At 71.9% G+C, this 41563-nt stretch carries 34 protein-coding genes and 1 riboswitch; of the genes, 25 read left to right on the top strand and 9 right to left on the bottom strand.

Annotation, left to right across the window (positions count from 1 at the left end):
- The first annotated feature begins 167 nt into the window (after window positions 1-167).
- The 10 genes from ACFVX6_RS30915 to ACFVX6_RS30870 all read left to right on the top strand — a co-directional run bounded on the left by ACFVX6_RS30915 (window position 168) and on the right by ACFVX6_RS30870 (window position 10877).
- A complete protein-coding gene (locus tag ACFVX6_RS30915) occupies window positions 168-758 on the top strand; it encodes a CDP-alcohol phosphatidyltransferase family protein (RefSeq protein WP_250745186.1) in 591 nt (196 codons plus the stop codon).
- Between the two features lie 97 nt (window positions 759-855).
- Window positions 856-3351: a sugar phosphate nucleotidyltransferase gene (locus ACFVX6_RS30910; RefSeq protein ID WP_389697041.1), complete on the top strand. Its 2496-nt coding sequence runs from the start codon at window positions 856-858 to the stop codon at window positions 3349-3351.
- A gap of 133 nt (window positions 3352-3484) precedes the next feature.
- The gene (locus ACFVX6_RS30905; protein ID WP_389697039.1) at window positions 3485-4387 is read left to right on the top strand and encodes a DUF881 domain-containing protein; all 903 of its coding nucleotides are present in this window, start codon (window positions 3485-3487) and stop codon (window positions 4385-4387) included.
- The gene (locus ACFVX6_RS30900; RefSeq protein ID WP_112452698.1) at window positions 4384-4716 is read left to right on the top strand and encodes a small basic family protein; all 333 of its coding nucleotides are present in this window, start codon (window positions 4384-4386) and stop codon (window positions 4714-4716) included. The genes ACFVX6_RS30905 and ACFVX6_RS30900 overlap by 4 nt, the downstream gene beginning before the upstream one ends.
- A gap of 5 nt (window positions 4717-4721) precedes the next feature.
- Window positions 4722-5651 (top strand): DUF881 domain-containing protein, encoded by a 930-nt coding sequence (locus ACFVX6_RS30895; RefSeq protein WP_389697037.1) that lies wholly within the window; start codon window positions 4722-4724, stop codon window positions 5649-5651.
- Between the two features lie 483 nt (window positions 5652-6134).
- Window positions 6135-6674 (top strand): FHA domain-containing protein, encoded by a 540-nt coding sequence (locus tag ACFVX6_RS30890; protein ID WP_274547808.1) that lies wholly within the window; start codon window positions 6135-6137, stop codon window positions 6672-6674.
- Window positions 6675-6693: 19 nt separating this feature from the next.
- Window positions 6694-7467 (top strand): MerR family transcriptional regulator, encoded by a 774-nt coding sequence (locus tag ACFVX6_RS30885; protein ID WP_266959346.1) that lies wholly within the window; start codon window positions 6694-6696, stop codon window positions 7465-7467.
- A 107-nt stretch (window positions 7468-7574) separates the two neighbouring features.
- Window positions 7575-8048 (top strand): bifunctional nuclease family protein, encoded by a 474-nt coding sequence (locus ACFVX6_RS30880; RefSeq protein ID WP_250745191.1) that lies wholly within the window; start codon window positions 7575-7577, stop codon window positions 8046-8048.
- Window positions 8049-8228: 180 nt separating this feature from the next.
- On the top strand, window positions 8229-8894 hold the full coding sequence (locus tag ACFVX6_RS30875; protein ID WP_389697034.1) for a MerR family transcriptional regulator: 666 nt from the start codon (window positions 8229-8231) through the stop codon (window positions 8892-8894).
- 90 nt (window positions 8895-8984) lie between these two features.
- Complete coding sequence (locus ACFVX6_RS30870) at window positions 8985-10877, top strand: DNA polymerase IV (RefSeq protein ID WP_389697032.1); 1893 nt, start codon at window positions 8985-8987, stop codon at window positions 10875-10877.
- A 699-nt stretch (window positions 10878-11576) separates the two neighbouring features.
- Here the strand turns inward: ACFVX6_RS30870 and ACFVX6_RS30865 are convergent.
- Window positions 11577-11942 carry a PRC-barrel domain-containing protein gene (locus tag ACFVX6_RS30865; RefSeq protein ID WP_250745194.1) on the bottom strand — a complete coding sequence of 122 codons (366 nt, stop codon included), beginning with the start codon at window positions 11940-11942 and terminating at the stop codon, window positions 11577-11579.
- Window positions 11943-12060: 118 nt separating this feature from the next.
- Window positions 12061-12159, top strand: a riboswitch (glycine riboswitch).
- A 198-nt stretch (window positions 12160-12357) separates the two neighbouring features.
- Here ACFVX6_RS30865 and gcvP point away from each other — a divergent pair.
- Window positions 12358-15243, top strand: a complete 2886-nt coding sequence (gcvP, locus tag ACFVX6_RS30860) for an aminomethyl-transferring glycine dehydrogenase (protein ID WP_389697030.1) — start codon at window positions 12358-12360, stop codon at window positions 15241-15243.
- 71 nt (window positions 15244-15314) lie between these two features.
- Here gcvP and ACFVX6_RS30855 read toward each other — a convergent pair whose 3' ends face one another.
- The gene (locus ACFVX6_RS30855; RefSeq protein ID WP_112451479.1) at window positions 15315-15521 is read right to left on the bottom strand and encodes a DUF5999 family protein; all 207 of its coding nucleotides are present in this window, start codon (window positions 15519-15521) and stop codon (window positions 15315-15317) included.
- A 269-nt stretch (window positions 15522-15790) separates the two neighbouring features.
- On the bottom strand, window positions 15791-16411 hold the full coding sequence (locus ACFVX6_RS30850) for a hypothetical protein (protein WP_389697028.1): 621 nt from the start codon (window positions 16409-16411) through the stop codon (window positions 15791-15793).
- A gap of 512 nt (window positions 16412-16923) precedes the next feature.
- Here ACFVX6_RS30850 and ACFVX6_RS30845 point away from each other — a divergent pair.
- Together ACFVX6_RS30845 and ACFVX6_RS30840 are read left to right on the top strand one after the other, a co-directional pair.
- Entirely contained in the window at window positions 16924-18459 is a 1536-nt protein-coding gene (locus ACFVX6_RS30845; RefSeq protein WP_389697026.1) for a glutamate-cysteine ligase family protein, read from the top strand.
- A 200-nt stretch (window positions 18460-18659) separates the two neighbouring features.
- Complete coding sequence (locus ACFVX6_RS30840) at window positions 18660-19403, top strand: CPBP family intramembrane glutamic endopeptidase (protein WP_274551693.1); 744 nt, start codon at window positions 18660-18662, stop codon at window positions 19401-19403.
- A 41-nt stretch (window positions 19404-19444) separates the two neighbouring features.
- Here the strand turns inward: ACFVX6_RS30840 and ACFVX6_RS30835 are convergent, their stop codons facing one another.
- Window positions 19445-20263, bottom strand: coding sequence for a PhzF family phenazine biosynthesis protein (locus ACFVX6_RS30835; protein WP_389697024.1), 819 nt, complete (start codon window positions 20261-20263; stop codon window positions 19445-19447).
- Window positions 20264-20507: 244 nt separating this feature from the next.
- Here ACFVX6_RS30835 and ACFVX6_RS30830 point away from each other — a divergent pair, with 244 nt between their 5' ends.
- Window positions 20508-21128, top strand: coding sequence for a PadR family transcriptional regulator (locus ACFVX6_RS30830; RefSeq protein WP_389697022.1), 621 nt, complete (start codon window positions 20508-20510; stop codon window positions 21126-21128).
- A gap of 118 nt (window positions 21129-21246) precedes the next feature.
- Here the strand turns inward: ACFVX6_RS30830 and ACFVX6_RS30825 are convergent, their stop codons facing one another.
- The gene (locus tag ACFVX6_RS30825) at window positions 21247-21675 is read right to left on the bottom strand and encodes an SRPBCC family protein (protein ID WP_266910679.1); all 429 of its coding nucleotides are present in this window, start codon (window positions 21673-21675) and stop codon (window positions 21247-21249) included.
- A gap of 227 nt (window positions 21676-21902) precedes the next feature.
- On the opposite strand from ACFVX6_RS30825, the gene ACFVX6_RS30820 reads away from it, so the two are divergent.
- Window positions 21903-22862 carry a DMT family transporter gene (locus tag ACFVX6_RS30820; RefSeq protein WP_389697020.1) on the top strand — a complete coding sequence of 320 codons (960 nt, stop codon included), beginning with the start codon at window positions 21903-21905 and terminating at the stop codon, window positions 22860-22862.
- 165 nt (window positions 22863-23027) lie between these two features.
- A complete protein-coding gene (locus ACFVX6_RS30815) occupies window positions 23028-24044 on the top strand; it encodes a DMT family transporter (RefSeq protein WP_389697018.1) in 1017 nt (338 codons plus the stop codon).
- Here ACFVX6_RS30815 and ACFVX6_RS30810 read toward each other — a convergent pair.
- A complete protein-coding gene (locus ACFVX6_RS30810) occupies window positions 24031-24762 on the bottom strand; it encodes a pyridoxamine 5'-phosphate oxidase family protein (protein WP_389697016.1) in 732 nt (243 codons plus the stop codon). The genes ACFVX6_RS30815 and ACFVX6_RS30810 overlap by 14 nt on opposite strands.
- 37 nt (window positions 24763-24799) lie before the next feature.
- Here ACFVX6_RS30810 and ACFVX6_RS30805 point away from each other — a divergent pair, with 37 nt between their 5' ends.
- Entirely contained in the window at window positions 24800-26131 is a 1332-nt protein-coding gene (locus ACFVX6_RS30805; RefSeq protein WP_389697014.1) for an aminotransferase class I/II-fold pyridoxal phosphate-dependent enzyme, read from the top strand.
- 60 nt (window positions 26132-26191) lie between these two features.
- Here ACFVX6_RS30805 and ACFVX6_RS30800 read toward each other — a convergent pair whose 3' ends face one another.
- Window positions 26192-27196 carry a DMT family transporter gene (locus ACFVX6_RS30800; RefSeq protein ID WP_389697012.1) on the bottom strand — a complete coding sequence of 335 codons (1005 nt, stop codon included), beginning with the start codon at window positions 27194-27196 and terminating at the stop codon, window positions 26192-26194.
- Window positions 27197-27271: 75 nt separating this feature from the next.
- On the opposite strand from ACFVX6_RS30800, the gene ACFVX6_RS30795 reads away from it, so the two are divergent.
- Window positions 27272-28252 carry a LysR family transcriptional regulator gene (locus ACFVX6_RS30795; protein ID WP_389697010.1) on the top strand — a complete coding sequence of 327 codons (981 nt, stop codon included), beginning with the start codon at window positions 27272-27274 and terminating at the stop codon, window positions 28250-28252.
- Here the strand turns inward: ACFVX6_RS30795 and ACFVX6_RS30790 are convergent.
- Entirely contained in the window at window positions 28249-28674 is a 426-nt protein-coding gene (locus ACFVX6_RS30790) for a pyridoxamine 5'-phosphate oxidase family protein (protein ID WP_389697045.1), read from the bottom strand. The two genes, ACFVX6_RS30795 and ACFVX6_RS30790, sit on opposite strands and share 4 nt — an antisense overlap.
- A gap of 199 nt (window positions 28675-28873) precedes the next feature.
- Between ACFVX6_RS30790 and ACFVX6_RS30785 the strand changes: the two genes are divergently transcribed.
- On the top strand, window positions 28874-29488 hold the full coding sequence (locus ACFVX6_RS30785) for a cysteine hydrolase (RefSeq protein WP_389697008.1): 615 nt from the start codon (window positions 28874-28876) through the stop codon (window positions 29486-29488).
- 284 nt (window positions 29489-29772) lie between these two features.
- Here the strand turns inward: ACFVX6_RS30785 and ACFVX6_RS30780 are convergent, their stop codons facing one another.
- Complete coding sequence (locus tag ACFVX6_RS30780) at window positions 29773-30624, bottom strand: helix-turn-helix transcriptional regulator (protein WP_389697006.1); 852 nt, start codon at window positions 30622-30624, stop codon at window positions 29773-29775.
- Window positions 30625-31360: 736 nt separating this feature from the next.
- Between ACFVX6_RS30780 and ACFVX6_RS30775 the strand changes: the two genes are divergently transcribed.
- The 6 genes from ACFVX6_RS30775 to ACFVX6_RS30750 all read left to right on the top strand — a co-directional run bounded on the left by ACFVX6_RS30775 (window position 31361) and on the right by ACFVX6_RS30750 (window position 41344).
- On the top strand, window positions 31361-32098 hold the full coding sequence (locus ACFVX6_RS30775) for a 4'-phosphopantetheinyl transferase (protein WP_389697004.1): 738 nt from the start codon (window positions 31361-31363) through the stop codon (window positions 32096-32098).
- A gap of 429 nt (window positions 32099-32527) precedes the next feature.
- Window positions 32528-33898 (top strand): cation:proton antiporter, encoded by a 1371-nt coding sequence (locus ACFVX6_RS30770; RefSeq protein ID WP_389697002.1) that lies wholly within the window; start codon window positions 32528-32530, stop codon window positions 33896-33898.
- The gene (locus ACFVX6_RS30765) at window positions 33885-37712 is read left to right on the top strand and encodes a LuxR C-terminal-related transcriptional regulator (protein ID WP_389697000.1); all 3828 of its coding nucleotides are present in this window, start codon (window positions 33885-33887) and stop codon (window positions 37710-37712) included. The genes ACFVX6_RS30770 and ACFVX6_RS30765 overlap by 14 nt, the downstream gene beginning before the upstream one ends.
- An 82-nt stretch (window positions 37713-37794) precedes the next feature.
- Complete coding sequence (locus ACFVX6_RS30760) at window positions 37795-38118, top strand: PadR family transcriptional regulator (protein ID WP_250745214.1); 324 nt, start codon at window positions 37795-37797, stop codon at window positions 38116-38118.
- A complete protein-coding gene (locus ACFVX6_RS30755; RefSeq protein ID WP_389696997.1) occupies window positions 38115-38795 on the top strand; it encodes a hypothetical protein in 681 nt (226 codons plus the stop codon). Before ACFVX6_RS30760 ends, ACFVX6_RS30755 begins: the two co-directional genes overlap by 4 nt.
- A 311-nt stretch (window positions 38796-39106) precedes the next feature.
- Complete coding sequence (locus ACFVX6_RS30750; protein ID WP_389697043.1) at window positions 39107-41344, top strand: MMPL family transporter; 2238 nt, start codon at window positions 39107-39109, stop codon at window positions 41342-41344.
- The last annotated feature ends 219 nt before the right edge of the window (window positions 41345-41563 follow it).

Genomic DNA, 41563 nt, shown 5'->3' with positions numbered 1-41563 from the left:
CCTGTGGGAGAGTAGGACGCCGCCGAACAATCATTGTGGGAAAGCCCCGCACCAGCCCTTCAAGGGTTCGGTGCGGGGCTTTTCTGCGTTTACGGCCCGGTGCACCGGCTCCTGTAGGGTCAGGGGGCATCGTTCGACATTTCTACAGTCACAGTGGAGGCCCCCGGGTGGAGGTCCAGGAGACTCGGGTTCAGACTGACCGAATTTTCACCATTCCGAACATCCTGAGCATGGCGCGCCTCGCAGGCGTACCCCTGTTCCTGTGGCTGATCCTGGCCGAGCATGACGGCTGGGCTCTTGCCGTCCTCATGCTCAGCGGGATCAGCGACTACCTCGACGGGAAGCTGGCACGGCGCTGGAATCAGATCAGCAGCCTCGGCCGGCTGCTTGATCCTGCCGCGGACCGGCTCTACATCCTGTCCACCCTGTTCGGTCTCACGTACCGCGAGATCCTGCCGCTCTGGCTCACCGGGGCGCTGCTCGCGCGCGAGCTGATGCTGCTGGTCATGGTCTGGATCCTGCGCCGGCACGGCTATCCGCCGCCCCAGGTCAACTTCCTCGGCAAGGCCGCGACCTTCAACCTGATGTACGCGTTCCCCTTCCTCCTGGTGAGCACCTGGTCGGGTTGGTTGGCCTGGATGGGGTCAGTTTTCGGATGGGCGTTCGCCGGATGGGGTACAACCCTCTATTGGTGGGCAGGAGTCCTTTACGTGGTACAAGTCCGCCGGCTGGTGAAGGCGGACGCCACGGCCGATTGAGCTCGCTCGGCGTGACTGACGCGGGGGAGTGGTCCAGTCACCGTCCGAGACGGGTGAGGTCGGCGATTCGCCGTCTCTCAAGGAGGACTCTTCCGACATGAAGGCCGTCGTGATGGCTGGTGGCGAAGGCACTCGGCTTCGCCCCATGACCTCAAGCATGCCCAAGCCGCTCCTGCCGGTGGCGAACCGGCCGATCATGGAGCACGTGCTCAGGCTGCTCAAGCGGCATGGGCTCAACGAAACCGTTGTCACCGTGCAGTTCCTGGCGTCGCTCGTCAGGAACTATTTCGGTGACGGCGAAGAGCTCGGAATGGAGCTCACCTATGCCAACGAGGAGAAGCCACTCGGCACCGCCGGCAGCGTGAAGAACGCCGAGGAGGCTCTGAAGGACGACACGTTCCTCGTCATCTCCGGTGACGCGCTCACCGACTTCGACCTGACCGACCTGATCCGTTTCCACAAGGAGAAGGGCGGACTCGTCACGGTGTGCCTCACGCGGGTCCCGAATCCGCTGGAATTCGGCATCACCATCGTGGACGAGGAAGGCAAGGTCGAGCGTTTCCTGGAGAAGCCGACCTGGGGCCAGGTGTTCTCGGACACCATCAACACCGGCATCTACGTCATGGAGCCGGAGATCTTCGACTACGTGGACGCGGACGTCTCGGTGGACTGGTCGGGTGACGTCTTCCCTCAGCTGATGAAGGAAGGCCGGCCCATTTACGGCTACGTCGCCGAGGGCTACTGGGAGGACGTCGGCACCCACGAGAGCTACGTCAAGGCCCAGGCCGACGTCCTCGAGGGCAAGGTCCAGGTCGACATGGACGGCTTCGAGATCTCCCCCGGCGTGTGGATCGCCGAAGGGGCCGAGGTGAGCCCGGACGCGGTCCTGCGCGGACCGCTGTACATCGGGGACTACGCCAAGGTCGAGGCCGGCGTGGAGATCCGCGAGCACACCGTCATCGGGTCGAACGTCGTCGTGAAGAGCGGTGCGTTCCTGCACAAGGCCGTCGTGCACGACAACGTGTACATCGGGCCGCACAGCAACCTCCGCGGCTGTGTCATCGGCAAGAACACCGACATCATGCGGGCCGCCCGGATCGAGGACGGGGCCGTCATCGGCGACGAGTGCCTCGTCGGCGAGGAATCGATCATCCAGGGGAACGTGCGGGTCTACCCCTTCAAGACGATCGAGGCGGGCGCCTTCGTCAACACCTCGGTCATCTGGGAGTCCCGGGGGCAGGCACATCTGTTCGGCGCCCGGGGGGTCACCGGGATCCTGAACGTGGAGATCACCCCGGAGCTGGTGGTCCGGCTGGCAGGTGCCTACGCGACGACCCTGAAGAAGGGGGCGACGGTCACCACGGCCCGCGACCACTCCCGAGGCGCGCGAGCGCTCAAGCGGGCCGTGATCTCGGCGCTCCAGGCCAGCGCCATCAACGTCCGGGACCTGGAGAACGTACCGCTGCCCGTGGCGCGGCAGCAGACCGCGCGCGGCAGCGCCGGCGGGATCGTGCTGCGGACCTCGCCGGGCGTGCCGGACTCCGTCGACATCATGTTCCTCGACGAGCGCGGGGCGGACCTCTCCCTCCAGCAGCAGCGCAAGCTCGACCGGGTCTACGCGCGCCAGGAGTACCGGCGGGCGTTCCCCGGCGAGATCGGTGACCTGCAGTTCCCGGGAAGCGTCTTCGACGCCTACACCGGCTCGCTGCTGCGGCGCGTGGACACCACCGGGGTCGCGGACTCCGGGCTCAAGGTGGTCGTGGACGCTTCCAACGGCAGCGCCGGCCTGGTGCTGCCCAGCTTGCTGGGCCGGCTCGGGGTGGACGCCCTCACCGTGAACCCGGGGCTCGACGAGTCCCGGCCCACCGAGAGCGCCGAATCCCGCCGGGCGGGACTGGTGCGGCTCGGGGAGATCGTGGCGTCTTCGCGGGCCGCCTTCGGCGTGCGCTTCGACCCGGTGGGCGAGCGGATCTCCCTCGTGGACGAGCGCGGCCGGATCATCGAGGACGACCGGGCGCTGCTGGTGCTGCTCGATCTGGTGGCCGCCGAGAAGCGCAGCGGCAAGGTGGCGCTGCCGGTGACCACGACCCGGATCGCCGAGCAGGTGGCGGCGTACCACGGGACCCAGGTGGAGTGGACGACGACCTCGCCCGACGATCTGACCCGGGTGGGCCGGGCGGAGAGCACCATCTTCGGCGGCGACGGGCGGGGCGGATTCATCGTCCCCGAGTTCAGCAGCGTCTTCGACGGGTCGGCCGCCTTCGTGCAGTTGATCGGGCTGGTGGCGCGGACGCAGCTCACGCTGAGCCAGATCGATGCCCGGATCCCGCGGGCGCACGTGCTCAAGCGGGACGTGCCGACCCCGTGGGCGGTGAAGGGGCTCGTCATGCGGCGGGTCGTGGAGGCGGCCGGGGACCGGCAGGTGGACACCACCGACGGGGTGCGGGTCGTGGAGGCCGACGGGCGCTGGGCCCTGGTGCTGCCGGATCCGGCGGAGGCGGTCACCCACCTGTGGGCCGAAGGACCCGACGACGCGTCCGCGCAGGCGCTGCTGGACGGCTGGGCAGCGGTGGTGGACGGCGCCGGGCACTGAGCGGCCCGTACGGCAGGCCGTAGGCCGGAACGGAACGGCGCAGGGCCGAAGGTCCGGTGGAGCGGGCGGGGCGTAAACCCCGGCCGGTCCACCGGACGTCCGCATTCGGTGGGAGCGGCGCCGACATGCGACGATGTGCGGCATGTCGCAGCCGCCCCACAACCGCAGTTCGGCACCTCCCGCGCGGCCGGACGCCTCCATGTCGCTGCTGACGCACGTGATGGACCATTCCCTCGACGAGGGCTACGCGGAGGCTTCGGCCCGCCGCGAGGCCGAGGGCACGTCCGGCCTGCCGCGGACCCTCAAGGCCAAACTGGGTCTCGCCGCCGGGCTCGTGCTCGCCGCCAGTGTCGTCACCCTGGGCGCCGCGCAGGCGCGGGCGACCGCGCCGGTGCTGGCCAAGGAGCGTCAGGAACTCATCGACCGGGTCGACCGGGCCGACGCGCACGCGGACGGTCTGGAGCGGGACATCGAACGGCTCCGGGACACCGTCGCCGCCCGGCAGCGCGAGGCGCTCAAGCAGCACGGCGGCGAACAGGGCCAGCTCGTGGCGCTGCTGTCCGGAGCCACCGAGGTGCACGGGCCCGGGATCAAGCTGACGGTGGACGATGCGAAGGGCTCGACGACCGGGAACGGCTCCAAGCCGCGTGAGAGCGCCGGATTCTCGGACACCGGGCGGCTCCGCGACCGCGATATGCAGAAGATCGTCAACGGGCTGTGGCAGTCAGGGGCGGAAGCGATCTCGATCAACGGGCAGCGGCTGACGTCGCTCTCGGCGATCCGGGCCGCGGGTGACGCGATACTGGTCGACAACAGGCCGCTGGTGCCGCCGTACGAAGTGCTGGCGATCGGCGACAAGAAGCGCCTCGGGACCGCGTTCCAGGACTCCGCGGACGGCCAGTACCTGCACGTGCTGCAGGAGAACTACGGCATCCGCTACACCTTGTCGTCCGAGGGCGAGGTGCGCCTTCCGGCCGCGTCGAGCCTGACCGTACGTACGGCTACAGCAGCAGAGCAGCAGAAGGGTGCATCGTGATCGCGGTACTGGGCCTCGTGGTCGGAGTGGTGGTCGGACTTCTCGTCCGGCCCGAAGTGCCGGCCGTGGTGGAGCCTTATCTGCCGATCGCCGTGGTCGCGGCGCTGGACGCGGTGTTCGGAGGCCTGCGCGCGATGCTGGACGGCATCTTCGTGGACAAGGTCTTCGTGGTGTCGTTCCTGTCGAACGTGGTCGTGGCGGCGCTGATCGTCTTCCTCGGCGACAAGCTGGGGGTCGGCTCGCAGCTGTCCACGGGTGTGGTCGTCGTCCTCGGCATCCGCATCTTCTCCAACGCCGCGGCCATCCGCCGGCACGTGTTCCGGGCGTGAGGCCGATGAGTACGAACGACACCCCGCCCGAGGAGCCCGGGGCCGCGGCACAGCGGCCGAAGGCGCAGCCTCCGCTGGAGCCGTCGGCCGGGCCCGTGGGCCACGAGCCCGGGCCGGGGGCCGAGGAGCGGGGTCCGGAGGAGAGCGGAGCCGCGCCGACCGGGTACGCGCCCAGCGGGTACGCGCCGGCCGGCCCCGAGCAGACCGGCCCCGAGCAGACCGGGCGCCAGCGGCTGGCGGCCGGGCTGTGGCCGCCGCGGGTGAGCCGTGCCCAACTGATCGTCGCGGTGCTGCTGTTCGTCCTGGGGCTCGGCCTGGCCATCCAGGTGCGGTCGAACAGCGACTCCAGCGCGCTGCGCGGCGCCCGTCAGGAGGACCTCGTACGGATCCTCGACGAGCTCGACGGGCGGACCAAGCGGCTGGAGGACGAGAAGCAGAAGCTCGACGACCAGCGCCGGGAGCTGGAGAGCAGCTCCAACCAGGCCGAGGAGGCCCGGAAGCAGACCGTGGAGAAGGAGCGCCAACTCGGGATCCTGGCCGGTACGGTGGCCGCGCAAGGGCCGGGGATCGTGCTGAAGATCACGGACCCCAAGAATCAGGTGCAGTCGGACAAGCTGCTGGACACCCTCCAGGAGCTGCGGGCGGCCGGGGCCGAGGCGATCCAGATCAACGGGGTGCGGATCGTGGCGGACTCGTACTTCTCGGACGAGGAGGACGGTGTCGCGATCGACGGTAAGAAGATCACACAGCCCTACGAGTTCAAGGTGATCGGGAAGCCGCAGGACCTGGAGCCGGCGCTCAACATTCCCGGTGGCGTCGTCCAGTCGCTGGAGAAGGAGCAGGCCGTCGTCGGCGTCACACGTCCGGCGAAGATCGTTGTGGATGCCTTGCGGGCTGCGAAGCAGCCTGACTACGCTCGGTCGTCATCGTCGTGATGCGGGAGGCGCGGGAGACGGGCTCACGCGGGCGAATGCCTGCGGGGGGTCGACGCACCGAAGTCGCGGTGCGTGGTGGAAACTGTCTGATGGTTACGGACGTTGTAAGTATGTCCGGGTCGGCAGGTGTTGCATTCGGAGTTCGTCCTGCCCCACGGGCGGGTCTGTTTCGGTCAAGGGGAATCGCCCGTGAAGTTGTTTGAGAAGTTGTTCGGCAAGAAGAACCGCGAGGAAAGCGGTGCGGCCAGGCACCGCGCGGGGCATGGAGACGTGGAAGGGCAGGGCGACCGGCCGCTCTTCCGCGACGAGGTCGCCGGGGCGGGTGACATTTCGGGCGCGCACGGCGCGTCGACTGTTGACCCTGCCGGTACCGGACGCATAGGTTTCGGTGAACCATCAACCTCAAGTACGGGTGGAGGGTTTGCCCCCGACCCGTATGCCACCAATGCCTCCGCGGGGCAGCCGCGGCGCGAGGAGCCGTCCATGTCGGCCGAGCAGATTTGCAGCAGGTGCGGGCACCGCAGCGATGCGGCGAGCCGGTTCTGCTCCAACTGCGGGGCGCCGCTGCGGGCGGGTCTGACGCCGGAGCGTGCCTCGGAGACCACGTCCACCATCTCGATCTCGGGCCTGGAGGCCTACGAGGCCGAGGTGTCGGGACAGACGCACGTGTCGTCCTCGCTGTCCCCCGAGGCCCAGGCCGCGGTGGAAGCGCTGCCCCCGGGTTCCGCTCTGCTGATCGTGCGGCGCGGCCCGAACTCCGGCAGCCGGTTCCTCTTGGACGGCGAGCTGACGACGGCCGGCCGGCACCCGCAGAGCGACATCTTCCTGGACGACGTCACCGTCTCCCGGCGCCATGTCGAGTTCCGCAGGAGCCACGACGGTTTCACCGTCTCCGACGTCGGCAGCCTCAACGGCACGTACGTGAACCGTGAACCGATCGACTCCGTCGCCCTGCACAACGGCGACGAGGTCCAGATCGGCAAGTACCGGCTGGTCTTCTACGCGAGCCTGCGGGGGCACTGACCCTTCAAGGGAAGGTCCCATGCTGCGTATCCCGGCAGGCGGTGCCGCCAAGAGCGGCACCGCCGGCACCGCCTCCTCGGGCGTGCGGCTGGTGAGCATCGGAACGGTGCTCACGATGCTGCGTGACGAGTTCCCCGAAGTCACGATCTCGAAGATCCGTTTCCTGGAGGCGGAGGGGCTCGTCGAGCCCCGGCGCACACCTTCCGGATATCGCAAGTTCAGCACCGACGACGTGGAGCGCCTCGCCCACGTCCTGCGCCTCCAGCGCGACCACTATCTCCCGTTGAAGGTCATCCGCGAGCAGCTCGACGCGCTCGCGCGGGGTGAGCAGATCCGTATCCCGGCGCCCACGGCGCACGGGGAGTCCGTCGACCCCACGAGCCCTGTCGCCCTCTACGGCGAGGTGGGCCGGGAACGGCCGACCGTGGCCCGGGTGGGCCGGGCCGAGCTGATCGCCGCCGCGGAGGTGGACGAGGTCCAGCTCGTGGAGTGGGAGTCGTACGGGCTCATCGCGGAGGCGCCCGGCGGCGGTTTCGACGCCGAGGCCGTCACCGTGGCCCGTCTGGTCGCCGATCTCGGCCGATTCGGTTTGGAGCCGCGCCACCTGCGGGCGATGAAGGCCGCTGCGGACCGGGAGGCCGGTCTGGTGGAGCAAGTGGTCTCGCCGCTGCGCCGGCACCGCAATCCGCAGACCAGGGCCCATGCGGAGGCCACCATGAAGGAGCTCGCGGGGCTCTCGGTACGGCTGCACGAGGCCCTCGTACAAACTGCTCTCGGGGTGCGGCTGCACTGATCCCGAGGGGTTTTCGGGCCGACTTCGGGCGACTTCGGAGGGGCTTCGGGGCAGGCTTGGGGGAGCCCGACTACCCAAACCTGCCGGGCAGGTCCTAGGGTTGCTGTGTGAACGAGCTCGACGTTGTGGGTGTCCGGGTGGAAATGCCCTCGAACCAACCGATCGTGCTCCTGCGTGAAGTGGGAGGCGACCGGTACCTCCCCATCTGGATCGGACCAGGGGAGGCGACCGCCATTGCCTTCGCGCAGCAGGGCATGGCCCCTGCCCGGCCGCTGACGCACGACCTTTTCAAGGACGTGCTGGAGGCGATCGGCGAGGAGCTCACCGAAGTCCGGATCACGGATCTGCGGGAGGGCGTTTTCTACGCGGAGCTCGTCTTCGCCAGCGGAGTCGAGGTGAGCGCGCGGCCTTCCGATGCCATAGCGCTCGCCCTGCGGACCGGGACGCCGATCTTCGGCAGCGACGGCGTGCTCGACGACGCCGGAATCGCGATCCCGGACGAGCAGGAGGACGAGGTGGAGAAGTTCCGCGAGTTCCTCGACCAGATCTCGCCAGAGGACTTCGGCACCGGCCCGCAGTGAGGCGCGGGTCGCGCCGTCCTCCCGGATATTTCAGCCCATTCGAGTAGCCTTTCCCCGCAATGGGGTACGGGAAACCACTCTCAGGGTGATTATCACTCGGCGTGCCGAGTGTGGCGATCGTTGACGCACCCCTGGTGACTGCCTACCTTCGAGATGGCAGGTCAAGGACGGAGGGTCGGCGTGAGAGTCACGGGCGACGGTATGACCGGGGGCATCCCCGCACGGAGTGACGGTGGGCCGTACCCGCTGCACGGTGGTGCGGTGAACTCCGCGCGCCGTCAGCCGGAGCCCGCGCCGGTCGGTTCGGTGGGGCCGGTGGGGCCAGTCGAGTCGGTGGGTGGCGAGTCCGCACCCGAGCAGGTCGGATATCGAGGGCCGACGGCGTGTGCCGCGGCCGGCATCACGTACCGGCAGCTCGACTACTGGGCGCGCACGGGGCTGGTGGAGCCCACGGTGCGCCCCGCTTACGGGTCGGGGACGCAGCGCCTGTACAGCTTCCGGGACGTGGTCGTCCTCAAGATCGTGAAGCGCTTCCTGGACACCGGGGTGGCGCTGCAGAACATCCGCACCGCCGTGCAGCACCTGCGCGACCGGGGTTTCTCGGACCTGGAGCGGATGACGCTGATGAGCGACGGCGCCACCGTGTACGAGTGCACCTCGCCCGATCAGGTCGTCAGCCTGCTCCAGGGTGGCCAGGGCGTCTTCGGGATCGCCGTGGGCGTGGTCTGGCGCGATGTGGAGAACGCGCTGTCGCAGCTGCACGGGGAGCGCGTGGACACGGGCGAGACGGTGGTCGGGCACAACCCGGCCGATGAGCTGGCCGCCCGGAGGAACCGGGCCGTCTGAGGGGCCTTCCGGCCAGCCGTCTGGTTGGCCGGACCCGGCGGTGGGTCGGGTTCGGGCCGATTGTCAGTGGCGTAGGGCAGCATCGGAGCTGTGAGAGCCGCGCCGACCATCCTGCACCTGGACATGGACGCCTTCTACGCCTCCGTGGAGCAGGCGTCGAAGCCGAGCCTGCGCGGCAAGGCCGTCATCGTCGGCGGGCTCGGGCCGCGCGGGGTCGTCGCCACCGCCTCCTACGAGGCCAGGCGCTTCGGGGTGCACTCGGCCATGCCGATGGCCCAGGCGCGGCGGCTCTGCCCGAACGGCGCGTGCCTGATTCCGCGCTTCAGCCTGTACCGCGAGGTCAGCGACACGGTCATGGGGATGCTCCGGGAACTGTCCCCCCTCGTGGAGCCGCTGAGCCTGGACGAGGCCTTCGTGGACCTGGAGGCGGGGGGCGTCGCCTTCGATGCGGAGGCCGCGCGGGCCGTTGGCGAGCGACTGAGGGCCGACATCGCCGCCGCGACCGGGCTGAGCGGGTCGGTGGGGCTCGCGGGGTCCAAGATGCTGGCCAAGGTCGCCTCCGAGGAGGCCAAGCCGGCCGGGCTGCTGCTGATCGAGGTCGGCACGGAGCGGGCGCACCTCGCACCGATGTCGGTACGGACCCTGCCCGGGGTGGGGCCGGCCACGGGGGAGCACCTGCGGCGGGCCGGGATCACGACGGTGGGGGAGCTGGCGGAGGCCGGTGAGGACGAGCTGGTCCGGATGGTGGGGCGCTCGCACGGCGTCGGGCTGTACCGGATGGCGCTGGGCGTGGACGAGCGGCCGGTGGTCGCGGAACGCGATGCGAAGTCCGTGTCGGTGGAGGACACCTTCGACGTCGACCTGCACGACCGGGTGCGGATCCGCAACGAGGTGCAGCGGCTCGCGGACCGGTGCGTGGAGCGGCTGCGCGGGTCGGGGCACTCGGGGCGGACGATCGTGCTCAAGGTTCGGCGGTACGACTTCTCCACGCTGACCCGCTCGGAGACTCTGCGGGGGCCCACGGACGACCCCGCGGTGGTGCGGGAGGCGGCGGCGCGGCTGCTGGAGGCCGTGGACACCACGGGCGGGGTGCGGCTGCTGGGGGTGGGTGTGACGGGGCTGGCGGACTACACGCAGGAGGACCTCTTCGCTTTCGCCGATGCGATGGCTGCGCGGGCGGGGGCGGGGTCAGGATCGGCTGCGGGTCCGGAGCCGGCTGCGGGAGTGGGTGCGGATCGTGCTGACGGGGTTGCGCCGTTCGGCGGGGGCGCGGGGCGGGACGCGGTCGATGCTGACGGGGGTCAGGAGAGCCGCGCTCTCGGTGAGGGCGCTGGACAGGGGCCCGGGCCGGTTCAGGACGAGGGCACCGGCCGGGGGCGGGGGCAGGGGCAGGGGCAGGCCCCTGGGCAAGGGCAGGGTGAGGCCGCCGGCGAGGGGCAGGGGGCTGGGCACGCGCTCGCTGAGGCTGAGGGCCGGGGGCAAGGTGCCGTGTCGGGGGAGGCGGAGAGCCGGGTCACCCCGGAGGGGCAGGGGCAAGGCCAGGGGCAAGGTGTTGGGTCGGGGCAGGTGGAGAGTGCCGGGGAGGGCCGGGCGGCTCGAGAGAGGCAGGGCCAGGGCGTTGGGTCGGGGCCGGTGGAGCGTGCCGGGGAGGGCCGGGGCGCCCCGGAGAGTCAAGGTTCGGGTCAGGGCCAGGGCTCGGGGGCAGGTCCGGCGGGTGGGCAGGGGCTCGGGGGGTCGGGCGGTGTCGAAGGTGTGAGTGAGCGGCTGTGGCCGGCCGGGAGCGATGTGCGGCATGCGGCGTACGGGCCGGGGTGGGTGCAGGGCAGCGGGGTCGGGCGAGTGACCGTACGGTTCGAGCAGCCCGGATCCGAGCCGGGCCGGGTGCGAACGTTTCTGGTGGACGACCCCGAGCTGGAGCCGTCCGATCCGATGCCGCTGGTAGGGGACCAGGTGGTGGGGGTCGAGGGCTCGACGGCGCCGTAGGGAGCCTCAGAGGTCAGGCCGCTTCGCCGGGCGAGGGTGGCCCGTCCGCGTCCGGGGAGTCGTCCGCCGGCAGGGCCCGTCGGGTTCGGGGGTAGTTCGTCGGCAGCTGCTGGGCGCGGCCGGGGGCCGGGCGGTGGCTCGGCGGCAGCTGCTGGGTGCTGGGCGTAGCCGGGTGTCGGCCGTTGGGTGCGCCCGTTGGTCGGCCCGTTGTCGGTACTGGGTTGGGCGCGGAATGTCAGGTGCCGCTGCCCGCTGCCCGCTGCCCGCTGCCCGCTGGGCGCCGCCGACCGTTGAACGTGCTGTGTGCGACTGGCTCGATCCGGCAGCCTGTCTTTGCCCAGCACCCTGGTCCTGCTGGGCGGTGCGGCCCGGCTCAGGGCTCCGCTCAGGGCTCTGCCCATGGTCGGTGGCGTCGGCCGGCTTGCCCGGCGCCCCCGTCCTGCTGGGCGGTGCGGTGCGGCTCAGCGTCCTGGCCATGGTTGGTGGCCTCGGTCGGCTTGCCCAGCCCCCGGTCCTGCTGGGCGGTGCGGCCCGGCTCAGGGCTCTGCTCGTGGTCGGTGGCCTCCGCCGGCTTGCCCGGTGGTCTGGGGCTGGCTGGGTGGCGAGGATCCGCCCGGCGTTCCTCGCTTGCCCCGGTTCGGTGTGCTGGGCCGCTGTCAGGCCCGCTGCCCCGGGTGGCGGCGGGCAGCGGGTGGGGGGTCAGGGGGTGTCGGGGGTCTTGTGGCCGAAGTCGTGCTGGAAGTCCGTGGGGAGGGCCAGGTCCAGGCCGTAGTGGTGGTAGAGCTGCAGCTCCTGTTCGGGGGAGAGGTGGCGGCCGACGCCGAAGTCGGGGGCGTCCTTGATGAGGGAGCGTTCGAAGGGCACGCGCAGGGTGTCGCCCACCATCTCGCTGGGCTCCAGCGGGACGAAGGCGTCCCGGCTGAAGAGTCCGGTGCGTACGGCGGCCCATTCCGGGACGCCCGTGGCATCGTCGAGGTAGACCTCGTCGACGGTGCCGATCTTGGTGCCATTGCGGTCGAACGCCTTGCGGCCGATCAGGCTGCGGGGATCGATGTCGGTCTGCACGGTCCGGTCCCTCCATTGGGCGCAACTCCTCCGTAATGACTACAAAAGTGCATTTCCGGAGAGGGGGCCACTCGAGGGAGGCCCGCAGATCCTCGCTGGTAGGCTGGGTGATGGCTGTTGACCCTGTGCGGGAGAGTCCTCCGAGTGAGTGAGACGGAGGCGCCGAAGGAGCAAATCCTCCCCGGAATCTCTCAGGCATACGTACCGCACGTGGTGAGGCCACTCTGGAAAGCAGGGGCGGGTACCGGGCGCGCAGTGCCGGTCCCTCTCCTCACCGACGGTGAAAGCCGGATCTCGTGGGCGATCCCCGCGCGGCCCGGTGAAGCTCTCAGGTTGTGATGACAGAGGGGGAGGCCGTCCGGGTGCCCGCGCCGTGGTGCCCCTCGCAGGTCGTACGACCAGGAGGCCTCCGTACATGACCGCCAACCGCATTCCGCTCTCCCAGCTGGAGCGAGGCATCCCCTTCGAGCAGCGCCACATCGGCCCGGACGCCGAGGCGCAGGCGAAGATGCTCGCCCATGTGGGCTACGGCTCGCTGGACGAGCTCACCGCAGCCGCGGTGCCGGATGTGATCAAGACCACCGCCGCGCTGAACCTGCCCGAGGCGCGGACCGAGGCCGAGGTGCTCGCCGAGCTGCGTGAGCTCGCCGACCGCAACCAGGTCCTGTCGTCGATGATCGGTCTCGGCTACTACGGGACCTTCACGCCGCCGGTGATCCTGCGCAACGTCATGGAGAACCCGGCCTGGTACACGGCGTACACGCCGTACCAGCCGGAGATCTCCCAGGGCCGTCTCGAAGCCCTGCTGAACTTCCAGACCGTCGTCGCCGAGCTGACCGGCCTGCCGACCTCCGGCGCCTCGCTGCTCGACGAGGGCACGGCGGCCGCCGAGGCCATGACCCTGGCCCGCCGCGTGGGCAAGGCCAAGGGCAACGTCTTCCTCGTCGACGCCGACGCGCTGCCGCAGACCATCGCGGTGATCGAGACCCGCGCCGAGCCGATCGGCATCGAGGTCGTCGTCGCGGACCTGTCGGACGGGATTCCGGCCGAGATCGCCGAGCGTGGCGTCTACGGCGTGCTCCTCCAGTACCCGGGTGCTTCCGGCGCCGTGCGGGAGATCAAGCCGGTCATCGAGCAGGCGCACGCGCTCGGCGCCATCGTCGCCGTCTCCGCCGACCTGCTCGCCCTGACGCTGCTGACCTCGCCGGGCGAGCTGGGCGCGGACATCGCCGTCGGCACCACCCAGCGCTTCGGCGTCCCGATGGGCTTCGGCGGACCGCACGCCGGTTACATGGCCGTCCAGGCCAAGCACGCCCGCTCGCTTCCCGGCCGCCTCGTCGGCGTCTCCGTGGACGCGGACGGCAACAAGGCGTACCGCCTGGCGCTGCAGACCCGTGAGCAGCACATCCGCCGCGAGAAGGCCACCAGCAACATCTGCACCGCGCAGGTGCTCCTCGCCGTCATGGCCGGCATGTACGCCGTCTACCACGGCCCGGACGGGCTGCGGACGATCGCCCGTCGCACCCACCGCTACGCCGCCCTGCTCGCCGCCGGTCTGACGGCCGGCGGCGTCGAGGTCGTGCACGGCTCCTACTTCGACACCGTCACCGTCCGGGTTCCGGGCCGTGCCGCCGAGGTCGTGGCCGCGGCCCGCGAGGGCGGGGTCAACCTGTACCAGGTGGACGCCGACCTGGTCTCCGCCTCCTGTGACGAAACCACCCTGCGCGCCGACGTGGACGCGGTGTGGGCGGCCTTCGGGGTCACCGCCGATCTGGAGGCGCTCGACGCCACCACGACCGACGCGCTCCCCGAGGGGCTGCTGCGCTCGGACGCGTACCTGACCCACCCGGTCTTCCACCAGCACCGCTCCGAGACCGCGATGCTGCGCTACCTGCGCAAGCTCTCGGACAAGGACTACGCGCTGGACCGCGGCATGATCCCGCTGGGCTCCTGCACCATGAAGCTCAACGCGACCACCGAAATGGAGTCGGTCACCTGGCCTGAATTCGGCCAGTTGCACCCGTTCGCTCCGGTCGAGCAGGCCGAGGGGTACCTCACGCTCATCACCGAGCTGGAGGAACGTCTCTGCGAGGTCACCGGCTACGACAAGGTCTCCATTCAGCCGAACGCCGGCTCCCAGGGCGAGCTCGCCGGTCTGCTGGCCGTCCGCGCCTACCACCGGGCGAACGGCAACGAGCAGCGCACCGTCTGCCTCATCCCGTCCTCCGCGCACGGCACCAATGCCGCGAGCGCCGTGATGGCCGGCATGAAGGTGGTCGTCGTCAAGACCGCCGACGACGGCGAGGTGGACGCGGACGACCTGCGCGCCAAGATCGAGCAGTACCGCGACGAGCTCGCCGTGCTGATGATCACGTACCCCTCCACGCACGGTGTGTTCGAGGAGCACGTCGCCGACATCTGCGCCCAGGTGCACGACGCCGGCGGCCAGGTCTACGTGGACGGCGCCAACCTCAACGCCCTGGTGGGCCTGGCCAAGCCGGGTCACTTCGGCGGCGACGTCTCGCACCTGAACCTGCACAAGACCTTCTGCATCCCGCACGGCGGCGGCGGCCCGGGCGTCGGCCCGGTCGGTGTCCGGGCGCACCTGGCCCCGTACCTGCCCAACCACCCGCTCCAGCCGACCGCCGGTCCGGAGACGGGCGTCGGCCCGATCTCGGCCGCTCCGTGGGGCTCGGCGGGCATCCTGCCGATCTCCTGGTCGTACGTGCGCCTGATGGGCGGCGAGGGCCTCAAGCGCGCCACCCAGGTCGCGGTGCTCGGCGCCAACTACATCGCCAAGCGCCTGGAGCCGCACTACCCGGTGCTCTACACCGGCCCGGGCAACCTGGTCGCGCACGAGTGCATCATCGACATGCGCCCCCTGTCGAAGGCGACGGGCGTGAGCATCGACGACATCGCCAAGCGCCTGATCGACTACGGGTTCCACGCGCCGACCATGTCCTTCCCGGTCGCCGGCACGCTCATGATCGAGCCGACGGAGTCCGAGGACCTCGCCGAGATCGACCGCTTCTGCGACGCGATGATCGCCATCCGCGCCGAGATCGAGCGGGTCGCGGGCGGCGAGTGGCCGGTGGACGACAACCCGCTGGCCAACTCCCCGCACACGGCGGCGGCCCTGGGCGGCGAGTGGAACCACCCGTACACCCGCGACGAGGCCGTCTTCCCGGGCGGGGTGTCGGCCGCGGAGAAGTACTGGCCGCCGGTGCGCCGCATCGACGGTGCCTTCGGCGACCGGAACCTGGTGTGTTCCTGCCCGCCGCTGGACGAGTACGACAACTGATGCAGTGACATGACGAAGGGGCCGGTCCGGGAGTTCTCTCCTGGGCCGGCCCCTTTCGTTCGCGTCGTCGGCTAGGCCGCCTTCATCACCTGCGTCGCCGCGAGCGGGCGGTGCGGGGCGATGATCTGGCCGTCCGGCAGCAGCTCACCGGTGTCCTCGAACAGCAGGACGCCGTTGCACAGCAGGCTCCAACCCTGTTCCGGGTGAACGGCCACGGGGTGCGCGGCCTCCCGGTCGGCGGAGTCGGCGGACGGGCATGCTGGCTTGTGCTGGCACATGGATGCGTTCTTTCGCTGCGGTGTGGTCTGTGTGCTGCGGCTCGATGCGTTGTTCATGGCCGCCCCCCGTATCAACGACTTGGCTCGGTCAGAGTCCCCAGTGTTCCCCCACGGCACGGTGTCCGGAGGGATTTCCCGGCAGCTGTCCTCATAGATTGATGACGCATCACCCGTGCGGGCGGTTCAGCTCAACTCCCCTGTCATTTCGGATGGTTCGCTGGGGGCCCGAGTGGGCTAGGCCGAATGGGCAGAACCGGCCAGGGGCCGGGTCAGGCGGCCGGTGCGGCCATGGAAGGCGGCACCGGGGGAGCCGTCGGCGTGAGCCGGTGGGTCAGTACGGGCAGCAGTTCGGACACGGGGTGCGGACGGTAGGCGGCGATGCCGGGCGGAGCGGGGGCGAGGGGAACCAGGAGGTCGGCGGCGGCCGGCAGGCCGGCGGAGGCGTCGGCTCCCACCGATCCGTGCAGCCACAGGGTCAGCATGTACAGCTCCGGTACGGACAGCAGGCGCGGCTGGTAGTTCTTGCCGAGCGATTCGGCCTGGCGCAGCGCGCGTTCGGTGGCGGCGACGTAGGGGCCCTCGAAGAAGTGGGAGAAGACCCATCCGTCCGCGGTCAGCCGGGTGTCGGCCGCCGCGACGTAGCGGTCCCCGCTGCGGATCAGGAACCGCCAGCCGGTCAGCCGGGTGCGCGGCGGCCTGCCGCCGGCGGTCAGGCCGGAGACGTGCAGCCGGTCCAGGACGTGGACGGGCAGCGGCAGTTCGGCGGTCATCGGTCCCTGGAGGGCGCGCAGGGCCGGGGTGTGCGCCTCGTGGACGGCGGTGGGGGAACCGAGGGCCGCGAGGACGCAGCGCAGGGCGGGCGCGGGAGCCGGAGGGACGTGCAGCGGCATGATGGGTCGCCTCTCGCTTGGGAGACTGTGGAACGGGGCGGGTGCGGGGTGCGGACGGCGCTGTCGCATTTTGGGGTCAGAGGGGGGCTGAGGGGCAATGGCCGCGCGCCAACTCTCTGCCTCGCTTGCGGAGTTTATCTGACATGTGTTCACGCAGTGTTTCGGCTAGCTGTCCCGCCTATTGCCGACAAGGCGGTTACCGGTCCCGCTGACGTGGCATTCATGCCGGGTGCGCGCCAAGTTTCCGCGCTGACCTCGGAGGTTACCGGATGGGGGCTCGGCTGAAAAGCGTCGGTTATCAATAACCGGCAAGGTCTACGCTGTATTTGCGTAGGAGTGCTTGCCAGGTGAATGTGCCAAAGCGCCTGTCGGCCAAACCGGCGCGCGCTCCCCGCCAGTCGCGCCCCTTCCGCGTTATCGATCACGCCGCCGGGGCATCATCGACCGTAACGCGCGCCCGGGCGGCGGAGCCATTGCCCGCCGCCCGGGCCCAGTCGAGGAGGGACGCTCCGATGGGGGAGAAGGTCGTGGCGGGCGGATTCGACCTGTCCGATCGGCAACGGTACCGGAGGAAGCTTCACGAGTGCCTGGAGGTACTGGAGCGACTTCTGGAGGAGAAGAGGTTCGATCGCCCCAAGAACATGATGGGGTTGGAGATCGAGTTGAATCTCGCGGGTGCCGACGGGTTGCCGAGAATGGTGAATGCGCAGGTCCTCGAGCGTATTGCGAGCAACGATTTCCAGACCGAACTGGGAATGTTCAACCTGGAGGTGAACGTACTTCCGCACCGGCTCGGCGGCCGGGTATTCGACCAGCTCGCCGAGGAACTGAGCGCTGGTCTCGGCTATGCCCACCGGCAGGCCCTGGAGGTCGACGCCGGGGTGGTCATGATCGGTATTCTGCCGACGATCTCCCGCACCGACCTGGTCACCGCCAACCTCTCGGCGGTGGACCGCTACTCCCTGCTCAACGAGCAGATCCTGATGATGCGGGGCGAGGACTTCGTGCTCGACATCGAGGGAGTCGAGCGGCTGACCTGGACCTCCGGGTCGATCGTGCCGGAGGCCGCCTGCACCTCCGTACAACTGCACCTGCAGGTGACCCCGGCACGGTTCGCGGACGTGTGGAACGCGGCCCAGGCGGTGGCGGCCGTACAGATAGCCGTCGGCGCCAACTCGCCCTTCCTGTTCGGGCGGGAGCTGTGGCGGGAGTCGCGGCCGCCGCTCTTCCAGCAGGCCACCGACACCCGGCCGCCCGAGCTCCAGGCACAGGGGGTGCGCCCGCGCACCTGGTTCGGCGAGCGGTGGGTGGACTCGGCGTACGAGCTCTTCGCCGAGAACGTCCGCTACTTCCCGGCCCTGCTGCCGATCTGCGACGAGGAGGAGCCGCTGCGGGTGCTCGCCGAGGGAGGGGTGCCGAGCCTGCAGGAGCTGGTGCTGCACAACGGCACCGTCTACCGCTGGAACCGGCCCGTCTACGGGGTCGCTGACGGCGTGCCGCACCTGCGCGTGGAGAACCGGGTACTGCCCGCCGGCCCGACGGTGGCCGACGTCGTGGCCAACGCGGCCTTCTACTACGGGCTGGTACGGACGCTCGCGGACGAGCAGCGCCCGGTGTGGAGCCGGCTGCCCTTCGCGGAGGCGGAGGCCAACTTCGACGCGGCCTGCCGCTACGGCATCGACGCCCGGCTGCGCTGGCCGCGCCGGGGCCGGGGCGGGGGACTGGCGAGCGTGCCCGCGGTCCGGCTGGTGCTGGAGGAGCTGCTGCCGATGGCGGCCGCCGGACTGGACGCGTGGGGCATCGAGCCCGCCGACCGGGACCACTACCTCGGCATCATCGAGGAGCGGTGCCGACGCCGGGTCAACGGGGCCACCTGGCAGGTGGACACGTACCACCGGGCCCTCGCGGACGGGCTGGAGCGGGACGCGGCGCTGGCCGCGACCACGCGCCGCTACAGCGAGCTGAGTCACCGGGGCGATCCCGTGCACACCTGGCCGGCGGGTCTGGGGGGTGGCGCTGCGGCGGCCGGGCCGGCGGCCGCGGGCTGATCCCGGGTCCCGTCGGGTCTCGTCTCGTCCGGTCCCGCCCGGTGATCCCCTTGTCCCGTGGAGGAGGCAGTATGGGGTGATCGGGGCGGGACGCCCCGCGAGATGTCGCAGCGGTGGCGGGACGGGAGACGGGCGTGCGGACGGAGCCGGAACCGGAGGTCGGGGAGCTCGAGCTCGGCGAGCGCTCGAGCGGGCGCAGGATGCTGCGCTCCGAGACGCTGCTCGTGCTCGCACTGTCCCTGGGCGCGAGCGGGGTCTCGGCCCTGATCAGCTTCATCGGCTCGCTGACCAAGCCGGGCGGGCTCAAGGACCAGGCCGCCACGCTCAACGGCTCGTACGCCCCCGGCCGGCCCTGGCTGGACCTGGCCTGGCAACTGTTCGGCATCGCGAGCGCCCTCGTCCCCGTCCTGCTCGTCGCGCACCTGCTGACCCGTGAGGGCGCGCCCGGGCTGAAGGTGCTGGGCTTCGACCGCACCCGGCCCTGGTGGGACCTGGGCCGGGGCGCCCTCGTCGCCGCCTGCATCGGCAGCGCGGGACTGGCCTTCTACCTGGGGGCGCGGGCGACCGGCTTCAACCTCACGGTGGTGCCGGAGGCGCTGCCCGACGTGTGGTGGAAGTTCCCCGTGCTGATCCTCTCCGCGGTGCAGAACTCCGTGGTGGAGGAGGTCATCGTGCTGGCCTACCTGCTGCGCAGGCTCGGGCAGCTCGGCTGGTCGCCGATGGCGGCGCTGATGGCCAGCTCCGTGCTGCGCGGCTCCTACCACCTCTACCAGGGCATCGGCGGATTCATCGGCAACGTGGTGATGGGCGTGGTGTTCGTCCTCGCCTACCGGCGCTGGGGCCGGGTCGGTCCGCTCGTCGTCGCGCACGCGCTGCTCGACATCGTGGCCTTCGGCGGGTACGCCCTGCTGGCGGGCAAGGTGGGCTGGCTGCCCACGCCGTAGGCGCACTGCTCGACTGCTCGACCGCTCGACTGCTCGGCCGCCTACGGTGCGCTGAGCAGCTCGCCGTCGATGACCGTGACCGCGCGCCCGGTCAGCAGCGTACGGTCGCCCAGCAACCGGACCCGGACGAGGCCGGTGCGGGCTGCGCCCTGGAGGCCGACGAGCTCCGTGCGGCCCAGCCGCCGTGCCCAGAAGGGCGCCAGGGCGGTGTGGGTGGATCCGGTGACCGGGTCCTCGTCGATGCCCAGCGCGGGGAAGAAGCCGCGCGAGACGAAGTCGTAGCCGCGGGAGGGGTCCTCGGCCGCCGCGGTCACCATGATCCCGCGCCGGGAGTAGCCGCGCAGGGCGGCCAGGTCCGGCGCGAGCTCCCGTACGGCCCGCTCGTCGGCCAGCTCCACCACGAGGTCCCCGATGTGCTCGGAGGTGTCGTGGACCGACTTGATCGGGGCGCCGAGCGCGCGCTCCACGGCGGGGTCCGGCTCGACCTCGGTCAGGGAGGAGGTCGGGAAGTCCATGACCAGGGTCCCGTCCTCGGCGACCGTGACCTCCAGGATTCCGCAGCGCGCGGAGAAGCGGACCGTCCCGGTCGCGAGCCCGCTCGTGGCCAGGACATGGGCGGTGGCCAGGGTCGCGTGGCCGCACATGTCGACCTCGGCGGCCGGGGTGAACCAGCGCAGCGCCCAGTCCGCGTCGCCGCCGGGCGGGAGGCGGTGGGCGAAGGCGGTCTCGGAGAGGTTGACCTCGGCGGCGACCTGCTGGAGCCAGGCGTCCGGGGGGAACCCGCCGTCGAGGAGTAGGACCCCGGCGGGGTTGCCGCCGAAGGGGCGGTCGGTGAAGGCGTCGACGATTCGGATGCGCATGTCATCGACGGTAGGGACGCGGCGGAGCCGGCCGCAAAGGCCAATTCGGGATGACTGGACTGGCTACCGGCCCATGTCCCCGGCCACCTCTCCGGCGGGGTGCTCAGGGCGATGGTCATCAGCCGGTCGGAGGTGTTCGTTGAAGGAGTTTCCGATATATCGTTGACGCATCGCGATGGGTCAGTGATAGTAGAGACATCGCATCAGCGACAACGAATCACCGAATGGGGAAAGGAGCGCAGTCATGCGTTCACACGGACAGCACGGACACGACCACGGGCATGAGCACGGACGGGGTCACGGCCACTGCGGGCCGGACCGTCGGGAGGAGTTCCAGCAGCGGCGTGCCGCCTTCGGGCCGTTCGGGCCGCCCTTCGGCGGCGGGCCCTTCGGTGGGCGCGGCGGCCGCGGCGGACCGCGCGGCCGGGCTCGGCGGGGTGATGTGCGCGCCTCCATCCTGGCGCTGCTCACCGACCGGCCGATGCACGGCTACGAGATGATCCAGGAGATCGGCGAGCGCAGCGGCGGGGCGTGGAAGCCCAGCCCGGGGTCGGTCTACCCGACCCTGCAGCTGCTGGAGGACGAGGGCCTCATCACCAGCGAGAGCGAGGGCGGCAAGAAGCTGTTCACGCTCACCGACGCCGGTCGCACCGAGGCCGAGTCCGGCCCGGACGCCCCCTGGGCGGAGGCCGGCCGGGGCTTCGACTTCGAGGCGATGAACGAGGTCCGGACGGCCGGTTTCGGTCTGATGGAGGCCTTCGGGCAGGTCTTCAAGACCGGCACTCCCGCGCAGCGGGAGAAGGCCCTCGCCGTGATCAACGACGCCCGCAAGAAGCTCTACCTGATCCTGGCCGACGAGCACTGAGTGTGAGTGGCTGCGAGTCGGTGGGACCTTCCGATACGACGGCGCGCCCTGCGGGACTTCTCGCGGGGCGCGCCGTCGTGTCCGCGCGCGTGCGGACCTGTTCGTTCGGGGGTGGTGCTCAGGCGACCAGGCCGGAGAGCTTGCGGAGCGACTCGTTCAGGGCGGCGGTGGCCGAGTCCTTGAGCTTGCCCGCCATGAGGGAGACCGCGGCGCCGGTGAACTCGCCGTCGATGCGGACCGTGGTGGCCCCGCCGTCCGGGATCAGGGTGTAGCGGGTCAGGACGGCGACGCCCATCGGGCCCTTGCCGGTGATCGCGAAGACGCGCTCGTCCTCCAGCTCCGAGACCGTCCAGAGGACCTCGGCGGGGAAGCCCATCATCTTCATGTTCTCGGCGAAGGTGGATCCGACCGCGAGGGTCTCGGGGCCGCCCTTCGGGAAGTTGGTGTGGGTCATGCTCCACTGGCCGTATGCGTCCCAGTCGGTCAGCTGGGACCAGAGCTTCGCGGCGGACGCCTCGATGCGTGATTCCGCGGTGACTTCAGCCATGCGACCACCCCTTCTCGTCAGGTACGTGCGGCGGAAGGTAGTCCCGGCGGACGCAACATTCAAGACTGACGACCTGTCAGATATCGCGAAGCGGGTGGGTGTGGAGGTGCGTGCGGAGGTTGGTGTGGAGGGGGGTGTGGACCCGGCCGGTGTCGGGTCGGTCTCGGGAGCATCTCAACAGGTGTCACGGTCCTGTCGCTCCTGACCGGGCCTGCCATGATGTCCGAATGCAAGCGTCAGGGAGACATGCCGGACTGGGCCTCGCCCTCATTTCGGCGATCGCGTTCGGTGGTTCGGGTGTGGCGGCGAAGCCGCTGATCGAGGCGGGTCTGGACCCGCTCCACATGGTCTGGCTCAGGGTGGCCGGGGCGGCGCTCGTGCTCTCCCCGCTGGCCTGGCGCCATCGCGATCTCGTACGCCGCAAACCCCTGCTGCTCGCCGGCTTCGGGCTCGTCGCCGTGGCCGGGGTCCAGGCCTTCTACTTCGCCTCGCTGTCCCGGATCCCGGTCGGTGTGGCCCTGCTGCTGGAGTACCTCGGCCCGGCGCTGCTGCTGGGCTGGATCCGCTTCGTGCAGCGCAGGCCCGTGACCCGGGCCGCCGCGGCCGGCGCCGCCGTGGCCGTCGTGGGTCTCGCCTGCGTGGTGCAGATCTGGGCCGGGCTGAGCCTCGACCTGCTCGGCGTGCTGCTCGGCCTCGCGGCCGCCTGCTGCCAGGCCTTCTACTTCGTCTTCGCCGACCAGGGCAGCGACGGGGACGACGTGCCCGACCCGATGGGCATGATCGCGTACGGCATGATCGTCGGCACCCTCGTGATGACCGTGATCGCCCGGCCCTGGCAGATCGACTGGCAGGTACTGGGCGGCGACGCGGCGCTCGGGGACCTGATGGTGCCCGCGCCGGTGCTGCTCGGCTGGGTGGTGCTGATCGCGACCGTGTTCGCGTACCTGACCGGTGTGGTCTCCGTGCGCAAGCTGTCGCCGCAGGTCGCGGGCGTGGTGGCCTGCCTGGAGGCGGTCGTGGCGACCGTACTGGCCTGGGTGCTCCTCAATGAGCACCTCTCGACCTGGCAGATCATCGGCGGCGCGCTCGTGCTGGGCGGGGCCTTCATCGCCCAGACCTCCCGACAGACCGCGCCCGGGGTCGCGGAGCCGGTGGCCGCCCTGGACCGCGACCCGAGCAAGGTCTAGGCTCTCGATCATGCCGATGACCGTGCTTCCGCCTCCCGCCGCCTAGCGCGGGCGGCTGCCACCACGTAGGAGAACCCGGCCCGGGCCGTGACCCGGGCGGATTCGCGCTGCCCGCGAAGCGATGACCTGCTCCTTTCATCCTTCACGCACGCGCGGAGACCTCTCGTGTCGATCCAGTCGGACCAAACGCCCGCCACCGGGCGCAGCCTGCTCTTCCTCGTCATCGCCGGAACCGCCTGGGGTACGGCGGGGGCGGCGGCCTCGTTGCTCTACCTCGCCAGTGACCTCGGCCCTCTCGCCCTGTCGTTCTGGCGCTGCGCGGGCGGGCTGGCGGTGCTGCTCCCGGTCCTCGCCGTACGCCGCCGTCCTCGGGGCGCAAGGGCGGGCGCCGTTCGGGCGCGGGCCTCGGTGGGGTCGTTGATCGGGACCGGGCTGCTGTTCACCCTCTTCCAGTCCGCGTACTTCGCCGCCGTGCGCGAGACCGGCCTCGCCGTGGCCACCGTGGTCACCCTCGGATCCGGACCCGTGCTCATCGCGCTCGGGGCCCGGTACTGGATGGGGGAGCGGCTCGGTCGGGGCGGGACCGTCGCGGTCGGCGGGGCGCTGGCCGGGCTGGCCGTGCTCGTCCTCGGCAGCGGTGGCGGCGAGGTGCGGCCGCTCGGCGTCGGCTGGGCGCTGCTGTCGGCCGCCGGCTACGGGGCCATGACCCTGCGGGCCAGGCTGCTCGGGCGGCGTGGCACGGGCGGGGAGCCGCTGGTCACCACCGTCTGGTCGGTGGGGGTGGGCGCGGTGTGCTTGTTGCCGTTCGCCCTGGTGGAGGGGCTGATGCCGCACACCGCGGAGCCCGTCCGGGTGCTCTGGCTGCTCGCCTACATGGCCACCGTGCCGACCGCGCTGGCCTACGCGCTCTACTTCAGCGGGGCCGCCGCGGTACGGGCCGCGACGGTGTCCGTGATCATGCTGATCGAGCCCGTCGGCGCGGCGGCGATCGCCGTCCTGGTGCTCGGGGAGCGGCTGACCGGCCCGGTGGCGCTGGGCACCGTACTCCTGCTGACGGCCGTGGGGGCGCTGATCGCCGCCGAGTCGCGGCGGCCGGCGGACACCGGGAATGCGGACGCGCCGAAGGGCGGGCCGGAGGTCCGGCCCGCCCTTGCCGGCGACGTGGCCGTCAGAGCGCGGTGACGTAGTCCGGGACGGCGATGCCCGCGGCGAGGTCGGCGGCCGGGACCGGGGTCCCGTACGCCGGCGCGACCGGGACCACGCCCGACCAGAACGGCAGCCCCAGGTCCTCGGGGTCGTCGTTCGGCCCGCCCGTACGGAGCTTCGCGGACACCTCGTTCAGGTCCAGGCGGATCACGGCCGTGGCCGCGAGCTCCTTGGCGTTCGCCGGCCGCGAGTCGGCCGAGCGGCCCGGAACGACCTGGTCGACGAGGGCGTCGAGCGCGATCCGGCGCTCCTCGGGGTCGGTGACCTCGTAAGCAGTGCCGTGCACGACCACCGAGCGGTAGTTGAGCGAGTGGTGGAAGGCGGAGCGGGCCAGGACCAGGCCGTCGACGTGCGTCACGGTCAGGCAGACCGGCAGCCCCGGGTCGGCCTTGCCGGCCGCGAGGAGGGGGCGCGAGCCCGTGGAGCCGTGGATGTAGAGGGCCTCGCCGACCCGGCCGAAGAGCGTCGGCAGGACCACCGGGGCGCCGTCGCGGACGAAGCCGAGGTGGCAGAGGTAGGCCTGGTCGAGTATCGAGTGCACGGTCTCGCGGTCGTAGCGCGCGCGGTCGCGGGACCGGGTCGGGACGGTACGTTCGGTGGGCGCGTACCCGGCGGCCGACGCCTTCGGGGCCGCGGTTGCGGCCGCTGCCGTCGACGTCTCCGTGGTGGTCTCGGTGGCAGGCGTGACGCTCATCGTGCGGTCTCCGTTGTATTAGTGCATACTTGGCTTTGTGCTAGGAGAGTATCTGATCATCGGGCGGCGCGCATCGGAAATCGCCGCGAGTGTGGAAGCGGGCGTCGCCTCGGGCGCGCTCGCGCCGGGAGCGCTGTTGCCGCCGATGCGGGAGCTCGCCGGTGTGCTGGGGGTGAACCCCAACACCGTGGCAGCCGCGTACCGCACGCTGCGCGAACGCGGGGTCATCGAAACCGACGGGCGCCGCGGCAGCCGGGTGCGGGCCCGCCCGGCGACCGCGCCGCGCGACGAACTGCGGATGGCCGTCCCGGCGGGGGTGCGCGACATCGCCTCCGGCAACCCGGACGTGCGGCTGCTGCCCGCGCTGGACGAGGCGCTGGCGGGCGCGGCCCGCCGGTACGCCGCCGAGCCGACCCTCTACGGCCAGGACCCGGTCGTCCCGGAGCTGGCCCGGCTCGCCAGGGCCGCCTTCGACGAGGACGGGGTGCCGGCCGGGGAGGTGGCGGTGACCTCGGGAGCGCTGGACGGCATCGAGCGGGTACTGGCCGCGCACCTGCGGCCCGGGGACGCGGTCGCGGTCGAGGACCCGGGGTGGGGGAGCGTGCTCGACCTCGTCCCGGCGCTGGGGCTACGGGTGGTGCCGGTGGCCGTGGACGACGACGGACCGCTGCCCGACTCGGTGGAACGGGCGCTGGCGCAGGGGGTCCGGGCGCTGCTCGTGACGGCCCGGGCGCAGAACCCGACCGGGGCGGTGGTGAGCGCGGAGCGGGCTTCGGAGCTGCGGGCGGTGCTCGCCGGACACCCGGAGGTGCTGGTCATCGACGACGACCACGGACACGGCATCGTGGACCTGCCCCTGAACGCGCTGGGCGGAGCGACCCGCCACTGGGTGCTGATCCGCTCCACCGCGAAGGGGTACGCGCCGGACCTGCGGCTCGCGGTGCTGACCGGCGACGGGGTCACGCTCGACCGGGTCCGGGGGCGGCAGCGGCTGGGCCCCGGGTGGGTGAGCAGGCTGCTGCAGTACACCGCGGTGGAGCTGTGGAAGGCCGGAGCGATCGACCCTGCGGCGGTCGCGCGGTCCTACGGGGAGCGCCGGGACGGACTGGTCGCGGCGCTGGCCCGGCGCGGGGTGCGCGCGCAGGGGCGGAGCGGGATGAACGTGTGGGTGCCCGTCGCCGAGGAGACGGCGGTGGTGACGCGCCTGCTCGGCGCGGGCTGGGCGGTCGCTCCGGGAGCCCGGTTCCGGGTGGAATCGGGGCCGGCCGTGCGGATGACGATGTCGACGCTGTCCCCGGCAGACGTACCGGGGCTGGCGGAGGCGGTGGCCTCGGCCGTCCGGCCGGCGGCCGGGGGGCGGCTCGACTGACGGCGGGGCGGGGAGCGCGGGTGGTGGGGCCAGGGCGGATCGGTGTCGTGCCGATCGGCCCTAGCGGCGTCGGGTCTGGGTGAGGGCCGCGCCGGCCAGGACGACGGCTGCGCCCACCGGGGTGTTCCAGTGGAGCTGTTCGTCCAGGAGGAGGACGCCCGCCGTCGTCGCGATGACCGGGATGAAGTACGTGACCATCTGCGCGGTGGTCGGGCCGATCTCGGTGACCAGGCCGTACTGCATCTGGAGGGCCATGCCCGTGCCCAGGGCGCCAAGGGCGATCACCGACAGGGTCGGCCAGAGCGGGAACGAGGTGGGGGCCGAGGTGAACAGAGCGCTGACCGCGGCCAGTTGGAGGGTGGAGACCAGGAGTTGGGCGCCGGTCAGGGCGACCGGGGAGCCCGGGGTGGAGGCCAGGGTGCGGCGTACGTAGATCCAGCCGATCGGGTAGCAGAGCGCGGCCAGCAGGGCGAGCGCGGTGCCCTTGGCGTCGAGACCCGAGAAGCCCTGCCAGGCGCCGAGGACGGTCAGGACGCCGAGGAAGCCCAGGCCCAGGCCCGCGAAGCGGCGGCGCGTCGGGCGGTCCTCGGAGAGCGCGACCAGGGACAGGGCCATGCCCCACAGCGGTGAGGTGGCGTTGCAGATGCCCGCCAGGCTCGAGGGGATGCTCAGTTCCGCGTACGCGAAGAGGGAGAACGGGGCGGTGTTGAGGAGCAGCGCCGCCACCGTCAGGTGGGCCCAGGTGCGCCGGCCCCGGGGGAGCGGTTCGCGGCGGATCAGGAGCACGGTGAGCAGGGCGAGCGCGCCGAAGAAGACCCGGCCGAGGGCCACCTGGAACGGGGCGTACGCCTCCGTGCCCACCTTGATCAGCAGGAAGCTGAAGCCCCAGATCACCGAGAGGACCGCGAAGCGCAGGCGCCAGTCCAGCCTGCCGGCGGTGTGCGCCTTCGTGGCGGGGGCGCCTGCGGGGGCCGGGGAGAGTCGTGGGGTGGGGGTGCCGGGTGGGGCCGGGGTGCTCGGTGGGACCGGGGTGCTGGGCGGGACCGGGGTGCTGGGGGCGCTCATGACAGCCACCTTGGCCCCTCGTGACCTCGTAGGACAAGCGAAATCTTGTGGGGGCGACGTCGTAGGATTGCTTACATGTTGAACTTGGAGCGGCTGCGCACCCTCGACGCCCTCGCCCGCCACGGCTCCGTCAGCGGCGCCGCCGACGGGCTCCATGTCACCACCTCCGCCGTGTCCCAGCAGATGGCCAAACTGGAGCGGGAGGTCGGCCAGCCGCTCCTGGCCAAGAACGGGCGGGGGGTGCGGCTCACCGATGCCGGCCGGCTCCTCGCCGAGCACGCGGCCCGGATCATTTCCCAGGTCGAGCTTGCCCAGGCCGATGTCGAGGCGCGGCGCGGGTGCGCGGTCGGCGAGCTGCGGATCGGCGCCTTCCCGACCGCCATGCGGGGGCTGCTGCCGCAGGTCCTGGCGGAGTTGCGGGCCGACCACCCCGAACTGCGGCCCCGGGTACGGGAGCGGGAGCCGGAGGAGAGCATGGCCGCCGTGGTCCGGGGCGACCTGGACATGGCCCTCGCCATCGACTGGCACAACAAGCGGATGCCGGTACCGGCCGAGCTCACGCGGGCCCATCTCCTGGACGACACCCTGGACATTGCGGTGCCGGCGGGGCATCCGCTGGCCGGCCGCGCGGGGATCTCCCTGGCCGACTTCGGTGAGGACGACTGGATCTCCTGGACCGAGGGGCAGTTCTGCCACGAGTGGCTCGTCTCCACCCTGCGCGGCACCGGTATCGAGCCCCGGATCACACACGTCGCCGAGGAGCACCACACCCAACTGGCCTTCGTCGAGGCCGGACTGGGCGTGTGCGTGGCCCCCCGGCTGGGGCGCGGACCCGTGCCGCCGGGGGTCCGGCTGCTGCCGGTGTGCGACAGCGTCCGGCGCCACGTGTACGTCGTCTGGCGGGCCGACGCCGACCGCCGGCCGTCGATCCGGGCCGCCGTCGAGGCCTTGAGGAGGGCGGCCTCCGCTGCTGCCGGGGAGGCCCGGGCGGTCGGCGGGGAGGTTGGCGGGGAGGTTGGCGGGGAGGTCGGTGGGGCGGCCGGCGGGGCGGCCTAGATCTTGCGGAAGTCCCAGGACACGATCGAGTCCGGTGTCAGCCGGATCCAGGCGTGCCGCCCGTCGTGCGGCATCTCCGTGATCCCGAAGTTCTTGACGGGGAAGAGCCGCTCCGGCTCCGCCAGTTCCTCGCACGGCTCGCCCGTACGGGGAGCCTCGCCCACGAAGACGGCCGTACCGGACAGTTCGACGCCGCGCAGCTCGTCGTAGGCCTCGCCGGCGTCGACGACGACCGAGATGCGGGGATCCTTGCGGAGGTCGGACCAGCGGCGGCTGCGGGTGATCGAGTACAGCCACAGGGAGGTGCCGTCCCAGACGAACCAGAGCGCGCCCACGTGCGGGCGTCCGTCCTGGGAGACCGTGGCCACCCGGCAGGTGTGCTGCTCGCGCAGGAAGGCGTCCGTTTCCTCGCCGGTCATCATGATGCGGCGGCCCCGCCGCTGCGCCCTGTCCGCGGATGTCCCGTCCGCGGACGTCCCGTCTGCGGACGTCCTGGCCGAGGGTGTTCCGTCTACGAGTGTCCCGTCCACCGGTGTGCTGTCCATATGGTCCGCGCCCCTTCACATCTGACTGTGTGTCAGGAATCATGCGTGCTCTTCCGTCACCACGCCAGGGGGAGCCATGGCCGATCTCGATCCCGCCACCACCGCACTGCTCACCGTCGAGTGCCAGAACGGTGTCGTCGGCGAGGAGAGCGCCCTCCCGGAGCTGGCGAAGGAGGCGCGGGACTCCGGCATGCTGGACCGGGTCGCCGCGCTGGTCGAGGCCGCGCGCGGGGCCGGGGTGCAGGTGCTGCACGCGGTTGCCGAGCGGCGGCCGGACGGGCGCGGGGCCAATGCCAACGCCCGGCTGTTCCGGGCCGCCGGGAAGCTGCCGGTGCGCCAGTTGACCGGCAGCCAGGCCGTGGAGGTCGCCGCGCCCATCACCGTCGCCGAGCAGGACCTCGTGGTGCGCCGACTGCACGGGCTCTCCCCGATGGCCGGCACCGACCTGGACGCCCTGCTGCGCAACCTCGGCGTCCGCACCCTCGTCGTCACCGGGGTCTCCTCCAACATCGCGATCCCGAACACCGTCTTCGACGCGGTGAACCTCGGCTACCAGGTCGTGGTCCCTTCCGACGCCATCGCCGGCGTCCCCGCGGCCTGCACCGCCGAGGTGATCCGCAACTCCCTCTCCCTCGTCGCGGCCATCACCACGGCCGAAGCCCTGATCGCCCAGTGGGCCCCGGCGCGCTGACCTCCGTACTCCCTCGAACTCTCCCGAACTCCCCAGGGGATAGGGGGTCGTTGTTAAGGCCCGGTAAATCGCGGCGGCGTAGAACAGGGGTTCGTCGCGGCGTGTGGGACGCGTAGCGTGTGGAGCGGAATCCGCACGCTGTGTGCGTGGCGGCCTACGGAGAGGTCGAGGAACATGGGGACGGCAACCGGATTGCGGCACCCAGGCGGTGAGCACGCTGCCCGCGGGTGGATCGCGGCGTCGCTCGACGAGGGTTCACGCGGACCGCACGGCCGGGCGCGGCCTCATACGGCTGCCAGTCGGCCGCCCGGCGCGGAGCGCTCGTAGGGGATCCGGTGGAGGGGTCGCGCGCCCCAGCGATCGGCCGGCCCGGACTTCGATGCGCCCGGAGACGGTGACGGTGACTGCGAAGGAAGCGGTCCGATGCCGGGCACGGCGAGCAGCACCGGCGGCCGGGTCCAGTCCTCCTGGCGCACGGCCATGTCGAGACGGGTGGACGCGTCGGCATCGACCCGCACGGGTCCGCTCGTGCCCACCAGCAGCGGTGAACCGCCGTCCGGGCCGCCGGCCGTCCGGATGCTCAGGCCCACTGCGTGCAGGTACCAGGTGCCCGGTGGTACGGCGGGCAAGGCAAAGGTCCCGGCCGTGTCGAGCCGGGACCAGGCTTGGGGTCGGCCCTGCAGGATGGGGCTGTCGAAGACGCCGATGTGCAGGGGTAACAAGGGTGTCCCCGTGATGAGGGCCGTCCCCGAAATGGATCCCAGAGGCCCGGGCGGAACCGGGAGCGGGATGACCGGGGGGTGCTCGGCGGGGTCACCCTGGCCGATTTTGCGGAATTGGGTGGGCGAGAGGCCGACCGAGGCGGTGAAACGCCTGGAGAACGTGCTGGCGCTGCTGTAGCAAACCTGTGCCGATATGTCGGCCACATTGAAGTCGGTATTGACCAGAAGGCGTTTTGCCTCATAGAGGCGAACGGCACTCAGGAATCGTCCGGGTGTCACGCCGGTTGTTCGCTGGAATACCCGGAGAAAGTAGAATTTGCTCATCATGACGGAACGGGCGAGGTCATCCAGATAGATGGGCTCGTGGTAGTTTTCGCGGATAGTGGAGATTGCATGCCGAGTGAGGTGGATCATTTCTCCGGACTCCCTGCTGTGATCTGAAGAAACACCCCCGTCGCGAGCGCAGCGCTGGGCTCGGTAAAAGGTGCTGAGAGGAACGTAGGCCCCGTGCGACCGGTCGGGCGGGGCGCGGCATCAGGCGCAGGCCGGATTGCCGGCGGACTCGACGGATGGGGTGGCGGGGCTGGGACCTGGGCGAACAGTGGGCTGCTCGCCCTCTCGCTCAGGCGCACGCGGGCGCCCTGTCGGCGGCACGGGTGTCACTGCGGCCGGGGCGCGGCATTCGGTTGAACCCTGCCGACCGGATCGGAAAATCGGACGGTCGCCCTTAAGGTTCCAGGCGCCCGTCGCCTGCTCGAAAAGATCTCAAACAACGAGATGGCGCGAAACATTCCAGCGAATCGCTCTGGATCGATCCGTGGTTCACCGCGCCGAAGTCGGACCTGTCGGCGGCACTATTTCTGGCAGACACTCGGCAACCCCCGTTGCGTTAATTAGGACGCCTTTGAGCCTCGCACAGCTAGCCACCTCGAAGCAATAGGGTTACGGTCATTTCCGGGGTGCCGCGAGTCGCCCCGTCGGGAATTTCCGGAGCGGGTCGCCTCGTGTATGGAGGTGTCGCTCCGCCATTCAACGAGGCAGGGGCGGTCGTGATCGTTGCGCATGCGTACGGGCCGTCGGGTGTTGGTCGGTCAAGAGGAGGAAAATTGTTCCGCTATGCGAACGCCTCGGATCCGCGCGGGACGCGGCCGTGATCGAGGAGCTGCTCGCGCCGGTGGTGGCGGCCGTCTCCACGCGCGGGGACGTGCCGTGGGCCCGGCTCTACCCGGAGGAGGAGGCCCTCGTCGGCCGGGCGGTGCCCGAGCGGCGCCAGGAGTTCGCGACCGGCAGGCACTGTGCCCGGCGGGCGCTCGGCCGGCTCGGCGTCGCCGCCGGACCCATCCTGAAGGCGGAGCGCGGAGCGCCGCGCTGGCCCGAGGGGATCGTCGGCAGCATGACGCACTGTCCCGGCTACCGGGCCACGGCCGTCGCGTGGCGGCGCGAGGTCCTGGCGCTGGGCATCGACGCCGAACCGCACCGGCCCCTCCCGGCAGGGGTGTTGGAGGCCGTCACCGGGGCCGGTGAACGTGCTGCGCTTGCCGGCCATGCCGGAGCTCAGGCCGGAGATCAGGGGCAGGTCCACGCGCAGGTCCACGCGCAGGTCCACGCGCAGGTCCATTGGGACCGGCTGCTGTTCAGCGCCAAGGAGTCCGTCTACAAGGCGTGGCACCCGCTGACCGGCCGTCGGCTGGACTTCACCGACACGGCCCTCGACTTCGACCTCGAACGCGGCACGTTCACGGCCCGGTTGCTCGTACGGCCACCCGTGCTCGCCGGGCACGGTCCGCTGACGGAGTTCCACGGCCGTTGGGCGGCCCGCGACGGGATCGTCGTCACCGTCGTGGCCGTCCCCGCCGCCCCTGACGCCGGCGCGCTCCGGGTGAGGTGAGCAATCTCGGCGATGACAGCACGTCGGCCCGGCCCGCAGGCTGGAGGAGCCGACGGGGGACCGGTGCCCGTCCCGGGCGCATCGCGCCGACCCGGCCGCACCACGCGGCTCCCGGACGGGTTCTTCGGCGTGCACCCCGGCGGTCGAGTACGCCCACGGCCCATCCGGGGCCACAGCGGCCACACGGGTCACACCGGTAGAGCGGCCCCACGGGCAGAGCGGCCCGAGCGGACGAGCGGGAGCCCGGGCCGCGGTCCGGCGAGGTCCTGCCGTGCAGCCCCGAGGGCGGCCGGTTCCTTCTCCCCGCCGGGGCCGTACGGCGCAGGCCCGGGCCGAGCGGAAGGCCGCCTCGTTCTGGTGCGCGGGACGCCCGTCCCCGGCGGCCGCCTCCTTCCCACCCGACGACAGCAGATCGAGGTCTGTACCCAAATGACCAGTCATCAAGTGCAGTTGTTACTGCTGGACATCGCGCTGATCCTGCTGCTCGCCCGCGGGCTGGGTGCGCTGGCAGCCCGAGTCGGGCAGCCTCCCGTCGTGGGTGAGATCCTCGCCGGGATCCTCCTCGGGCCCACCCTGTTCGGCAACCTGGCCGCCGACCACCTCTTCCCGGCCGACGTACGGCCCTTGCTGGCCGGCCTGGCGAACGTCGGGGTCGCGCTGTTCATGTTCGTGGTCGGGCTGGAACTGGAACACCGCCTCTTGCGGGGCAGGACGCGGGCGACCGTCGGAGCGGCCGTCGGCTCGACCCTCGTGCCGTTCGCCCTCGGCGCCGTCCTCGCCTTCTACCTGCTGCGCAATCACCCCACGCCGCAGCGCGCCGCGTTCGTGGTGTTCGTGGGCCTCTCGGTGTCGGTGACCGCGTTTCCCGTCCTCGCCCGCATCCTCGTCAGCCGGGGGCTGTCCCGTACGGCGATCGGAGGCCTCGCGCTGGCCACGGCGGCGGTCGTCGACGTCGTGGCCTGGACGGCGCTCGGCGGCGTCCAGGCGGTGGCCGGCGACGCCGAGAACTACTGGCTGGTGGCCCTGCTGATCCCGTTCGCGGGGGTGCTGTTGGCCGTACGGCCGCTGCTGCGCAGGGCGTTCGCGCCGGGCGGCATCGAGAAGCCCCTCACCCAGACGATCCTGTCCCTCGTGATCGTCGGGGCCCTCCTCTCCGCGGCGGCCACGGAAGCCATGGGCATGCACTACATCTTCGGAGCCTTCCTCTTCGGTGCGCTGATGCCCCGCGAGGGTGTGGACGTGCTGCGCGAGAAGATCCTGGATCACACCGGGCAGATCACCTCCCTGCTGCTCCCCGTGTACTTCGTGGTGGCGGGCCTCAAGGTGGACCTGCGGGGCGTGGGGCTCGAAGGGCTCACCGAGTTCGGTGTCATCCTGCTCGTCGCGATCGGCGGGAAGTTCGGTGGTACCTATCTGGGCGCCCGGTCACAGGCACTGGACAAGAGGGACGCCCTGACCCTGGCGGCGCTGATGAACACGCGGGGTCTGACCGAGTTGGTCATCCTCGGAGTGGGTCTGGAACTCGGACTGCTGGACGGCTCGTTGTATTCGCTGATGGTGGTGATGGCCCTGGTGACGACGGCGATGACGGGGCCGCTGCTGTCCCTGATCGGGGCGAGGGGCGCCCCGGCGCGGACGTCCGGTGCGCTGACTGAGGGCGCCGCGTCGGCGGGGGGTGTTGCGTCGGCGGGAGGCGTTGCGCCGGCCGAGGGGCCCGGGGGCGGCGGGGCATCCGGGGGCGACGAGGCGACCGGGGAGGGTGTCGGCAGCGCGGGCAGGGGCAGCCGTGCGCTTGGCTGAGCGGGACCGTGAGCTCGCCGGACTCGCCGAGGTGCTCGACGACAGCTCCCGGGGCAGGGGGAGCGTTGCGCTCGTCCAGGCCGGAACCGGCTGTGGACGCACCGAGTTGCTCGATGCGCTGAGGCGCGTCGCGGTCGAGCGCGGGTTCCTCGTGCTGCGGGCCACCGGCTCGGGGCCGGAGCGTCGCGTGCAGGGCGGCGTCCTGCGTCAACTGCTCACCTATGCCGACGTTCCCGTGGACCTCGCCGGTGGGCCCGCCCGCGAGTGGGCCCGGATCGTTGGTGCCGGTGCCGGTGCCGGTGCCGGTGCCGGTGCCGGTGCAGCGGGCGGGGTTGGGGTCGGGGCCGTCGCCCGGTGGCCGCTCGACCCGGAGAGCGTCGGGGCGCTGCACGAACTGTCCGCCGCGATCCTCCGGATCTCCGAGCGGGCGCCGGTCCTGCTGTGCGTGGACGACATCGAGTTCGCGGACTCCCTCTCCCTGCACTGGATCCTTCACCTGGTCCGGATCCTGCGCTCGTCCCGCATCGCCCTGGTGGCCGCCGAGTGCACGCCGTCGCGATCGGGCCGCCCGCCGCTGTACGCCGAGTTGCTGCGGCAGCCGAATCACCGCCGGATCGTCCTGGAACCCCTGTCCCCGGCGGGGGTGGCCGCCGTGCTCGCCGGGCACCTGGGCGCACGGACCGCCGCGGCCCTGGCCGAGAGCTGCCACCGCTTCAGCGGTGGCAACCCCCTGCTCGTCCGGGCCCTCGTGGAGGACCAGCGGCGGGCCGTCCCGCGCGGCAAGGTCCCGTACGAGCCCGTCGTCGCCGGCGCCTACGCGGACACGGTGCTGAGCTGCCTGCACCGTGCAGGGCCCCTTGCCCTGCGGCTGGCCCGGGTGCTGGCCGCGCTCGACGGCGCGGAGACGGACGCCGGGCTGCCGGCCCGGCTGCTCGACGAGGAGGAGGGGGCCGTCGAGGAGTGCCGCGCAGCGCTGGAAGCGGCCGGGCTCCTCGACGGGGGGCGTCTGCGGCATCCCGTAGCGCGATCGGCGGTCCTGCGGGGCCTGTCGGCGTCCGCCCGCCGGGAACTGCACGGCGACGCAGCGGAGTTGCTCCACCGGGACGGGGCGCATGCCCTGCGGATCGCGCCGCACCTGCTGGCGGCCGGGCGCGAGCACCCGTCCTGGGCGGTGCCCGTGCTGGAGGAGGCCTCGGAACGCCACCTGGAGGCCGACCGGCCGCAGGACGCACACGACTGCCTCGCCCTCGCGCTCGCCGTGAGCCGGGACGAGGGCGAGAGGGTGGACCTCAGGGCGCGGCTGGCCGCCCTCGCGTGGGTGCTCGATCCGACGCTCGGCACCCGGCACTACGGCGAGTTGGCGCGGGCGCTGCGCGAAGGCCGCCTTCCCGGCCGGCACGCTCTGGCGCTGGCGAGACGTCTGCTGTGGCACGGCCGCTTCGATGAGGCCGCCGAGGCCGTCGAGGCCGCCGGGCGAACCCGGGTCCCCGGGCAGGTCCCGGACCCCGATCCGCCGACCGCCGTGGAGCTACGGGCCACCCGCGAGCTCCTGTCGGCGACCCGCGGCCCCGCGGCCACCGGCGCGGGAAGGCCGAAGACAGCACCGACCGGGACCGCGCCGGCCGCGGTGCCCGCCGGAGTGGCTGCCGGGACCGTGCCCGCCGCCGTACCCGCCGGGGCCGTGTCTGCCGGTGTGGCCGTCGGGACGGTGCCCGTCCGGAACGTGCCTGCGGGTGTGGCTGTCGGGACGGTGCCTGCCGGGGACGTCTCCGTCGGCGTGCCTGTCGGGGCCTTGGTTGCCGGGACCGAGCCCGTCGGGGCTGTGCCCGGCGTCGTGTCGGGCGGTGGGGTCGCCGCCGCCGTGACTGCCGGGACCGTGCCTGCTGGTGTGGTGGTCGGGACGGTGCCCGCCGGGGCCGAACTCGTCGGGGCCGTGCCCGCCGTGGTGCCCGCCGGGTCCGTGGCTGCTGGTGGGGACGGCGGGATGGTGCCGGCCGGGTCCGTGCCCGCCGCCGTGTCCGCCGGGACCTGGCCCGCCGGTGTGGCCGTCGCGAGCGTGGCCGAGGCCGGGTCTGCTGGTGTGGCCGTCGGGACGGTGCCCGCGGGGGCCCTGTCTGCTGGTGTGCCCGGCGGGTCCGTGCCTGCTGGTGTGGCGGCCTGGACCCTGCCTGCCGGGGCCGTACCTGGCGGGGCCGTGTCTGCCGGTGTGGCTGCCGGGACGGTGGCTGCCGGGGGCGTGCCTGCTGGTGTGGCCCTTGGGACGGTGCCTGCCGGGGGCGTCTCCGTCGACGTGCCTGCCGGGGACGAACCCGTCGTTACCGTGCCCGGCGGTGTGGTCGCCGCCGCCGTGCCTGCTGCTGTGGCGGTTGGCACCCTGTCTGCCGGGGCTGAACTCGCTGCCGGGGCCGCACTCGTCGGGGCCGTGCCCGTCGATGTGTCCCTCGGGGCCGTGTCTGCCGGTGTGGGCGTCGGGGTCGTGTCTGGTGATGTCAGGGTTCGGGCTGCCGCTGCGCTGTCCGATGTGCTTGCCCATGGGCCCGGTGCCCCGGGGGTCGTCGATGCCGAGGAAGTCCTGCGGGACATGCGGCTCGGCGGGGGCAGTCAGGAGTGGATCGTGTCCGCCGTCACCGCGCTGGTGCTCGGCGAGCGGTTGGAGGCTGCCGAGAGGTGGTGCGAGCTTCGGCTGGCCGAGGCCCGTGGCCGCCGGGTTCCCCTGTGGGAGGCGGAGTTCACCTCGTTGCTGGCCGGCATCCGGCTGCGCCAGGGGGATCCCCGCGCCGCTGGGAGGCTCGCCGGGGCGGCGCTGGGCCTGGTCCCGGCGGAGAGTTGGGGCGCGGGACTCGGCGGGCCGCTGTCGGTCCTCGTGCGGGCCGCCACCGAGACCGGGGAGCGTGAGGCGGCCGTGCGCCACCTCGCCGTGCCGGTACCGGACAGGATGTTCTCGACCCGCTTCGGGCTGGACTACCTACACGCCCGTGGCCGCCACCACCTGGAGGCCGGGCGCCCCGACGAGGCCCTCGAGGACTTCGCGGTCTGCGCCGGGCTGATGCGCGGCTGGGGATGCGACCGGCCCGCCCTGGTGCCCTGGCGGACGGAGTCGGCCCGCGCACACCTGGCACTCGGGGACGAGACCACCGCCCGCGCCCTGGCCCACGAACAGCTCGCCCTCGCCGGACCGGAGCGCACCCGGACCCGCGGGCTCACCCTGCGGGTCCTCGCCGCCACCGCGGACGTCGCCGAGCGCGCGGCGCTGCTGACCGAGGCCGTGGGCGTCCTGCGCGCGGTCGGTGACCCGTTGGAGACGGCCGGCGCCCTGACGGACCTCGGCCGCGCCCACCTCCGGGAGGCCAGGCCGGACAGGGCCCGGGCGGTGTTCGAGATGGCCGCCAGGCTCGCCGGGCGGTGTGGGGCGCAACCGCTGGAGACCGTAGTCGCGGCGGAGCTGGACGGTCTGCGGCCGCGCACCGGACGGACCGCGGACCGCGGATGGGACGGAGGAGCGGGCGCCGGAGCAGGCTGCCGGCCGGACACCGGATCGGACGGCCGGCCCGGTCGTAGGGCGCGCGCCGGGTCGGGCCGCGCCGCCGCCGCTCTGGAGTTGCTGAGCGAAGCGGAGCGGCGGGTGGCCGCGCTCGCGGTGGGCGGGCACACCAACAAGGAGATCTCCGAGCAGCTCGTCGTCACGGTGAGCACGGTGGAACAGCACCTCACGCGCATCTTCCGGAAGCTGGGGGTGAGGGCGCGCAGGGACCTCCCGTCGGAGATCGTGGCCGATCCGGTGGAGGCGGGCCGGGCCGTCGAGCTACGGCCGTAGAGGTACGGCGGCCACCGCCGGCGGGCCGGGAGGGGCTGAAAGCGCCCGGTCCGATTCCGGCCCCGATGTGTAGTGTGGCGACATGAAGGCAGAGACCTTGCGAGGCAACCTGGAAGGCATGCTGCTGTCCGTGCTGGAGCCCGGAGAACAGCACGGCTATGCCGTCATCGAAGAACTCAAGCGGCGCAGCGGTGACGCGATCAACCTGCCCACGGGGACGGTCTATCCGGCCCTGCACCGGCTGGAGGCCGCGGGGCTGGTCGGCAGCGAGTGGTCGACGTTCAACGGCCGGCGCCGCCGCAACTACTTCCTCACCACGGCCGGACGCCGCGCCCTGGCCGACAAGCGCACGGCCTGGCAGGAGGTCTCCTCGGTCATCTCGGTGGTGCTGGGAGGCGGGGCGTGACGGAAGCGGCGGTCTTGCAGCGCTACACCGAGCACATCGCCGAACACCTCGTCGGACCGTCCTCCAGGCGGTCGGCGATCCTCGATGAGGTGCTGGACGGCCTGGAGTGCGCGACCGAGGGCAACCTCGAAGTCTGCCCCGACGCCGAGGAGGCCGCGCAGCGCGCCGTCCAGGAGTGGGGTCCGCCCACCGAGGTCGCCCGGGCCTACAACGACGCCACGCTGAGGATCAGCGCCAACCGCCTCTCCGCGCGTGCCGTGTGCGCGCTGCCCCTGCTCGCGGCGACCTGGGCGTCCGCCATGCTCGGGGGCCCGGCAGGCCCCTGGCAGTACCGGCATCCGCCGCTGCTGCTGATGGGACTGTCGGTCGTCGCGTTCGGCTGCGTGCTCTCCGTGGCGGGAGCCGTCTCCGGGCTCCGCAAGGGCAGCGGCATCGAGGCGGCGGACGCCCGGCGGGACCGCGGGGTCACGACCGGGACGCTCGCGGCGCTCATCGGACTGCTCTCCGTGCTCGGTGCGCTGATCCTGCTGATGCTCAACCGGGGCCTGAGCCATCCCGAATCCCTGGACTGGCCGATGGTCTCCATCGCGGCGACCCTGACCCTGCTGGCCGGCGCCTACTTCGGGCTGGCCCTGAAGCGTTTCGTCTCGGTCATGCGGGGAGCCGGATCCCCGTAGTCACCCGGAATTCCGCGCGATTTCCCGTAGCGCCTTTTAGCACCTCGTAACACCTTGTAACGCCTCGTAGTACCGCGTGACGCCGCGCGAGTACGGCGATCAGAGCCCCTGGTGGGGGCGGCCTCCACGGACGGATGCCGCCCCCGTCGGGGGCTCTTCGCGTATCCGGGGCGGGGTTCGCGGTCCGGCCAACTTCCCCGTCGGGTCGGGCCTTTGTGTTGCGGACGCCGTGCCGGCGGGCTACGTTGATCACCCATGTGTAGCGTGGCTACACAATAGCGTCGCTACAGGAGGTGTGTCGCGTGGAGCGCATGACGCGATGGGTGCTCGCCCATCGGCTGCCCGTGGTCCTGGTCTGGGTAGTGCTCACCCTGGTCGGGGGAGCCCTGTCCAGCAGCACGATCGAGAAGCTCTCGTTCGAGTCCCGCCTCCCGGACAAGCCGGCCCAGGTGGCGAACGACACCCTCGCCCAGCGCTTCTCCCAGACGGGCGGCAAGAACGCCCCGCTGCTCCTCGTGGTGACCGTGCCGGACGGCACGACCGCCGACAGCGAGGACGTCCGCAAGGCCTGGGGCGACCTGATCGCCAAGGTCACCCCGCAGGGCGGCCGCAGCGTCTCCTACGCGAACACCGGCGACGACTCTCTGATCTCCGGGGACAAGCGCACCACCGTCGCGCTGGTCTACCCGCCGGCGAACCACACCAACGTCCCCTACGAGCAGTCGCTCCCGGGGATCAAGCAGACGGTCGAGCAGACGAAGATCGCGGGAGCCCCGGTCGAGCTGACCGGCCAGCCCGTCCTGTCCGGCCGCGACAGCGGAGCCCAGCGCAGCCCGATCTACGAGACGCTGATCGGCGCCCTGGGAGCCCTGGTCGTGCTCGGCCTCGTCTTCACCAGCGGCCTGGCCATCGTTCCGCTGCTGATGGCCGCGGTCGCCATCCCCACCACGTTCCTGCTGGTGCGCGGCATCACCGGGGTCACCGACGTCTCGTTCATCGTGCAGTTCCTGGTGGCCCTCATCGGGCTGGGCATCGCCATCGACTACGCCCTCCTCGTCGTCACCCGCTGGCGGGAGGAACGGCAGAAGCCCGGAGCCGACGGCCCCGATCCCGCCTCGCGCCGTGAGGCGGTCGTACGCTCCGTGGCCAGTGCGGGCCACGCGGTCGCACTGAGCGGCGCCACCGTGGCGATCTCGCTCGCCGCGCTCGTGGTCCTGCCCGTCCCCTTCCTGCGCAGCGTCGGCTACGCGGGCCTCCTGATCCCCCTCGTCAGCGTCGCGGTCGCCCTGACCCTGCTGCCCGTCCTGCTGTACTCGTGGGGCGACAAGCTCGACCGACCGCGCCGGGCGCACCGTCCGGACAGCAAGATGTGGGGCCGGATCGCCGGGGTCACCACGCGCCGTCCCGCGCTCACCGCGGTGATCAGCGGCGCGCTGCTGCTGGCCCTGGCCGCGCCCGTGTTCGCCCTGCAGCTGGGGCAGCCGGCCACCGTGACGCTCGCCCAGGGCGGGCAGCCCGCGGCGGCCTTCCAGCGGATCGTCGACGCCGGCTTCGGCGAGGGCATCGCACGTCCCCTCGAAGTCGTCGTGGACGCGGGCGGCAGTGACGCGATGAGCAGCCGGCTCGGCGGTCTCGAAGGCGTCGCGGGCTCCGTGGCCCCGGCGGACTGGGAGCGCGGCGGGCAGCGCATCGTGGATGTGTGGACCAAGGCGGACCCGTCGAGCGACGACGGCCGGGACGCGGTGACGGCGGTCATGGACACCGCGGGGGAGACCCCCGGCGCGCTCGTGGGCGGCGGACCCGCCCAGGACGTCGACTTCATCGACGCGGTCTACGGATCCCTCGGGCTCATCCTCGTCTTCGTCGCCCTGCTCACCTTCGTCGTGCTGGCCCGGACGCTGCGCTCGGTGGTCCTTCCCGTGAAGGCCCTGATCCTCAACGCGCTGTCCACCTGCGCGGCGTACGGCGTGGTCGTGCTCGTCTGGCAGGAGGGCTACGGCAGCGAGATGCTGTTCGACACCCCGGCGATCGGGGCGGTGACCATCTGGATCCCCATGGCGGTCTTCGCCTTCCTCTTCGGGCTGTCCATGGACTACGAGGTGTTCATCCTCCACCGCATCCGCGAAACCCATCTGGAGCTGACCGCCAAGGGCGTGCGCGACACGGTGGTCCCCTCCGTCGTGACGGGCATCAGCCGGACCGGCCGGCTCGTCACCTCGGCGGCGCTCATCCTCTTCCTGGCCTTCACCGCACTGGCCAGCATCCCCATCACCGACGTGAAGGTGTTCGCCACCGCCCTGGCGGCGGGCATCATCATCGACGCCACCGTCGTCCGGGGTCTCCTCACCCCGGCGCTGGTCACCCTCCTCGGGCGGTCCAACTGGTGGTTCCCGAACGCCTTGGGCCGGCTGCTCGTTACATCCCCCGGACGGGCGGCCGGCCCGAGGTCGGTCCCCGACGGTGAGACGGCAGCGGGCGAGGGCGGCGAGGCGGCGACGCCGGCCGTCGGTTCCCCCACGTCGACGGCGGGCCCGCGCGGCCGCGGCTGATCGCGGTGCAGGTCGGCGCGCTGCGGTGCGCCGACCTGCACATGCTTTGTCACGCCTTCATCGGCATGGACAAGGGTGGTCGTGGGGGCGGCCCCCGCGCGCCCGGCGGCGCGGCCCCACCCCAGCGGAGGGACCCCACCCCCACCCCCCCCACCCCCCAGGCCCCCCCCGCCCCCCCCGCCCGACACACACCCCCCCCACACCCCCCCCCCCCCCACA

This window comes from Streptomyces sp. NPDC058289, from assembly GCF_042880975.1.
GTDB classification, from domain to species: Bacteria; Actinomycetota; Actinomycetes; order Streptomycetales; family Streptomycetaceae; genus Streptomyces; species Streptomyces stoeckheimensis.
The sequence above is the reverse complement of the archived record's forward strand: the minus strand, read 5'-3'. Positions and strand labels throughout refer to the sequence as shown.

Excerpts from the sequence above, each read along its gene's own strand:
- ACFVX6_RS30910 (WP_389697041.1), top strand. The coding sequence starts at position 856 with ATGAAGGCCGTCGTGATGGCTGGTGGCGAAGGCACTCGGCTTCGCCCC.
- ACFVX6_RS30905 (WP_389697039.1), top strand. The coding sequence starts at position 3,485 with ATGTGCGGCATGTCGCAGCCGCCCCACAACCGCAGTTCGGCACCTCCC.
- ACFVX6_RS30895 (WP_389697037.1), top strand. The coding sequence starts at position 4,722 with ATGAGTACGAACGACACCCCGCCCGAGGAGCCCGGGGCCGCGGCACAG.
- ACFVX6_RS30890 (WP_274547808.1), top strand. The coding sequence starts at position 6,135 with ATGTCGGCCGAGCAGATTTGCAGCAGGTGCGGGCACCGCAGCGATGCG.
- ACFVX6_RS30885 (WP_266959346.1), top strand. The coding sequence starts at position 6,694 with ATGCTGCGTATCCCGGCAGGCGGTGCCGCCAAGAGCGGCACCGCCGGC.
- gcvP (WP_389697030.1), top strand. The coding sequence starts at position 12,358 with ATGACCGCCAACCGCATTCCGCTCTCCCAGCTGGAGCGAGGCATCCCC.
- ACFVX6_RS30855 (WP_112451479.1), bottom strand. The coding sequence starts at position 15,521 with ATGTGCCAGCACAAGCCAGCATGCCCGTCCGCCGACTCCGCCGACCGG.
- ACFVX6_RS30850 (WP_389697028.1), bottom strand. The coding sequence starts at position 16,411 with ATGCCGCTGCACGTCCCTCCGGCTCCCGCGCCCGCCCTGCGCTGCGTC.
- ACFVX6_RS30845 (WP_389697026.1), top strand. The coding sequence starts at position 16,924 with ATGGGGGAGAAGGTCGTGGCGGGCGGATTCGACCTGTCCGATCGGCAA.
- ACFVX6_RS30840 (WP_274551693.1), top strand. The coding sequence starts at position 18,660 with ATGCTGCGCTCCGAGACGCTGCTCGTGCTCGCACTGTCCCTGGGCGCG.
- ACFVX6_RS30835 (WP_389697024.1), bottom strand. The coding sequence starts at position 20,263 with ATGCGCATCCGAATCGTCGACGCCTTCACCGACCGCCCCTTCGGCGGC.
- ACFVX6_RS30830 (WP_389697022.1), top strand. The coding sequence starts at position 20,508 with ATGCGTTCACACGGACAGCACGGACACGACCACGGGCATGAGCACGGA.
- ACFVX6_RS30825 (WP_266910679.1), bottom strand. The coding sequence starts at position 21,675 with ATGGCTGAAGTCACCGCGGAATCACGCATCGAGGCGTCCGCCGCGAAG.
- ACFVX6_RS30820 (WP_389697020.1), top strand. The coding sequence starts at position 21,903 with ATGCAAGCGTCAGGGAGACATGCCGGACTGGGCCTCGCCCTCATTTCG.
- ACFVX6_RS30810 (WP_389697016.1), bottom strand. The coding sequence starts at position 24,762 with ATGAGCGTCACGCCTGCCACCGAGACCACCACGGAGACGTCGACGGCA.
- ACFVX6_RS30800 (WP_389697012.1), bottom strand. The coding sequence starts at position 27,196 with ATGAGCGCCCCCAGCACCCCGGTCCCGCCCAGCACCCCGGTCCCACCG.
- ACFVX6_RS30795 (WP_389697010.1), top strand. The coding sequence starts at position 27,272 with ATGTTGAACTTGGAGCGGCTGCGCACCCTCGACGCCCTCGCCCGCCAC.
- ACFVX6_RS30790 (WP_389697045.1), bottom strand. The coding sequence starts at position 28,674 with ATGATGACCGGCGAGGAAACGGACGCCTTCCTGCGCGAGCAGCACACC.
- ACFVX6_RS30785 (WP_389697008.1), top strand. The coding sequence starts at position 28,874 with ATGGCCGATCTCGATCCCGCCACCACCGCACTGCTCACCGTCGAGTGC.
- ACFVX6_RS30780 (WP_389697006.1), bottom strand. The coding sequence starts at position 30,624 with ATGATCCACCTCACTCGGCATGCAATCTCCACTATCCGCGAAAACTAC.
- ACFVX6_RS30770 (WP_389697002.1), top strand. The coding sequence starts at position 32,528 with ATGACCAGTCATCAAGTGCAGTTGTTACTGCTGGACATCGCGCTGATC.
- ACFVX6_RS30760 (WP_250745214.1), top strand. The coding sequence starts at position 37,795 with ATGAAGGCAGAGACCTTGCGAGGCAACCTGGAAGGCATGCTGCTGTCC.
- ACFVX6_RS30750 (WP_389697043.1), top strand. The coding sequence starts at position 39,107 with ATGACGCGATGGGTGCTCGCCCATCGGCTGCCCGTGGTCCTGGTCTGG.